Here is a 54,619-nt window from a genome sequence, read left to right on the forward strand (position 1 = left end):
TATCTGGCGTTGACTTTTGGCACGCTGTTGAGTTCTCAAGGAACGGACGCTTCCTTCGGTCCCGTTTCACCGGGGCCCTCCGGGCGCTTCCCTTCGTTCTTGCGTTTCCGACTCTATCAGACTCTTTCGTGTCCGATTCCCGGCCGAAGCGGGTTCCTGCTCAATCGCTTTCCAGTTCTTCGCTTTCGCGTTTCCCTTTCGGCGTGGTCACTACATTAGCCGATTTCCTCAGTGACTCATAATCGAGTCGATGGGCGAATTTCGGCATGCCGAAATTGCACCCGCCAGGGGTGAATCGTAGGTAGTGGTTGGCCCTCTCACGATGCTTCGACCCGGTCCGATGGACCGCGCCAAGAACAACTGCATCCGTTCAAGCGGCTCGGACTACATTAGGGAAACAGCAGGGGCGAGTCAAGTTGCCCTGCGGCGCGGCACATGGGCGCGGTACGGACTGACCGTGGGGTCGCCGTCGATCCAGAAGCGCCAGGGCTGGTGGGAGCCGTCTCCGCCCACACCCGTGCGCGGCCCGCTCCGTACCTGGTCGGAGGGCGGCGGTGAGCCTTGCAGGACGGACAGAGGGCGCCGCCGGCCCGCCACCACGTCGACCCCGTTCAACGCGCGGTCGACGTCGAGGGCGGTGGCCAGACGTGCCGGGCCTTTGGCCAGTTCTCTGTCGTGCCGGGCCGAGAGTCGACGTTTGCGGGCCATCTCCGTCCCCGTGCCGATCTCGCCGGCCCGGAGCAGCACACCACTCGCCCTGCCCTCGGGTCCGCACACCAGATTGAGGCAGTGCCACATGCCGTACGTGAAGTAGACGTACGAGTGCCCCGGCGGCCCGAACATCACACTGTTGCGGGCCGTCCGGCCCCGGAAGGCGTGGGAGCCCGGATCGACCTCGCCCGCGTACGCCTCCACCTCCGTCAGCCGCAGCTCGATGGGGCCGTCGTCCGTGCTCCGGACGAGGACGCGGCCCAGGAGATCCGGTGCCACCTCCAGGACAGGCCTGTCGAAGAATTCCCGCGTGAGCGGCGTACGGTCCATGCCCTCGTTCATGGCGTCCGAGGGTACTGGGATCGCGACGACGGGAACCGGCTACGGTCATGGCGCGTATGTAGGGGACAGGACCTAGGAGGAAAAACATGGGCTTCAAGCGGCTGCTCGCGAGCATGGGTGCCGGCGGTGCCTCGGTCGAGACCGAACTCACCGAACTCAATGTCGTCCCTGGCGGGGTGGTCCAGGGCGAGGTGCGGATCCAGGGCGGATCCGTGGACCAGCAGATCGAGGGACTCTCGGTCGGTCTGCAGGCGCGGGTCGAGGTCGAGGGCGGGGACCAGGAGACCAAGCAGGACATCGAGTTCGCCAAGCAGCGCCTCGGTGGCGCCTTCGAGGTACAGGCGGGCGCGGTTCACGTCGTGCCGTTCGGGCTGGAGATCCCCTGGGAGACGCCCATCACCATGTTCGCCGGGCAGCAGCTGCGCGGCATGAACATCGGGGTGACCACCGAGCTGGAGATCGCGCGCGCCCTGGACTCGGGCGACCTGGACCCGGTCAACGTGCACCCGCTGCCCGCGCAGCAGGCGATCCTGGACGCCTTCGGGCAACTGGGCTTCGGCTTCCGCAGCGCCGACATGGAGCGCGGCCACATCCGCGGCACGCGCCAGCGCCTGCCGTTCTACCAGGAGATCGAGTTCGTCCCCCCGCAGCAGTACCGGGGGCTGAACCAGGTGGAGCTGACCTTCGTCGCGGACGACCGCGAGATGGACGTCATCCTGGAGATGGACAAGAAGCCGGGGCTCTTCAGCGAGGGCAGCGACTCCTACCGTGCCTTCAAGGTGGGTCTCAACGACTTCCAGGGCACCGACTGGGCCGCGTACCTCAACCAGTGGCTCGCGCAGGTCGGCGGCCAGCGCAACTGGCTCTGACGGACCCTCTAGGGTCGGTGGGGAGAACGCACAGCCGATCAGGAGAGGTGCTGACGTGACCGAGCAGAAGAGGGCGCCGCTGCCGCACGACTTCCATCCCGAGGTCCCCTCGTTCACCGTGGTGAGCGAGGACCTCGCGCCGGGAGCCGTACTCGCGGACGCCCAGGTGTTCGCGGCGGGGAACACCTCGCCGCAGCTGCGGTGGGAGGGCTTCCCCCCGGAGACGAAGAGCTTCGCCGTGACGTGCTTCGACCCTGACGCCCCCACGGGCAGCGGGTTCTGGCACTGGGTGGCGTTCGACATCCCCGCCTCGGTCGCCGAGCTTCCCGCCGGCGCGGGCAGCGGGGCGTTCGAGGGTCTGCCCGAGGGGGCCGTCCAGGCCCGCAACGACTACGGGGCGAAGGAGTTCGGCGGTGCCGCGCCCCCTGCCGGTGAGAACCACCGCTACGTCTTCACCGTGTACGCGGTGGACACCGAGAAGCTCGGTCCCGACAGCGACGCCTCGCCCGCCGTGGTCGGCTTCAACCTGCGGTTCCACACACTGGGCCGTGCCCAGCTGATCGGGGAGTACGCCGCCCCCGAAAGCTGAAGGTTCGCCTGCTGTTTGCCCTGCCCTGGTCTTGGAGAGATCAGGGCAGGGCACTTTTTATTGCGTTGTCCATCACGGCTCGCCCGGACAGAGTTGATCCGGGCCCGCCGGCAGACGGGCGGCACACGGGAGGTGGGCAGGATGCGGGACACACTTGTACTCAACGCGAGCTTCGAGCCACTGTCGACGGTGACGCTCAACCGTGCGGTGGTTCTGATCCTGCAGGACAAGGCTGTCGTCGAGCAGTCGCATCCCGGGCTCCGTATGCGTGGTGCCGCCGTGGACATCCCGGTACCCCGGGTGATCAGGCTCTGCCGGTACGTACGGGTGCCGTTCCGAAGACACGCGCCGTGGTCCAGAAGGGGTGTCCTCATACGGGACCAGCACCGGTGCGCGTACTGCGGGCGGCGGGCGAGCACCGTGGACCACGTGGTCCCGCGGGCCCAGGGCGGCCAGGACACCTGGCTGAACACCGTGGCCTCGTGCGCGGAGGACAATCACCGCAAGGCTGCGCGGACGCCGGAGCAGGCGGGCATGCCGCTGCTGCGGGAGCCGTTCGTACCTTCGCCGGCGGACGCGATGCTGCTCGCGCTGGGTGCCGGTGGCCGGTCGGCGCTCCCGGAGTGGCTGGCACACTCCGCGGCATAGGCGCCTCGTCTTCCCCACAGGAACATGTGCGGAGCCCGTCCCTCGTACCGGAGGGGCGGGCTCCGTCCGTCAGCGCAGCAGCAGTTGGACGATGGCCGCGGTGCCGACGACGACGATCAGGGCGCGCAGGAAACCCGGGCTGAGCCGGCGGCCGACCCTGGCACCTATCTGGCCGCCGATCGCGGAGCCGACCGCGATGAGCGCCACGGCCGTCCAGTCGAAGTGCGCGACGAAGAGGAAGAAGAGTGCGGCGACGCTGTTGACGACGGCGGCGAGGACGTTCTTGACGGCGTTGAGGCGCTGCATCGTGTCGTCGAGCAGCATGCCCATCAGGGAGAGGTAGATGATGCCCTGGGCCGCCGTGAAGTAGCCGCCGTAGACGCTGGCGAGCATGATTCCGGTGAACAGCAGGGGCCCGCCGTCGAGGCGGGCGGGGGTGCCGTCGCGGTCGCGGCGGCGCTGTACCGCTCTGCTGATGCGGGGCTGCAGGATGACCAGGACCAGCGCGAGGGTGACGAGGACGGGGACGATCGTCTCGAACGCGGTGGAGGGCAGGGCGAGCAGGAGGGTGGCCCCGGAGAGTCCGCCGATCAGCGCCCCGGCGCTCAGCTTCAGTATGCGGCGGCGCTGGCCGGCGAGTTCCTCGCGGTAGCCGATGGCGCCGCTGATGGAGCCGGGGATCAGGCCGAGTGCGTTGGACACGGTCGCGGTGACCGGCGGCAGCCCGGTGGCGAGCAGGACGGGGAACGTGATCAGCGTTCCCGAGCCGACGATGGTGTTGATCGTGCCCGCGCCGATCCCGGCCGCGAAGACCGCGAGCATTTCCCAGATGGACAAGGCCATCTCCTTCGATGGTCAGTGACGCCTCCCCGCCTTCAAGGTCGAGGGGCCTCACCGATCATGCACGAAGGTGTTCTCCGGTCATTCGACCGGGGGCTGCTCCCGGCGTTCCGTGCCGGTGTTGAAGCCTGGGGCGCCGCCGCCGAGGTTGCCGAACGCGCCGCTGAGACCCTTGAGGGCGTCGCCGATCTCGCTGGGCACGATCCAGAGCTTGTTGGCGTCGCCCTCGGCGATCTTGGGGAGCATCTGGAGGTACTGGTACGAGAGGAGCTTCTGGTCCGGGTCTCCGGCGTGGATGGACTCGAAGACCGTGCGGATGGCCTGGGCCTCGCCCTCGGCGCGCAGCGCGGACGCCTTGGCCTCACCTTCGGCGCGCAGGATCGCGGACTGCTTCTCGCCCTCCGCGGTGAGGATCGCGGACTGCCTGATGCCTTCGGCGGTGAGGATGGCGGCGCGCTTGTCACGGTCGGCGCGCATCTGCTTCTCCATCGAGTCCTGGATGGAGGTGGGCGGTTCGATGGCCTTGAGCTCGACGCGGTTGACGCGGATGCCCCACTTGCCGGTGGCCTCGTCGAGGACTCCGCGCAGCGCGGCGTTGATCTCCTCGCGGGAGGTCAGGGTCCGCTCGAGGTCCATGCCGCCGATGATGTTGCGGAGCGTGGTGACGGTGAGCTGCTCGATCGCCTGGATGTAGCTGGCGACTTCGTACGTCGCGGCGCGGGCGTCGGTCACCTGGTAGTAGATGACGGTGTCGATGTTGACGACGAGGTTGTCCTGGGTGATCACCGGCTGGGGCGGGAAGGGGACGACCTGTTCACGGAGGTCGATCCTGTTGCGGATCGAGTCGATGAACGGGACGACGATGTTCAGCCCGGCGTTGAGCGTGCGGGTGTAGCGGCCGAAGCGCTCCACGATGGCGGCACTGGCCTGCGGGATGACCTGGATCGTCTTGATCAGGGCGATGAAGACGAGCACCACCAGAATGATCAGGACGATGATGATCGGTTGCATCGTGTGCCTCGTGCCCTTCGGTTGCCGACGGATCGCGGTGATCGAGGTCGAGCGGTCAAGACGGTTTCGTTCTCATGATGATCGACTTCGAGTTTGGCAGACTGCGGCCTGCCGTGTGACCGGTTCGCTCACATGACGACGGCCGTTGCACCGTCGATGTCCACGACGTCCACCTGACGGCCGGGTTCGAAGGTCTGGTCGCCGTCGAGGGAGCGTGCGGACCAGACCTCGCCGGCGAGCTTGATGCGCCCGCCGCTGCCGTCCACCCGTTCCAGGACGACGGCCTGACGGCCTTTCAGGGCGTCGATGCCGGTGGCCTCGCCGGGCCTGGACGCCCGGTGCCTGGCCGCGATCGGGCGGACGACCGCGATCAACGCGACCGACACCAGGACGAACACCAGGACTTGGGCGACGATGCCGCCGCCGAGGGCTGCCACGACGGCCGCGGCCACCGCTCCGACGGCGAACATCCCGAATTCGGGCATCGCGGTCAGGACGAGCGGGATGCCCAGTCCCACCGCGCCGATCAGCCACCACACCCACGCGTCGATGTCCACATGGTCATCGTAGGACCGCGAGTGCCTTCCCCGACAGGGCGCAGAGGAGGTTGGCTGTGGTGCGACTACTGGCCGAGGGGCAGTCCGTGTGCGGTGTAGCGGTCGCCGAGGTGCTCGACGACGAGCGGCAGGCCGAAGCAGAGGGAGAGGTTCCGGGAGCTGAGCTCGGTCTCCATGGGACCTGCGGCGAGCACCTTGCCCTGACGGATCATCAGGACATGGGTGAAGCCGGGCGCGATCTCCTCGACGTGGTGGGTGACCATGACCATGGAGGGGGCGTACGGGTCACGGGCCAGCCTGCCGAGGCGGCGGACCAGGTCCTCGCGTCCGCCGAGGTCGAGCCCGGCGGCGGGCTCGTCGAGGAGGAGCAGCTCGGGGTCGGTCATCATGGCGCGGGCGATGAGGGTGCGCTTGCGCTCGCCCTCGGAGAGCGTGCCGAACTTGCGGTCGAGGAACCCGGTCATGCCGAGGCGGTCGAGGAAGGCGCGGGCGCGCTCCTCGTCCACGGCCTCGTAGTCCTCGTGCCAGGTGGCGGTCATGCCGTACGCGGCGGTGAGCACCGTCTGGAGCACGGTCTGCCGCTTGGGGAGCTTTTCGGCCATGGCCACGCCGGCGATGCCGATGCGGGGGCGCAGCTCGAAGACGTCGGTGCCGACCCCGCCGAGCCGCTCACCGAGGACCTTGGCCGTGCCGGTGCTGGGGAAGAGGTAGCTGGAGGCGATATTGAGGAGGGTGGTCTTGCCGGCGCCGTTCGGTCCGAGGATCACCCAGCGCTCCCCCTCCTTGACCGACCAGGAGACGTCGTCCACCAGAGCGCGTCCGTCGCGGACCACGGATACGTCCACCAGCTCCAGTACATCGCTCATGGCGCGTTGTCTCCCCATACAGTGTCGAGATCGTCGCGTGCCTGTGGGCACAGCTCCCAGGGAAAACCTACGCCACCCGAGGAGTGCTCAAGCCCTGGGGCCGTTCCCTAGGCTGTTCCCATGCTTTCGGAACCACGCTCAGGGCGGCTTGCCGCATGGGGAAACGCGCTTTTGGCCGGACTTGTGTCACCGGACGACGCGGCGCTCGCGATCGTCGGCGAGGACGCGGTGCACCGCGTCGAGGGGCTGCCGGGTGAGGCGGGGCCCGTCGGGCTCACGCTGGCGCTCGGCCGGCTGAGGGGGCTCGGTGCGGCCGGTTTCCGGGTCGCGCTGCCGGTGCCCGGTCATCCGCTGGGGCTCAGCGGGCCGCCGGACTTCAACGCCCGTGCGCTGGAGGCGGAGGAGGCGGTGGTCACGTCCGGTGCGCCGTACGGCCTGGTGCCGGAGGTGAGTGAGGTGGGGCCCGCCGGGGATCTGCATGTCGAGGTGGTGTGGCGCTGCCTGCCGGTCCGGGAGGCGCCGCCCGCCGACGTGCCGTCGCTGAGCGAGGCGGAGCGGGAGCTCGCCGAGGCGCTGCGGGACGCGACGGCGGTGCTGTCGCGACTGGATGTCGCCGGGTCCGGACCGGTCGCGGAGGCCGCCGTGGACGCCTACCGGGCCAGGGCGGAGCAGGGACGGGAGGTGCTGGCTCCGGGCTATCCGCCGCGTGCGGTGCGGGTGCTGGAGCTGGCCCAGCGCGTGGGACTGCTGGTGGCCGTGGCCCATGAGAACGGGCACGGCGGAGCGGTGAGCGCTTCCGAGATCGCGGCCCGGGGCGAGGCGCTGCGGCCGGTGGAGCGGGTGGCCCGGCGGGCGCAGGTCGCGGCGTACAACGCGTACGTGGAGGAGCGGGGGCGGTAGCGGACGGGGCGGGCGCCGGGTCCCGGCCGCCGGGCGGGCTCGGGTGAGCGCGCCCGGGCGGCGGGGGGGCGAGGCGTCGGTCAGCCGTTCAGGCCGAAGCCGGTCCGGGGAACGTGCCGGTCCGGGGGACGTGTCCGGCGTACGGCGCCCGCGTCAGCCGGCTGCTCCGTGCCGGACCGCCCACAGCGCGGCCTGGGTCCTGTCCGACAGGTCGAGCTTCATCAGGATGTTCGAGACGTGCGTCTTCACGGTCTTCTCCGACAGGACCAGCGCGCGGGCGATCTCCCGGTTGGAGCGGCCGTCGGCGATCAGTCCGAGCACCTCCCGCTCCCGCTCGGTCAGGGTGCTCCCCCGCCCCGTGCCGTTCCCGGTGTCGTCCTGGGCCAGCAGCGCGCCGGCGACCTCCGGCTGGAGCAGGACATGGCCGGCGTGGACCGAACGGATGGCCCCGGCCAGAGCGTCCGGGTCGACGTCCTTGTACACGTAACCCGATGCGCCCGCCCGCAGGGCGGGCACCACCGTGCGCTGCTCGGTGAAGCTGGTGACGATCAGCACCTTGGCGGGGTTCTCCAGCTCCCTGAGCCTGCGGAGCGCCTCGATGCCGTCCGTACCCGGCATCTTGATGTCCATCAGGACCACGTCGGGCCTGAGCTCCTCGGTCCTGGCGACGCCCTCGGCCCCGTCCGAGGCCTCCCCCACCACCTCGATGTCGTCCTGGATCTCGAGGAACGTGCGCAGACCCCGGCGGACCACCTGGTGGTCGTCGACCAGGAGCACCTTGATGATCTTGTCAGCCACAGGGGACCTCCATCTGGACCGTGGTGCCCTTGCCGGGCTCCGAAGCGACGGTGAGGCGGCCGCCGACGCCGCCGGCCCGGTGCCGCATCGAGACGAGCCCCAGATGACGCCCCGCGCGCCGCACGGCGTGGGTGTCGAAGCCGCGGCCGTCGTCGGTGATCCGCAGCACCGTGGACGAGGTGTGCCGGCTGAGGGTGACGGCGACCTGCCCGGCGCCGGAGTGGCGCAGGGCGTTGTGCAGGGCCTCCTGGGCGACCCGGAGGACCGCCTCCTCCTGGGCGGCGGGCAGGGCGCGCACCCCGGCGCTCTCGAAGGTGACCCGGGCGGTGTGGGCACGGTCCATGACCTGGATCTGGGTGCGGAGCGTGGCGACCAGGCCGTCCTCGTCCAGGGCGGCGGGGCGCAGCTCGACGACGGCCGCGCGCAGCTCGTCCACGGCCTCCCCGGCCAGGGTGGCGACCTGCTGGAGCTCGCCCTTGGCGCGCGCCGGGTCGCGGTCGACGAGGGCCGCGGCGGCCTGGGCGGTGAGCCGGAGCGAGAAGAGCTTCTGGCTGACCGCGTCGTGCAGCTCGTGCGCGAGCCGTGAGCGCTCCTCGGCGATGGTGAGCTCGCGGCTGCGCTCGTAGAGCCGGGCGTTGGTGAGGGCGATGGCGGCATGCTGGGCGAGGATTCCGAGGAGCTCCTCGTCCTCCTCGGTGAAGTTGCAGCCGCCGGCCGGGCCGGGGCAGCGCTTGTTGGCGAGGAAGAGCGCGCCGATCGTCTCGTCGCCGTCCTGGATGGGCAGGCCGAGGAAGTCGGACATGTCGGGGTGCGCGTCGGGCCACCCTTCGAAGCGGGGGTCCTCGCGGACATCGGCGAGCCGCTGGGGCTTCGCCTCGTGGAGCATCGCCGCGAGGATGCCGTGCTGGCGGGGCAGCGGTCCGATGGCCTTCCACTGTTCGTCACTGACGCCGTCGACGACGAACTGGGCGAAGCCGCCGTGGTCGTCCGGCACGCCGAGGGCGGCGTACTCGGCGTCCAGCAGTTCGCGGGCGGAGGCGACGATCGTCTTGAGGACGTCCCTCATCTCCAGGTGCCGGCTCATGGCGAGCAGCGCGGCGCTGACAGCGGCGAGGCCCGACGGTGGGCGATGACTCATGTGCTCACGGTACCGGCGGGCCCGCCACCCCCGTATCGGGCTGTGGACCACCGTCGTACGGGGCTCCGGACCTAGTCCCAAGTGCCGTACGCGGCTGCGGCCGATGGACGAGGCGGCGCGCCTCGCCCCGTTCCTACGTTGGTGGCGTCGGAACTCCACGAGGTTCGAGGGGATGGCTGTCATGCCGATCGCGATGATCACGGGCGGTTCGAAGGGGCTGGGGCGCGCGCTCGGCGCGGCGCTGGCCGGGAGGGGCTGGGATCTGGTGCTGGGCGCCAGGTCGGAGGAGGTGCTCCGGGTGACGGCCGCGGAGCTGGGCGGCCGGTACGGGACACGTGTGGTGGCGGTGGCGGGGGACGTCACGGATCCGGCGCACCGTGCGGCTCTGGTGGCCGCGGCCGGGGAGCTGGGAGGTCTCGACGCACTGGTGAGCAACGCGAGCGCGCTGGGTGCCGAGCCGCTCGTGCGGCTGGAGGCGCTGCCGCCGGCGGGGCTGCGGCAGGCGCTGGAGACGAATGTGGTCGCGGCGCTCGGGCTCGTGCAGGAGGCGCTGCCGCTGCTGCGGGCCTCGGCGGCCGGGGCGGTGGTCACGGTGAGCTCGGACGCGGCCACCGAGCCGTACGGGACGTGGGGCGGTTACGGGGCGTCGAAGGCGGCGCTCGACCAGCTGGCCGCGGTGCTCGGCGAGGAGGAGCCGGGTCTGCGGGTGTGGGCGGTGGACCCGGGTGACATGGGGACGGACCTCTATACGGCTGCGGTGCCGGACGACACCGGGCCCCGGCCGCGTCCGGAGAGCGTGGCACCCGCCTTCGTACGGCTGCTGGAGCTGCGCCCCGCCAGTGGCAGGTACACGGCCTCCGCGCTGCTGGACTCGGACCGGCGGGCGGAGCGGTGACCGCCCTGGACTCCCTGCGGGTGCCTCCGGAGCTCTCGGCGCGGGTGCCGGCCGAGCAGCGGGGCGCGGGGCGCGACGATGTGCGGCTGCTGGTCTCGCGGGGCGGCGCGGTCACGCACCGGAGGTTCGGGGAGCTGCCCGGGGAGCTGCGGGCCGGGGACGTCCTGGTGGTCAACACGTCGATGACGCTGGCGGCCGCGGTCAACGGGCGCCTGGGCGGAGAGCGGGTCGTCGTGCACTTCTCGACCCGGGGTGAGGACGGCAGGTGGGCGGTGGAACTGCGCCGGCCGGACGGGGACGGGACGACCCGGCCGCGCCCCGGCGGCCCGGCGGGAGCGGCGGTACGGCTCCCGGGCGGTGAGGAGCTGGTCCTGGACGAACCCCTCGGGCCGCGCGAGGGGGCCAGGCTCTGGTGGGCGCGGGTGGAGCGGGACGTGCCCGGTCTGCTGAGCCGGTACGGGCGGCCCATCCGGTACGCGTACACGGAGCGGGACCAGCCGCTGTCGGCGTACCGGACGGTGTTCGCCGTGCCGTCGCCCGACGGGAGCGGTTCGGCGGAGATGCCGAGTGCGGCGCGGCCCTTCACGGCGGGTCTGGTGGCGGCGCTGGTGAGCCGCGGGGTGCAGTTCGCACCGCTGACCCTGCACACGGGGGTGGCCTCGGCCGAGGTGCACGAGCCGCCCTACCCGGAGCGTTTCGAGGTGCCGCGCACCACTGCGTGGCTGGTGAACGCGGCTCGGGCGGGCGGGGGCAGGGTGATCGCCGTGGGGACGACGGCGGTGCGGGCCCTGGAGTCCGCGGCGGGCGAGGACGCGGTGGTGCGGGCCTCGGCGGGGTGGACGGATCTGGTGGTGACGCCGCAGCGGGGCGTGCGGGTGGTGGACGGGCTGCTGACCGGGCTGCACGAGCCGGAGGCCTCCCACCTGCTGATGCTGGAGGCGGTCGCGGGGCGGGAGACGCTGCGGCGGGGGTACGCCGAGGCCCTGGACCACCGGTATCTCTGGCACGAGTTCGGGGACGCCCACCTGTTGCTGCCCCCTGCCCGATAAGTCGCTTACGCTCCGCATTACTGGAGCAACTTTTTGTGAGCGCGAAGGGGTCCCCATGTGAGCCCAGGCATAGGACCCACATCACTTACGAAGCCGGATAGTTGGCGTAAAACGGGCAAGTTGCCAGGGTTCAAACCGGACAAGGAGGTAGGAACAAGACCCCGTTCCACTATCCGGCTTCGTACGTCACACCTTTGCCACGCCATTTTGCTGGCGCTAAGAATTGCATCTGTCCCCGACGGAGATGCCTCGGCTCTTCCGTCTCGTCCTCGCCGAGGACCCCTGCAATTCGAAGAGGTACGACTGTATGTCCGTGTCCCGCATCTCCAGCCGTAGCCGTCGCCTGAACAAGGCGCAGAAGCTCTCCGTCGCGGGGGTCTCGACCCTGGCCGCCGCCGCTCTCGCCTTCTCGCTCGTCCCCGACGACGCTTCGGCCACGACCGAGCCGCAGGCCGCCGCGGCCGCCGCGCCGGTCGCCTACACCGGCTCGCAGGCCAAGACCATCCAGGCCGGCTCGATCGAGAAGAACTCGACGGCCGAGCAGCTGGTGAAGGCCGCCGACGCGGCCAAGGCCAAGGACGCCGCCGAGAAGAAGAAGACCGCCGCCAAGGCGGAGGCGAAGGCCAAGGCCGTCGCCGAGGCCAAGAGCGAGGCCGCCGCGAAGGCCAAGGCCGACGCGAAGAAGCGTTCCGCCAAGAAGGCCAGCCGCGCGGCCGACCGCAAGCCGGTCTACGCCAACAACCTGGACGGCTGGATCCGTGAGGCTCTCGCCATCATGGACAAGAAGAACATCCCCGGTACGTACGAGGGCCTGCACCGCAACATCATCCGCGAGTCCAGCGGTAACCCGCGCGCCATCAACAACTGGGACATCAACGCGATCAACGGCATCCCCTCGAAGGGTCTGCTGCAGGTCATCAAGCCGACCTTCGACTTCTACCACGTCAAGGGCACCAAGCACGACCAGTACGACCCGGTCGCCAACATCACCGCGGCCGCCAACTACGCCGCGGACAAGTACGGCTCGATCGACAACGTCGACAGCGCGTACTGAGCCACGCACCGAGCATGACCTGGCAGAGCTGACCCTGCCGGTCCGCAGCGTCGCGTGACCGGCCGGCTCATGCCGAAGGGCGGCACCCCACGGGGTGCCGCCCTCGGGCGTTTCCGGGCCCGGTGCGGGCCCGGCGGCGTTACTTGCGCATCACCTCGGGCTCATGGCGGCGCAGCATCCGCGAGACCGCGACGAAGAGGACGGCGCTCATCACGAGCATCACCGTGATGTTGATCCCCCACTGGCCGGCCGAGTGCTCCCAGAGCGGATCCAGGTCGGTCGGGTGTTCCGGTTCCCACGGCGGCATGAGGTGGGCGAGGTCCAGCGTGGTGCCCGCCGCGGCCACCGCCCAGCGCGACGGCATCAGCCAGGCGAACTGCTCCAGGCCCGGGGATCCGTAGACCTGGAAGAGCACGCCGGTGAAGACGACCTGGACGATGGCGAACATGACGAGCAGCGGCATGGTCTTCTCGGCGGTCTTCACCAGCGCGGAGATCAGCAGGCCGACCATCATCGAGGTGAAGCCGAGCACGGTGATCGACAGGCACATCTCCACGGCGGGGGGCATCAACAGGCCCTCCTCCGGCAGCTGGCGGGTGGAGAAGCCGATCCCGCAGAGGATCACGCCCTGGAAGGCCGTGATCACACCGAGGACGATCACCTTGGACAGCAGGTAGGCGGAGCGGGAGAGACCGGTGGCCCGTTCCCGCTCGTAGATCACCCGCTCCTTGATCAGCTCTCGTACGGAGTTGGCCGCGGCGGCGAAGCACATGCCGACCGCGAGGATCAGCATGATGGTCCCGGCCTTGGCGTTGAACTGCTTGTTGGGCACGTCGGGCTCGACCAGGCCGAACTCGGCGGGAATGACCACGCTGACGATGCCGAGCACCGCCGGAAGGATCACCATCAGAGCGAGGAAACCCCTGTCGGACGCGATCACCGAGATGTAGCGGCGCATCAGCGTCCACAGCTGGGCCGCCCAGCCCGACGGCTTCGGCGGGCGGATCTGCTGCGGCGGCGGCATGTGCACGGGCTGGGCGGCGACGGCGTCGATGTCCGCGGCGTACATCTGGTAGTGCTGGGAGCCGCGCCAGCGTCCCGCCCAGTCGTAGTCGCGGTAGTTCTCGAACGCGGAGAAGACGTCGGCCCAGCTGGTGTAGCCGAAGAAGTTCAGCGCCTCCTCGGGAGGGCCGAAGTAGGCGACGGCCCCGCCGGGCGCCATCACCAGGAGCTTGTCGCAGATGGCCAGCTCGGCCACGGAGTGCGTGACCACGAGGACCGTACGGCCGTCGTCGGCCAGGCCGCGCAGCAGCTGCATGACGTCGCGGTCCATGCCCGGGTCGAGACCGGAGGTGGGCTCGTCCAGGAAGATCAGCGACGGCTTGGTCAGCAGCTCCAGGGCGACGGACACGCGCTTGCGCTGGCCGCCGGAGAGCGAAGTGATCTTCTTGTCCTTGTGGATGTCGAGCTTGAGCTCGGCGAGGACCTCGTGGATACGGGCGGTGCGCTCGGCCTCGGTGGTGTCCGCGGGGAAGCGGAGCTTGGCGGCGTACCGCAGAGCCCTGGTGACCGTGAGTTCCTTGTGCAGGATGTCGTCCTGCGGGACCAGGCCGATGCGCTGCCTCAGCTCGGCGAACTGCTTGTACAGGTTCCGGTTGTCGTAGAGGACGTCGCCCTGGTTGGCGGGCCGGTAGCCGGTGAGCGCCTTGAGCAGGGTGGACTTGCCGGAGCCCGAAGGGCCGATGACGGCGATCAGCGACTTCTCCGGGACGCCGAACGAGACGTCCTTGAGGATGTCCTTGCCGCCGTCGACCGTGACCGTGAGGTGGCGGGCCGAGAAGGAGACCTCACCGGTGTCGACGAACTCTTCCAGCCGGTCCCCGACCAGCCGGAAGGTCGAGTGACCGACACCGACGATGTCGTTCGCGCCGATGAGGGCGGAGCCGGACTTGCTGAGCGGCTGACCGTTGACGTACGTGCCGTTGTGGGATCCGAGGTCCCGGATCTCGAAGCGGCCGTCGGGCGTCGCCCGGAATTCGGCGTGCAGGCGCGAGACCTGGAGGTCGGAGACGACCAGCTCGTTCTCCAGTGCACGGCCGATGCGCATGACCCGGCCGAGGTCCAGCTGGTGGAACGTGGTCGGGCTGCGGTCGCCGTAGACCGGTGGCGCCCCGGCGGCGCCGTGCCCGCCCGCTCCGGACGGGCCGGCGTAACCCTGCTGGTGCGGGACCGGGGGCTGCTGCATCTGCGGGGCCGGCTGCCGGCCCGCCTGCTGCTGCGCCGGGGCGCCGGGCCAGCCGGCGGCGCCCTGCTGCTGCGGCTGCTGCACCGGGGCCTGCTGCGCCTGTGCGGGAGGTACGGGCGCCTGCTGCTGCGCCCCCGCCGCCTGCCCGCCGTGGACCCCGGCACCCGCCGGGGCGACGAGGCTCACGCGCGGGCCGTCGGTGGCGTTGCCCAGGTGGACCGACGTCCCCGGGGCGATCTCCATCTGCTGGATGCGCCGGCCCTGCACGTAAGTGCCGTTCGTGCTGCCGTGGTCCTCGATGGACCAGCCGCGGCCGTTCCAGCTGATCGTGGCATGCCGCCACGACACTCTGGCGTCGTCGATCATCAGGTCACCCTGCGGATCACGTCCGAGGGTGTACGACCTGGACGGATCGAGCGCCCAGGTCCTTCCATTCAATTCCAGTACGAGTTCCGGCACTCCGCGCCCCACTAGTTGTCCCCCGTGTCGCCCCCGTCGCAGGGAGCCTAGGGATGCTGAACATCGTGGGGAACTATTCCAGGAGCGGTCCCGTTACGGAAAGCCGGGCGGCGTGAAGAGCGCGCGGAGGCTCTCCGTCCGCACCGGCGACTCGGGAGAAATGGGTCCGGAGCATCCCATCCGCGCCGCCCGGCCCCCCGCCCGGCGTCCGCGCAGACGGCCGGCCTCCGGCTGTCCGCCACTCGGGACGGCTTCGGAGCCCGACCCGCCGCCCTATACGGTGGGACCACCATGAGCGCATCTCAGCCACCTCGGTCACCCCGGTCTCCTGAGCCCCCCGAGTCCCCTCGGGACACGGACGCCCCCACTCTTCTCGTCAAGATCTTCGGGAAGGACCGGCCGGGCATCACCGCCGGACTTTTCGACACTCTCGCCGCCTATGCCGTCGACGTCGTGGACATCGAGCAGGTCGTCACCCGTGGCCGCATCGTCCTGTGCGCCCTGGTGACCTCGCCTACGCCCGACGGCACGACGGAGGGCGACCTCCGGGCGACCGTGCACAGCTGGGCGGAGTCGCTGAAGCTCCAGGCCGAGATCATCTCGGGCACGGGCGACAACCGTCCCCGCGGCTCCGGCCGTTCCCATGTGACCGTGCTGGGGCACCCGCTGACCGCGGAGTCCACGGCGGTGATAGCGGCCAGGATCACCTCGACCGGCGGCAACATCGACCGGATCTTCCGCCTGGCGAAGTACCCCGTCACCGCCGTCGAGTTCGCGGTGTCCGGAGCCGGCACCGAGGAACTGCGGACGGCGCTGGCGACGGAGGCCGCGAACATCGGCGTCGACATCGCCGTCATGTCGGCCGGGCTGAGCCGCCGGGCGCAGCGGCTGGTCGTCATGGACGTGGACTCGACGCTCATCCAGGACGAGGTCATCGAGCTCTTCGCGGCCCACGCCGGCTGCGAGGCCGAGGTCGCCGCGGTGACCGAGCAGGCGATGCGCGGCGAGCTCGACTTCGAGCAGTCGCTGCACGCGCGGGTGGCGCTGCTGGCCGGGCTCGACGTGTCGGTGGTGGAGAAGGTGCGTGCGGAGGTGCGGCTGACCCCCGGTGCCCGCACCCTGATCCGGACGCTGAAGCGGCTCGGCTACCAAGTGGGCGTGGTCTCGGGAGGGTTCACCCAGGTCACGGACGACCTCAAGGAGCGTCTCGGGCTCGACTTCGCCTCCGCCAACACGCTGGAGGTCGTCGACGGCAAGCTCACCGGCCGGGTCGTGGGCGACATCGTGGACCGGGCGGGCAAGGCCCGGCTGCTGCGCAGTTTCGCGGAGCAGGCGGGGGTGCCGCTGGCGCAGACGGTGGCGATCGGTGATGGTGCCAACGATCTGGACATGCTGAACACCGCGGGCCTGGGTGTCGCCTTCAACGCCAAGCCCGTCGTCCGTCGGGCCGCCCATACGGCGGTGAACGTCCCCTTCCTGGACACCGTGCTGTATCTGCTCGGGATCACCCGTGAAGAGGTCGAGACGGCCGACGGTCTGGTGGACTGACCGCACGCCGAGGAGCCCCGGCACAGCTGCTGTGCCGGGGCTCCGTCGCGCGTCGTGCTCAGTCGTTCGGCGTCCAGTACTCGACGAGCTTGCCCGCGCCGTGTTCCAGGCTCTTCCACGAGCCGGGGAACTCGACGACTGCGTAGGCGGCCGTCGGGAAGCCGTCCTTGGTCATCCGGGCGAGAGCATCGCCCCCGGCCGACCCGCTGAGGGCGTCCGCGGCACCGTGCATACCGGGGTTGTGGCCGATGACCAGCAGATTCCGCACGTCGTCGGGCGTCTCGTTGAACAAGGCGATCAGTTCGCCGAGGGAGGCCTCGTACAGCCTCTCCTCGTACACGGTCCTGGGGCGCTGCGCGAATTCGTGGACCGCGAGCTTCCAGGTCTCGCGGGTCCTGGTGGCGGTCGAGCACAGAGCCAGGTCGAAGACGGTCCCTGAATGGGCCAGCCGGCGGCCGGCGACGGGGGCGTCCTTCCTGCCCCGTTCCGCCAGTGGCCGCTCATGGTCGGACTCCTGCGACCATTCCGCCTTTGCATGCCTGAGAAGGACGATCCTGCGAGGTGTATCGGCGCTCATACACCTCAGCTTCGCACGAATTGTGCCTCCGGGCGCAGGGTGTTGACGTGCTCGCCCGTAGGGGGTGAAGGAAGGGCGGCGGGGTGTGTACGGGGCCGGTCAGGCGGGCAGCAGCCCCGCGATGTGCCCGAGCAGCCGCCCGAGGGCGGGGTCGCCGGCCGAGGCGTGCGCCTGGCCGGGTTCCACGATCAGCAGGAGGAGCGCCGCGAAGGCGAGTGCGGGCAGCGCGACGGCCCACCACGGCAGCCTGACCTCGACGGAGTCCGTGGCGGCCGGGCGGTGGGTCCGGGTGTGTGTACGGGCCGACATGTCCGCCTCCGTGGGTCCTCGGCTGTGTTACCCAGAACCTACGGGCCGGCCGGCGGCGGTCCCATCCGGTGACCCACCCACTCGACCCTGAACCTGGCCCCCTAGGGGACAGGGGGGCCTGCCCCACCCCCGCGGGGTCAGGGGGAGGCGATCGTGGCGATCACGCCGATGACTACGGAGATGAGAAGCATCGTCCCGAAGACGAGGAGCAGCTTCTTCTGACCGTTCTGGGGATTCGGATCGAGCACTGGCATGGGCACAGTCTCGCATCTCAGCATTCGTCCTCGATCGCCCGGTCCCGCCCCGCGAGGATACCGGCGATCGTCTGGGGCACGAGGAGGGCCGCCATGAGGGCGAGCGGCAGGCCCCAGCCTCCGCTGTGCTGGTAGAGCACGCCGACCAGCAGGGGACCGGGGATCGAGAGCAGGTAGCCGGTGGACTGCGCGAAGGCGGAGAGCCTGACCACGCCCGCGCCGGTCCGCGAACGCATCCCGATCATGGTGAGGGCCAGCGGGAAGGCGCAGTTGGCGACGCCCAGCAGCAGCGCCCAGAGCCAGGCGCCGCCGGCCGGGGCCAGGTAGAGGCCCGCGTAGCCGAGAAGGCCGCAGCCGCTGAGGACGAGGACGATCGGGCCCTGGGTCCGCAGCCGGGTGGCGACCCGGGGGATGACGAAGGCGAGGGGTACGCCCATGGCCATGACCACGGCGAGCAGGACGCCCGCGGTGCCCGCCGAGATCCCCGCGTCACGGAAGATCTGCGGGATCCAGCCCATGGTGATGTACGCGGCCGTGGCCTGGAGCCCGAAGAAGCAGGCGAGCGCCCAGGAGGTACGGCTGCGGGTGATCCTGAGGGCGGGGGCCTGCCCCCCGGCACGCCCCGCGGCCTGCCCGGCGCTCGTACCGCGGTCCCGTACGAGCGGGATCCAGGGCAGGATCGCGACGGCCGACAGCCCCGCCCAGACCGCCAGTCCCGTCTTCCAGCTGCCGCCCAGCGCGTCCGTGAGGGGCACGGTGAGGGCGGCAGCGAGGGCGGTGCCGAGGGCCAGGGCCATCGAGTACAGGCCTGTCACGGTGCCGACCCGGTCGGGGAACCAGCGCTTGACGATGACGGGCATCAGGACGTTGCTGACGGCGATGCCCATCAGGGCGAGGGCGCTGGCGGCGAGGAACCCTGCCGTACCGCCGGCGAACGGGCGGATCAGCAGGCCGGCGGTGATGGCCACCATGCCCGCGCAGACGACTGCGCCGGCACCGAACCGGCGGGCCAGCCGGGGCGCCATGAAGCCGAACAGCGCGAAACAGAGCGGCGGCACGGAGGTGAGGACGCCGGCGACGCTGCCGCTCATGTGCAGGGTGTCCCGGACCTCTTCGAGGAGCGGGCCGAGGCTGGTGATGGCGGGCCGGAGGTTGAGCGCGGCGAGGACCAGACCGACGGTGACGATCCGCAGCACCCAGGGGGAAGGCACGGGCGGGGCGCTCCCCGGCACGGGTGTACGGGGGTCGGCGGGAGGGCTCAGGGTCGGGGTCTCGTCGTGACGCATGAGACCCATCATAGAATCATGGGATGATTGACTGTCCACTCCGGTTCCCTTCCTGGGACAATCGGAACGACGATCCGACGGGCCCGCACCTCACGGACCGCATTCCGGACCACCTTTCCGGTCCACCTCTTCCGGACCACGAGCAAGGAGCACCATGGCGCTGACGTCCACGCGGCGTTCGGCTCTCGCCGACCAGGTGATTGCCCAGCTGAGGAACCAGATCACCACGGGCGAGTGGCCCGTGGGCTCACGGATCCCCACCGAGCCCGAGCTGGTCGAGCAGCTCGGGGTCGCACGCAACACGGTGCGCGAGGCGGTGCGCGCCCTGGCGCACAACGGGCTGCTGGACATCCGCCAGGGCTCCGGCACGTACGTGGTGGCGACCAGTGAGCTGGCCGGGGTGATGCACCGCCGGTTCGCGGACGCCGACCCCCGGCACGTCGCCGAGCTGCGCTCCACGCTGGAGTCCTCGGCGGCCCGGCTCGCCGCCCTGCGCCGCACGGACCGGGACCTGCGGCAGCTGGACGCGCTGATGGTCCGGCGCCAGGAGACCTGGGCGTCCGGGGACGCGGAGGCCTTCGTGGCCGCCGACGCGACACTGCACCTCGCCGTGGTCGCGGCCTCGCACAACGACGTACTGACCGAGCTCTACGCCGACCTGAACGACCTGCTCCGTGACTACCTGCGCGACGACGTGGGCTCGAAGCTCGGGCCGCAGGAGCTCATGGACCACGCGCGGCTCGTCGAGGCGATCCGGGCGGGGGACGCGGAGACGGCCGCCGCCGAGGCGGCGGCCCACGCGCTGGACTGCCTGCGGGAGCGGGTCTGAGCTCCCCGTCCTTACGACGCCGAGTGGCTGACCCAGGCCGAGCCGACCTCTTTCCAGCAGCGGTCCTCGAGCTTGACCGTCCGGCCCGGCTGCACCGCGACGGCCACGCCGTCGGCGTCGACGTCCCACCAGCGCGCGCACTCGGTGTGGAGCCGGACGAGATCGGTCGTGGGGTACGGGTTGTGGCAGTAGGCGACCACCCGGGATCCCTCGACCGACGTACGGCATTCGGCGCCCGAGGGCTCCGGTTCCGGTGCGAGGGGTGCGGCCGCGCCGCTCCCCGCCCGGTTGGCCGCGCTGACGGCCACCGGGGCCAGGAGCCCCGCGACCACGGCCGCCGCTGCGAGCAGGGCCCAGGTCCGGCGACGTGTGGAGCGCACAACGATCTCCTCCCCACAGCCTGACCAAAAGTCCGGTTCCCCCACATTCTGCGGTGGAACGGCCATCTTTTCGACTTGAGCGCCGGGAGGGCCGGAGGCACGCGCGACGGCCGCGTGCCCCGGCGAGGGGTACGCGGCCGTCGGTGGGACCGGGCGGGTCAGGCGCCCATCATGTGCACGCCGCCGTCGACGTGGATGATCTCGCCCGTCGTCTTCGGGAAGAAGTCGGAGAGCAGCGCCACGATGCCGCGGCCGGCCGGCTCGGGGTCGGCCATGTCCCACTCCAGCGGGGAGCGGTGGTTCCAGACGTCCGCGAGCTCGCCGAAGCCCGGGATGGACTTGGCGGCCATGGAGCCGAGCGGTCCGGCCGAGACCAGGTTGCAGCGGATGCTGTCCTTGCCGAGGTCACGGGCGAGGTAGCGGGAGGTGGCCTCCAGCGCCGCCTTGGCCGGGCCCATCCAGTCGTACTGCGGCCAGGCGAACTGCGCGTCGAAGGTGAGGCCGACGATCGAGCCGCCGTCGTTCATCAGGGGCTTGCAGGCCATGGCGAGCGACTTCAGCGAGAACGCCGAGACGTGCATCGCGGTGGCGACCGACTCGAACGGGGTGTTCAGGAAGTTGCCGCCGAGCGCGTCCTGCGGCGCGAAGCCGATGGAGTGCACGACGCCGTCGAGCGAGCCGAGCTCCTCCTTGACCAGGCCGGCGAGGCGCTCCAGGTGCTCGTCGTTGGTGACGTCCAGCTCGAGGACCTTGACGGGCTTCGGGAGCTTCCTGGCGATGCGCTCGGTCAGCGTCGGCCGGGGGAACGCCGTCAGGATGACCTCGGCGCCCTGCTCCTGGGCCACCTTCGCGGCGTGGAAAGCGATGGACGACTCCATCAGCACACCCGTGATGAGGATGCGCTTGCCGTCGAGAATTCCGCTCATGGTGATCAGTGACCCATGCCCAATCCGCCGTCAACGGGAATGACGGCTCCAGTGATGTACGAGGCGTCGTCGGACGCGAGGAAGCGCACCGCGGCGGCGATCTCGGCGGGCTGCGCGTAGCGCCCGAGCGGCACCTGCGACACGATGCCCTTGCGCTGCTCGTCCGTGAGCACCTGGGTCATGTCGGTGTCGACGAACCCGGGTGCGACGACGTTGAACGTGATGTTCCGCGAGCCGAGCTCACGGGCCAGCGACCGGGCGAAGCCGACCAGGCCCGCCTTGGACGCCGCGTAGTTGGCCTGTCCGGCCGAGCCGAGGAGGCCGACGACGGAGGAGATGAGGACGACACGGCCCTTCTTGGCGCGCAGCATCGCGCGGTTGGCCCGCTTGACGACGCGGAAGGTGCCGGTGAGGTTGGTGTCGACCACGGACGTGAAGTCGTCCTCGGTCATCCGCATCAGCAACTGGTCCTTGGTGATACCGGCGTTGGCGACCAGCACCTCCACGGGACCGTGCTTCTCCTCGATCTCCTTGTAGGCCTGCTCCACCTGCTCGGTGTCGGTGATGTCGCACCGGACCGCGAGGACGCCCGCTTCGGTGAGCGCCTGCGGCGGCTCTCCGGAGCGGTAGGTGACGGCCACCTTGTCGCCGTTGTCGGCGAAGGCGCGGGCGATGGCGAGGCCGATGCCCCGGTTTCCTCCGGTGACGAGAACCGAGCGGCTCAACGGATCACCCTTTCCTTGGCGGTCTGGTACATCGAAAACCTATCGGTACCACCCCTCATCCAAGGAATCGGCCTCTGACAGCGCCGCCGGGCCGCGACTGTTGGATCCCTACAGAACGGTCCGGCCGGGACACGGCAACGTAAAACCGGAGCACGGGGAGGCCGCGACCCCCCATGATTCACTGCGGAGACATTTACAGAGGTGGAGAAGGGGAGGCCCGCGTGGCCCACGAGGTAGATCAGTCGTTCCTGGCCCTGCCGCTGCGTGCCCTCGCCGACGCGGCTCTCGCCCGCGCCCGTGCGCTCGGCGCCGTACACGCGGATTTCCGGTTCGAGCGGGTGCGCGGCGCCTCGTGGCGGCTGCGGGACGCCCGGCCGTCCGGGACGTCGGACACCACCGACACCGGATACGCGGTCAGGGTGGTGCACGGCGGGGCCTGGGGGTTCGCGTCCGGGGTGGACCTGACGATGGACGCGGCGGCGAAGGTGGCCTCGCAGGCCGTCGCCATGGCCAAGCTGTCCGCGAAGGTGATCGCGGCGGCCGGCTCCGACGAGCGCGTGGAGCTGGCGGACGAGCCGGTGCACGGCGAGCGGACCTGGGTGTCGGCGTACGAGCGGGACCCCTTCGACGTACCCGACGCCGAGAAGGCCGGGCTGCTCGCCGAGTGGAGCGCGCGCCTGCTGCGGGCCGACGGGGTCGCACACGTGGACGCCTCGCTGATGACGGTCCACGAGAACAAGTTCTACGCGGACACCGCCGGCACGGTCACCACCCAGCAGCGGGTGCGGGTGCATCCGCAGCTGACCGCGGTGGCCGTGGACGGTACGACCGGTGAGTTCGACTCGATGCGGACGATCGCTCCGCCGGTGGGCCGGGGCTGGGAGTACCTCACGGGCACCGGCTGGGACTGGGACGCGGAGCTGGAGCGCATCCCGGGGCTGCTGGCCGAGAAGATGCGGGCGCCGAGCGTCGAGGCGGGGACGTACGACCTGGTGGTCGACCCGTCCAATCTCTGGCTGACCATCCACGAGTCGATCGGCCACGCGACCGAGCTGGACCGGGCGCTGGGCTACGAGGCGGCGTACGCGGGGACCTCGTTCGCGACCTTCGACCAGCTGGGGAAGCTGACGTACGGCTCCCCCGTGATGAACGTGACCGGTGACCGCACCGCCGAGCACGGGCTCGCGACCGTCGGCTACGACGACGAGGGCGTCGAGGCCCAGTCCTGGGACCTGGTCAAGGACGGCACCCTGGTCGGCTACCAGACGGACCGGCGCATCGCGAAGCTGACGGGCCTGGGCCGGTCCAACGGGTGCGCGTACGCCGACTCGCCGGAGCACGTCCCCGTGCAGCGCATGGCGAACGTCTCGTTGCGGCCGGATCCGGGCGGGCTCTCCACGGAGGACCTGATCGGCGGGGTGGAGCGCGGGATCTATGTGGTCGGCGACCGGTCGTGGTCCATCGACATGCAGAGGTACAACTTTCAATTTACCGGGCAGCGGTTCTTCAGGATCGAGAACGGCAGGCTGGCGGGCCAGCTGCGGGACGTGGCCTACCAGGCGACGACGACGGACTTCTGGGGCTCGATGGAGAAGGTCGGCGGCCCGCAGACCTACGTCCTGGGCGGCGCTTTCAACTGCGGCAAGGCCCAGCCCGGTCAGGTCGCGGCCGTCTCGCACGGCTGCCCCTCCGCCCTCTTCCGAGGCGTGAACATCCTCAACACGACGCAGGAGGCCGGGCGATGAGCCGCGTCAGCAAGCCGTACGAGATCGTCGAGCGCGCACTGGAGCTGTCCACCGCCGACGGCTGCGTCGTCGTCGCGGACGAGAACTCCTCCGCCAATCTGCGCTGGGCCGGCAACGCGCTCACCACGAACGGCGTGACGCGGGGGCGGACCCTGACCGTGATCGCGACCGTGGACGGCGCGGAGGGAACGGCATCGGGTGTGGTGTCCCGCTCGGCCGTCACGGCCGACGACCTGGAACCGCTGGTGCGGGCCGCCGAGGCCGCCGCGCGTGGTGCCGGTCCGGCCGAGGACGCGCAGCCGCTGGTGTCCGGGGTGCCGGTGTCCGCCGACTTCACGGAGCCGCCGGCCGAGACCGGTTCCGACGTCTTCGCCGACTTCGCCCCGGCGCTCGGCGACGCCTTCGCGCGGGCCCGCTCGGGCGGCCGTGAGCTGTACGGCTTCGCCCACCACCAGCTGAGCTCGACGTATCTGGGTACGTCGACGGGGCTGCGGCTGCGCCACGACCAGCCGAACGGGACGCTGGAGCTGAACGCCAAGTCCCCGGACCGGACCCGTTCCGCCTGGGCGGGCCGGGCCACCCGGGACTTCAAGGACGTCGACCCGGCGGCCCTGGACGCGGAGCTTGCGCAGCGCCTGGGCTGGGCGGAGCGCCGGATCGAGCTGCCTGCCGGGCGCTACGAGACGCTGCTGCCGCCGACCGCGGTGGCCGACCTGCTGATCTACCAGTACTGGTCGGCGGGCGCGCGGGACGCCGCGGAGGGCCGGACGGTCTTCTCCCGGCCGGGCGGCGGTACGAGGATCGGCGAGACGCTCTCCGAGCTGCCGCTGACCCTGCGCAGCGATCCGCACGCCCCGGGGCTGGAGTCGGCCCCCTTCGTGATCGCGCACGCGTCGGGGGACGGTTCCTCGGTCTTCGACAACGGGCTGCCGCTGGCCCCGACGGACTGGATCAAGGACGGCAGGCTGGAGCGGCTGACCACGACCCGTCACTCCGCGGAGCTGACGGGCCTGCCGGTCGCCCCCTCGATGGACAACCTCGTCCTGGACGGCGGCGGTGAGCGGTCCCTGGAGGAGATGGTGGCCGCGACGACCGGCCGGGCCCTGCTGCTGACCTGCCTCTGGTACATCCGCGAGGTGGACCCGGCGACCCTGCTGCTGACCGGCCTCACCCGGGACGGCGTGTACCTGGTGGAGGACGGCGAGGTCCTGGGCGAGGTCAACAACTTCCGGTTCAACGAGTCGCCGGTCGGACTGCTGTCCCGGGCGTCGGAGGCGGGCCGTACGGAGAAGACGCTGCCGCGCGAGTGGGGCGACTACTTCACCCGGGCCGCGATGCCCGCGCTGCGCGTCCCCGACTTCCACATGAGCTCGGTCAGCCGGGGCGTATGACCCCCATAGACTGACCGGACACCCAATCGAACCCCGCAAGGAGAAAACGACCGTGACGGACATCGTCGACGAGCTGAAGTGGCGCGGGCTGTTCGCCCAGTCCACCGACGAGGACGCACTGCGCAAGGCTCTCGCGGACGGCCCGGTCACCTTCTATTGCGGCTTCGACCCGACCGCGGCGAGTCTGCACGTGGGCCATCTGGTGCAGGTGCTCACCATGCGCCGGCTCCAGCTCGCCGGGCTGAAGCCGCTCGCCCTGGTCGGCGGGGCGACCGGTCAGATCGGAGATCCGCGGCCGACCGCGGAGCGCACGCTGAACGACCCGGAGACCATCGCCGCGTGGGTCCAGCGCCTGCGCGGGCAGATCGAGCCCTTCCTCACCTTCGAGGGCCCGAACGCCGCCACGATGGTGAACAACCTGGACTGGACCGCGGGCCTGTCCGCGATCGAGTTCCTCCGGGACATCGGCAAGCACTTCCGGGTCAACAAGATGCTCACCAAGGACTCGGTGGCCCGCCGGCTGGAGTCGCAGGAGGGCATCAGCTACACGGAGTTCAGCTACCAGCTCCTCCAGGGCATGGACTACCTGGAGCTGTACCGGCGCTACGGCTGCACCCTCCAGCAGGGCGGCAGCGACCAGTGGGGCAACCTCACGGCGGGGATCGACCTGATCCACCGCCTGGAGCCGGGGGCCGCCGTGCACGCGCTGGCCACGCCGCTGATGGTGAAGGCCGACGGCACCAAGTTCGGCAAGTCCGAGAGCGGGGCCGTCTGGCTCGACCCGGAGATGACGACGCCGTACGCGTTCTACCAGTTCTGGCTGAATGTGGACGACCGGGACATCTCGACGTACATGCGCATCCTCAGCTTCAAGAGCCGCGAGGAGCTCGAGGAGCTGGAGCAGCTCACCGAGGAGCGCCCGCAGGCGCGTTCGGCGCAGCGGTCGCTGGCCGAGGAGCTGACGACGCTGGTACACGGCGGCGCGCAGTGCGCGGCGGTCATCGCGGCGTCGAAGGCGCTGTTCGGCCAGGGTGAGCTCGGCGAGCTGGACGAGGCGACGCTGAGCGCCGCACTGTCCGAGGTGCCGCACGCCCGGGTCACCGAGCTGGGCCCGGTGGTGGACCTCCTGGTCGAGGTCGGGCTCTCCGCGAGCAAGTCGGCCGCCCGCCGCACGGTCAAGGAGGGCGGGGCCTACGTGAACAACGCGAAGGTCACCGACGGGGAGAGCGCTCCGGCACACGAGGAGCTGCTGCACGGGCGCTGGCTGGTCCTGCGCCGGGGCAAGAAGAACCTGGCCGCCGTCGAGGTCACCGCCGGCTGACGCCGACGAGCACAGCACCGCGGCCGGTCACGCCTGAAGCGTGGCCGGCCGCGGTGCTGTGCCGTACCGGGGGTCAGGTTCGCTGCCTGTGGCCCCGTTTACCTCGGATCGACTGCCAGACCATGTCGCCGACGCCTACGACGACCACGGCACCGATCAGCTGCAGCACATGGCGGATCCAGTCGATCCCCTTGGTGTCGTTGACCCCGATCCACGTGGCCACGGCGTTGCCGAGGATGCTGCCGAGGATGCCGAACACCACCGTCAGCCAGAGGGGGATGTCCTGCTTCCCCGGCAGGATCGCCCGGGCGATCACACCAAGCACCAGACCTACGATGATTGCCCACAACCAGCTCATATCGCCTCCTCGTGCGGCGCGGTAGTGCGCACGTCAGCTCAGTCTCGACCCGCCGGGCATACGTCGCATGCCGGACAGGGCCGTACGTGGGAGCGCCGTCCGGACCCGGCCGTGCGGGACTCGCCCCGGTCTCGAAGGAGGCGGACGGCGGGCGTACCGTAGGAGCGCACCGTCCGGGGAAGTCCGGCACAGAGATCTGGTGGTGGAATCACGATGCGGAAGCAGAGCGGTACGGAGGTCTTCCGGATCACCGGCGCCCGCCAGGGACTTGCCGACGACGTGCGGGGCAGGCAGCGGCGCTACATCATCTCGATGTCCGTGCGCACCGTCTCCGTGGTGCTGGCCACGACCCTGTGGAATGTCGAGAGGCATGTGGCCGTGGTGGCGCTCGCTCTGGGCGTTCTGCTCCCTTATGTCGCGGTGGTCATCGCCAACGCCGGTCGCGAGAACGCCCCTTCACTTCCTACGACGTTCGTGCCCGCACCGATGCGGCCTGCTCTCGGCGCGGCCCCCGTGGCCGGCCCCGCGGAGCCCGCTCCGGAGCCGGTCACGGATCCCGGGCCGGCCGGCGGCGGGGGCGGTACGCGGCCCGCGGGCTGAGCGGAAGCGCTCCGCGAAGCTCAAGAAAAGCTCAGATCAATCATGACTTCCGGTGCACCTGACCCTGACCTCCGTGGCATACTTCGGGTGCGCTCCGCATCCCCCGTCGGAGCGACGGACCGACGCCGGGCAGCTCCCCCCGTGGCTGCTCGGCGTCGCCATTCTCCGGCGGGGATGCGTCGCGGAGGCCCCGGGCGGGAGCGCTTAGGGTTGAGGCCGTGAACTTCCCCGAGACTTCCGCCGAGAGCGCCACCGGCGCACCGGTCTGTTCCGCCAAGGGCTGCCGCGCCGACGCCGTGTGGGTGCTCGCCTGGAACAACCCCAAGCTGCACACCCCGGAGCGCCGCAAGACCTGGCTGGCCTGCGACGAGCACCGGGAGCACCTCTCCTCGTTCCTCGGTGTGCGCGGCTTCCTGAAGGATGTCGTGACGCTCGCGGAGTGGGAGTCCTCAGCCACCGATCGCTGACATGGGCCGGTCGGGCTGCAGGAAGGTCGGGTCGTCGAGGCCGGAGCCCGCCTTCTTGCCCCACATCGCGAGCTTCCAGATCCTGGCGATCTCCTCGTCCGGCGCGTCGGAACGCAGCGCGCCGCGCAGGTCCGTCTCCTCGCGGGCGAAGAGACAGGTGCGGACCTGTCCGTCGGCGGTGAGCCGGGTGCGGTCGCAGGCTCCGCAGAAGGGCCTGGTCACGGAGGCGATGACGCCGACGCGGTGCGGGCCGCCGTCCACGGTCCAGCGCTCGGCGGGGGCCGATCCGCGCTCCCCGTCACCTTCGGCGGTGAGGGTGAAGCGCGTGCGCAGCGAGGCGAGGATGTCGCCTGCCGTGATCATGCCGTCGCGCTTCCAGCCGTGCTGGGCGTCGAGCGGCATCTGTTCGATGAAGCGGAGCTCGTAGGCGTTGTCCACGGCCCAGGCGAGCAGGTCGGGGGCCTCGTCCTCGTTGAGCCCGGGCATGAGGACGGAGTTGACCTTGACGGGGGTGAGTCCGGCTTCGCGAGCGGCCTCCAGCCCGTCCAGTACGTCCTTGTGCCGGTCGCGGCGGGTGAGCGTCTTGAAGACGTCCGGGCGCAGGGTGTCCAGGGACACGTTGACCCGGTCGAGGCCTGCCGCCTTCAGTGCCGCTGCGGTGCGCTTGAGTCCGATCCCGTTGGTGGTGAGCGACATCCTGGGGCGGGGCTCCAGGGCGGCGCACCGCTCGACGATGGAGACGAGCCCGGGGCGGAGCAGGGGCTCGCCGCCGGTGAAGCGGACCTCGGTGATGCCGAGCTCCGTGACGGCGATCCGGATGAGCCGGACGATCTCGTCGTCGCTGAGCAGCTCGGTCCTGGACAGCCACTGCAGGCCTTCTTCGGGCATGCAGTAGGTACAGCGGAGATTGCACTTGTCGGTCAGTGAGACACGCAGGTCGGTGGCGACCCGGCCGTAGGTGTCGATGAGCACTGTGGGCCCCCTCCCCCGGTGATGTCCGCGGTTGCGGTCTGACACCTCCGAGACTACGCGAGGCCTGTGACTTCGCGGGGGATCGGTTGACACGAGGTGCGACGGGGCCCCGTCGTAGGTCTCTACGACAGGGCCCCGTGGAGGCGTGGCCGGCACGGCGGGACCGGTCAGTGCGCACCGGTGCCGGTGAGGGACTTGACCTCGAGTTCGGCGTACTTGCCCTTGTCCGGCTCCTCCTTGGAGAGGACCGAGCCGACCCAGCCGAGGAGGAAGCCGAGCGGGATGGAGATGAGGCCGGGGTTCTCCAGGGGGAACCAGGCGAAGTCCACGTCCGGGAACATCGAGCTGGCCTTGCCCGAGACGACCGGGGAGAAGAGCACCAGGAGGACGGACGAGGCGAGGCCGCCGTAGATGGACCAGAGGGCGCCCTGGGTGGTGAAGCGCTTCCAGAAGAGGCTGTAGAGGATGGTCGGCAGGTTGGCCGACGCGGCGACGGCGAAGGCCAGGGCCACGAGTCCGGCGACGTTCAGGTCGCGTGCCATCGCGCCGAGGCCGATGGAGACGATGCCGATCGCGACGGTGGCCCACCGGGCCGCGCGCATCTCCTCCTTCTCGGTGGCCTTCCCCCTGCGGATGACGTTGGCGTAGATGTCGTGGGCGAAGGAGGACGAGGAGGCGAGGGTGAGCCCCGCGACGACGGCGAGGATCGTCGCGAAGGCGACGGCGGAGATGACCGCGAGCATGACCGCGCCGCCGGTGGTGCCGAGGCCGCCGAGGTACTCGGCGAGCTGGGGCGCCGCCGCGTTGCCCGCCGGGTTCTTCGCCTTGATCTCCTCGGGTCCGATGAGTGCCGCGGCGCCGAAGCCGAGGGCGATCGTCATGAGGTAGAAGGCGCCGATGATGCCGATGGCCCAGTTCACGGACTTACGGGCGGCCTTGGCGGTCGGGACGGTGTAGAAGCGGATCAGGATGTGCGGGAGTCCGGCGGTGCCGAGGACGAGCGCGATGCCGAGCGAGATGAAGTCCAGCTTGGACACGTCGGTGACGCCGTACTTCAGGCCGGGCTCCAGGAACGCCGAGCCCTGGCCGCTCTTCTCCGCGGCGGTGCCGAGCAGGTCGGAGACGTTGAAGTCGAACTTCCACAGCACCATCAGGGTCATCAGCAGGGCGCCCGCGATGAGTAGCACCGCCTTGACCATCTGCACCCAGGTGGTGCCCTTCATGCCGCCGATGGTGACGTAGAGGATCATGAGCACGCCGACCAGCGCCACGATGAGGATCTTGCCCGCGTCGCTGGTGATGCCGAGCAGCAGGGCGACGAGGACGCCGGCCCCCGCCATCTGGGCCAGCAGGTAGAAGATCGACACGACGATGGTGGACACGCCCGCGGCGGTCCGCACCGGCCGCTGCCGCATCCGGTAGGCGAGGACGTCGCCCATGGTGTAGCGGCCCGAGTTGCGCAGCGGTTCGGCGACGAGCAGCAGGGCGACGAGCCAGGCGACGAGGAAGCCGATGGAGTAGAGGAAGCCGTCGTATCCGAAGAGGGCGATGGCGCCGGCGATGCCGAGGAAGGACGCCGCCGACATGTAGTCGCCGGAGACGGCGAGGCCGTTCTGGAAGGCGGTGAACTGCCGCCCGCCCGCGTAGAAGTCCGACGCGCTCTTGGTCTGCCGGCCGGCCCAGACGGTGATGCCCAGGGTCGCCGCGACGAAGACCGCGAAGAGGGTGATGATCAGCGGCCGGTGCTCGCTCGTCGACGACGCCTCGGCGGCGAGCTGGATCACGGCGTGCGGGGTGTGCGCGGCGCTCATGCGTCGGCCTCCAGACGGGACTTGATGGCCGCCGCCTGCGGGTCGAGCTTGTTCGTGGCGTGGCGCGAGTAGAACCAGGCGATGAGGAACGTGGTGGCGAACTGGGCGAGGCCGAACACGAAGGCGACGTTGAAGTTCGCGAAGACGATCTTGCTCATGAAGTCGTCGGCGTAGCTGGAGAGCAGCACGTACAGCAGATACCAGGCGATGAAGCCGACGGTCAGCGGAAACGCGAAGGAGCGGTGGGAGCGGCGCAGTTCGGTGAACTCCGGGCTGTTCTGCTCCTTGAGGAACGCCTCGGTCGTGGGCTGGACGGGACTGCCGCCCTCAGGGGTCTGGGGCGGCGGTGCTTCGGTGGCCACGGATTCTCCTCGCGACGCGGGTGCGGTGGTGGGAACGGTGGATTTCACGGGGAGTCCTCTGCGCTTTCGGGTGGCGGGGGGCTGATCACACGACTCCCTGTGCAACGGCACGGAGAGCGCGGCGAAGCGGTTCACCGCAGGTTCGGTCTTCTCGGGCCGGCTCCCCTCGACGCGACTCCCGGAGGTCACACCTCGAACTCACTTGCCCGTATTCATTGATGTGCCGGGATGATCAGCGATAACTTCACTCGTCATGTACCGGACGGACACACCGGTGTCCGGCCCACGGCACGGATGATGTGGAGAACCCATGGCTCATCTGGCATCCAGACGGACTCGCGTACTCACGCTGCCCGTCGGACTCGCGCTCACGGCCTCGCTCGGCTTCCTCCCGGCGGGGACCGCGGCCGCGGCACCCGCGGACGAGCCGGCGGCGGTGGTTCCCGCGGACGGCCCCAAGCTGTCCTACGTCGTGAACACGCAGGCAGGCCACGGCACCGTCAAGCAGGTGCGGAAGGCGATATCCGCGGCCGGCGGAACCGTCGTGACGTCGTACGACAAGATAGGCGTCATCGTCGTCCACTCGCAGAACCCGGACTTCGGCGCGACGATCCGCAAGGCCAGGGGCGTCCGGTCGGCGGGTGCCACGCGCACCGCCCCGATCGTTCCGCAGGCGACGAAGGACATCGGCGTCGAACAGCGCCTCACCGCCGCGCAGGCGCAGGCGGCGTCGGAGGACGCGGTGGCGGGCCAGGACCCGCTGGAGCCGCTGCAGTGGGACCTGCCGGCCATCAAGGCGGACCAGGCGCACAAGAAGTCGCTCGGCAGCAGCAAGGTCACGGTCGGCGTCATCGACACCGGTGTCGACGACACGCACCCGGACCTGGCCCCCAACTTCGACCGCGAGGCCTCGGTGAACTGTGTGTCCGGCGCCCCGGACACCACGGACGGCGCCTGGCGGCCCGCGGCCGGTGAGAGCGACCACGGCACGCACGTCGCGGGCACCATAGCCGCGGCGAAGAACGGCACCGGGGTCACCGGCGTCGCGCCCGGCGTGAAGGTCTCCGGCATCAAGGTGTCCACACCGGCCGGCTTCTTCTACACGGAGGCCGTCGTCTGCGGCTTCGTCTGGGCCGCCGAGCACGGCGTCGACGTGACGAACAGCAGCTATTACACCGACCCGTGGCTCTTCAACTGCAAGAACGACCCCGACCAGGGCGCCCTGGTGGAGGCGGTCACCCGCGCCACCCGCTACGCGGAGGGCAAGGGCGTCGTGAACGTCGCCGCGGCCGGCAACTCCGACCACGACCTGGCCCTCGACGCCATCGAGGACACGACGAGCCCCAACGACACGACGACGGTCACCCGCACGGTCGACCCGAGCGCCTGCCCCGACATCCCGACCATGCTGCCGGGTGTCGTGACGGTCTCCGCGACCGGCGCGAAGAACCTCAAGTCCTCCTACTCGAACTACGGTCTCGGGGTCATCGACGTGGCCGCCCCCGGCGGTGACTCGACGCGCTACCAGGCGCCCGAGGCGCCGGCGAACAACGGTCTGATCCTGTCCACGCTGCCCGGCGGCGGATTCGGCTACAAGGCCGGTACGTCGATGGCGTCCCCGCACGTCGCGGGTGTCGCGGCCCTGATCAAGTCGACCCACCCGCGGGCCTCGGCGGGCGTGGTGAAGGCGCTGCTGACGCACCAGGCCGACGCCACCGCGTGCGGAGCCCCGTACGACATCGACGGTGACGGCACCGTCGACGCGGTCTGCGAGGGCGGCAAGCAGTACAACGGCTTCTACGGAGCCGGTGTCGTGGACGCGCTGGACGCGGTCCGCGGGTAAGGCATGAGGGAGGGGCCGGGGACAGCTGTCCCCGGCCCCTCCCGCGTGCTGCTACGGCGTGATGAGGACCTTGAGCGCCGTGCGCTCGTCCATCGCCTTGTAGCCGCCCGGCACCCCGTCAAGACCGACCGACAGGTCGAAGACCGGCGACGGGTCGATCGTGCCGTCCAGCACGTCGGGGAGCAGCTCCGGGATGTACGTCCGCACGGGGGCGACGCCGCCCCGCAGCGCGATGTTGCGGTCGAACATGTCGCCGAGGTCGACCCCGGTGCCGCTGCCGTGCGGGACCCCGACGTAGCCGATGGAGCCGCCGTCGCGGACGATGCCGATGGCCGTACGCATCGACTGCTCGGTGCCCACCGCCTCGATCACCCCGTGGGTGCCCTCTCCCCGCGTCAGTTCCCGTACGGCCGCGAGCGCCGCCTCGCCGCGCTCGGCGACGACGTCCGTGGCGCCGAAGGCGCGGGCGATGTCCGTACGGGCCTGGTGGCGGCCCAGCGCGATGATCCGTTCGGCGCCGAGCCGCTTGGCCGCCATGACCCCGCACAGGCCGACCGCGCCGTCGCCGACGACCGCGACGGTGCTGCCCGGCTTCACGCCCGCGCCGAGCGCGGCGTGGTGGCCCGTGCCCAGGACGTCGGAGAGTGCCAGGAGCGCGGTGAGCAGCCGGTCGTCGGACGCGGCCGCGGCCGGGAGCCTGACCAGGGTGCCGTCGGCGAACGGGACACGGACGGCCTCACCCTGCCCGCCGTCGGAGCCCACCGACCCCCAGAAGCCGCCCTGGGGGCAGGAGGTGGTGAGGCCTTCGGCGCAGTACGTGCAGGTGCCGTCGGACCAGACGAAGGGGGCGACGACGAGGTCGCCGACGGCGAAGCCCCTGACCTCCGAGCCCGCCTCCTCGACGACGCCGAGGAATTCGTGGCCGATCCTCTGACCGGGCTGACGGACCGATTCCCCGCGGTAGGCCCACAGGTCACTGCCGCAGATGCAGGCCCTCAGAACCCGCAGGACCACGTCGGTGGGCTGCTGGACCGTGGCGTCGGGCACCTCCTCCACACGGATGTCGTGGGGGGCATGGATCACGGTGGCGCGCATGCGTGGGGGTCCTCGCTCGTCTCAGATTCTGATACTCCCCTCACGGTACGCCCCGGGGGCGGCGCCGGTGGAATCCGCCGTTCCGTCGAGCGCTCCCCTGGTGAGCAGGTACTGCGCGGCCAGATAGGTCAGCATGATCCAGAAATCGTGGGCGGGGAGCTGCGGCCGGTCGGCGATGCCGGTGGCGATGAGCGCGTCGGAGAGCAGGAAGAGAGCGCCGCCGAGCGCGGCGTACCGTCCGAGCGCGCCGGCCCGCCAGGCCATGGCCGCGAGCAGCAGGCTGTATCCGGTCAGCGGGAGCCGGAGCTCGCCCGGCAGCCCGGGCCAGAGGTAGGCGAGGAAGGCCACGAGGACGGCGGCGTACGCGAGTCCCGCGGCCGGCCGGATCCGGGCGCGGCCGAAGAGCAGGAGGTAGCAGACGTGGCCCGCGGCGAAGCACGCCATCCCGGCGAGGAAGGCGGCCTCCGAGTCGGGCATCAGCAGCACGTCCCCGGCCCAGCCGCACAGCAGGGCGGCGACGAGCAGCCGGGGGCCGCCGCGCGCCGCCGCGCAGGCGGCGAGCAGGGGCATCAGCAGCGGCTTGGCGACGAGATGGGCGCTCTGCACCCCGGCCAGGAGTCCGGCCAGGTCGACGGCCGCCACGGCGAGGAAGGCGACGAGCAGCGGGCGGACGAGCCGGGGCGCACCCGCGCGGGGCGTCATCCGGTGCGCTCGGTGGCGGGGCGCGGCTTCACGGAGACGGTCGTGGCGGCGTCCGCGGGGCGCGCCGGCTGCCAGCCCGGTCCGCGGAAGATCCGCCCGGCCCGCTCGCCCCAGGTGGTGGCCGCCCGTACGTCGCGGGCGATGGCGGCGTACTCGTGGGTGGCGACGCGGAGCGGGTTGTGGGTGGCGATGTTCTTGGTGAGTCCGAAGACGGGCCGCTCGGTCTCGGCGGTGAAGGAGCCGAAGAGCCGGTCCCAGACGATCAGGATCCCGCCGAAGTTCCGGTCGAGGTATCCGCCCTGGGAGGCGTGGTGGACCCGGTGGTGCGAGGGGGTGTTGAGGACGAACTCGAAGGGCCGCGGCAGCTTGTCGATCCGTTCGGTGTGCACCCAGAACTGGTAGACGAGGTTCGCCGAGGAGCAGAAGGCGAGCGCGGCCGGGTGGACCCCGCAGGCGATGAGCGGGACGTAGAACGGCCAGACGGTCAGCGAGGTCCAGGGCTGGCGCAGCGCCGTCGTGAGGTTGAACTTCCGGCTGGAGTGGTGGACCACGTGGCAGGCCCAGAGGATCCGGATGACGTGGTGGCCACGGTGGGACCAGTAGTAGAAGAAGTCCTGGGCGAGCAGCATCAGAAGGACCGTCCACCACAGGACGGGGACGCGCAGCGGGGTCAGCTCGTAGACGGCCGCGTAGATCGCGACGATGGGTATCTTCCACAGCAGGTCGAAGACCAGGCTGCCGAGTCCCATGGTGACGCTGGTGGCGGCGTCCTTGGCGTCGTAACCGGCGGCCTCCTCGTCCGGGTGGAGCCGGTGGAGCACCATTTCGAGGACGGTGAGCAGGACGAAGGCCGGGATCGACCACAGCACGACATCGGGCAGGTTCGGCTCCATGCGAGCACCGTAGAGCCCCACGAGGTGCCGGGCATAGACGTTGTTACCGACAAGTATGTGAGACCCGGCGTCATCAGGATTTGGCGGGTTCCGCCAACTCCCCGGTCGTAGGATTTCCGGCACGCGCGCCGTCGAGGGGGAGGAACGCACGTGAGCGGTACGGAGGTTGCGCTGATCCGCCTGGCCACCACGGTCATCGGGACGGTCGCCAGATCACTGCTGACCCCCAGGCCCGGCGCCGGGCTGGTCCCGGACCCGGTCCGGCCGCTCCCCCGCCCCGCGAAGCCGGACCGGCTGGTGGAGGTGCTCGGCGGCCGGCTCACCGAGCGGTACGCGGACCTGCCCGAGCACGAGCGCCTCGCCGCGCTCGACTCCGTGCACGCCGCTTTCGCCACGGCCGGCGACCTGGACGCGGAGCGGCTGTTCGCACTCGGCCTGGACGCCGGCCGACTGCGGGCGGAGTTGTCGGCGCCCGCGGCCGGGCTCGCGCCGCGCGCGGCAGAGCTGTACGAGGAGGTGCTCGGCCGGTGCTGCGAGCACCTCGTCGAGCAGCTGACCGCACACCCGTCGTTCGCCGCGCGTGCGGCGGTGGAACAGACCCGGGCGGGTGCGCGGACGCGGGAGCTGGTGGAGGACGTACGGAGCCGGGTCGGCCCCCGGCCGGACGCCGCCGCTCTCGCCTTCGAGCAGCGGTACGCCGATTTCGTGGCCACGACGAACAGCCGGATGGGGCTGTTCGGGCTGACGCTCGGCCGCTCGGCGAGCGAATGGCCGCTGGAGACGGCGTACATCAGCCTGAGCGTGAGCGGAGAGACCGGGCAGAGGGTGCTGGACCACGCCGCGCCGGCCACGCTCTCCATGGAGCAGGCGCTGTCCGGGACGGACCGGCTGCTGCTGCGCGGCCCTGCCGGGTCCGGCAAGAGCACGCTGGTGCAGTGGCTGGCGCTGAACGCGGCCCGCCGCACGTTCGGCAGCGGCCTGGACGACTGGAACCGCTGCGTGCCGTTCGTCCTGCGGCTGCGCGCCTTCACCCAGCACGGGGCGCTGCCCACTCCCGAGGACTTTCTGCGCGCGGCCGGCGTACCGCTGCACGGCGCGGAGCCGGCCGGCTGGGTCGACGGGTTGCTGACGGAAGGGCGGGGCCTGGTCCTGGTCGACGGTGTCGACGAGGTTCCGGCGCGCCTGCGCCACCGTACGGAGATGTGGCTCAAGCACCTGATCGCCGCCTACCCGAGGTCCCGCTACGTGGTGACGACCCGCCCGTCGGCCGTGCCGGAGAGCTGGCTGGCCGGCTTCGGATTCGAGGCGCACTCCCTGCTGGCCATGGAACGGAAGGACCTCCTCGCGTTCATCGGCCACTGGCACGCGGCCGCACGCTCCGAATGCCTGGCCCCGGAGGAGCGCGAGCGGCTCGACGTGTACGAGGCCTCGCTGCGGCGTGCGGTCACGACCCGTCTCGACCTCGGACGGCTCGCGACGAACCCCCTGATGTGCGCCCTGCTCTGCGCGCTGAACCGCGACCGGCGGATGCAGCTGCCCCGGGCCCGTAAGGAGCTGTACGACGCCGCGCTGGACATGCTGCTCGTACGGCGCGACACGGAGCGCGAGATCATCGGCGTCGAGGGCGTCGACCTGACCCGGGAGGAGCAGACGGCGCTGTTGCAGCGGCTGGCGTACTGGCTGATCCGTAACGGCCAGGCGGAGGCGGACCGCGACGAGGCCCTGTCCATGGTGGCCGAGTGGCTGACGGCGATGCCCCAGGTCCGGGGCACGGCCGAGGAGGTGTTCGCGCACCTGCTGATCCGGAGCGGCCTGCTGCGCGAACCCGCCCCGCGGGCGGTGGGCTTCGTGCACCGGACGTTCCAGGACTACCTCGGGGCGAAGGCCGCCGTGGAGGCCCGCGACTTCGGTGTGCTGGTCAAGCACGCGCACGACGACCAGTGGCACGACGTGGTCCAGATGGCCGTGGGCCATGCCCGCCCCGGTGAACGGGCCCGGCTCCTGCGCCAGTTGCTGAAGCGCGCGGACCAGACGCGCAAGCACCGGCACCGGCTCGTGCTGCTGGCGGCGGCGAGCCTGGAGCACGCGCCGGAGCTGGACCCGGCCGTGCGGGCCGAGGTGCAGCAGCAGACGGCGGCCCTGCTGCCGCCGCGCAGCCGGGCGGAGGCGGAGGAGCTGGCGGGGGTCGGCGAACTGGTCCTGGAACTGCTGCCGGGACCGGACGAGGTACCGGGTGCGTACGCGGCGGGCTATGTCGTCCTGACGGCGGCACTCGTCGGCGGTGACGCGGCGTACGAGGTGATCAAGCGCTACCGGGACGACGAGCGCGAGTGGGTCGCCGCCCAACTGACCGACGCCTGGGGTTCCTTCGACACCGACGCCTACGCCCGGGAGGTGCTCGCGGGGCGGACGTGGGACGAGGTCGGCGTGTCCGTGACCGACGACCGGCAACTGGCCGCCCTGCGCCACATCCCGGTGGCCCGGCGTATCCGGCTCCAAGGCGACCACGGGGATCTCTCCTCCCTGATCCCCAGGCAGGAGATGCGGAGGCTCTTCGTCTACGACAACGAGGCACTGACCGGCATCGAGCCCCTCGCCTCGATGCCGTCGCTCACCGAAGTGGGTCTGAGCATGTGTCCCCGGATCAGCGATCTCAGCCCCTTGGCGGACCTTTCGCTGACCTGGCTGTCGCTGGTCCGGCTGAATCCCGGGGTGCCGAAGGAACACCTGGAGCCGCTCACGGAGATCACCGAGCTCAACCTGAACCACCGCTTTCCGGTCGAGAGCCTCGGCGAGCTCGCCCTGAGCAGGCGCCTCAGGTCGCTGTTCCTGGGCAGCGAGGTCGGGGGGCTGACGCTGGAGGGCGCCGAGCGGTTCACTGAGCTGGACGAGCTCGGCCTGCACGACCTGCGGCATCTTCGGCACGTGGGCCGGGAGCCGTTCTTCCAGCGCCTCACCCGGCTTGACCTCGGCCGGCTGGCGCTCCCGGACCTGTCCCTGCTCACGGGCCTCACCGCGCTGCGCACCCTGGTCCTCAACCACTGCTGGCTCACCGAGGGCCTGGCGCCCCTGCGGGAGCTCCCGGCTCTGGCCCATCTGTACCTGTACACCACGGCCGACGACGGGCCGATCGATCTGGCGCCCCTGGCGGGCACCGAGGGGCTCACGCTCCACATCGGCTCCGACACCGTCACCGCGGGCACCGAGCTCTTCCCACCCGAGCACGTCCTGCGGGAGGTGTAGAAGCCGCACTCAGACCCCCGCCGCCCCCAGCAGCGCCCCCGCCGCGTACGTCACCCCCATGGCCACCGCTCCCCCGGCCATGTTCCGCAGCACCGCCCGCCGTACGGGTGCCTCGCCCAGGCGGGCGCTCCACCAGCCGGTGAGGGCCAGCGCCGCGAGCACCGACACCACGGTGACCGGCAGCCGCACGGAGGTGGGAGGCAGCACGATCGCCAGGAGTGGCAGCAGCGCGCCCACGGTGAACGCCAGGAAGCTCGCCCCCGCCGCGTGCCACGGGTTGGTCAGCTCGTCCGGGTCGATGCCCAGCTCGACCTCGGCGTGGGCGCGCAGCGCGTCGCGCTGCGTGAGCTGGACGGCGGCCTCCCTGGCGAGGGTGTTGCTCAGCCCCTTCTCCTCCAGCAGTCCGGTCAGCTCGGCGAGCTCGGCCTCCGGCGTCTCCTCCAGCTCCCGCTTCTCGACGGCGAGCGCGGCCCTCTCCGAATCGCGCTGGGTGGACACCGAGACGTATTCGCCCGCCGCCATCGACATGGACCCCGCGAGCAGCCCGGCCAGGCCGGCCGTCAGCAGGGTGGAGCGGGCCCCGGTGGCCCCGGCCACGCCGACGACGAGGCCGGCGGTGGAGACCACCCCGTCGTTGGCCCCGAGCACCGCGGCCCGCAGCCAGTTGAGCCGGGTGCCGAGCCCGCCTCCGTGGGGTTCGTCATGTGTCCGCGCATCCGAGTCCGTCACCCCGGGAGCGTCTCACCGCGCCCTCCCCGGGCGCATCCCCGACCCGCGTTTCCGGCGTCCCGGTCAACTGCTCGGCGCCGTCCCCACGTTCACGGCGCGGACCGCCCGGATAGGCCGCTGTCGGTCCCGGCCCGTATTCTCTGTGACCATGCTCGACGACCGTCAGACCGCAGCGCCGTGGCCGGCCGCGTATCCCCAGGGGTACGCGGTCGTCGACGTGGAGACCACCGGACTCGCCCGCGACGACCGGATAGTGTCCGCTGCCGTGTACCGACTGGACGCGAGAGGCGAGGTCGAGGACCACTGGTACACCCTGGTGAATCCCGAGCGGGACCCCGGCCCCGTCTGGATCCACGGACTGACCAGCGATGTCCTGGAAGGCGCCCCGCTCTTCCCCGAGGTCGCCGCCCAGTTGTCCGAGCGGCTCGCCGGCCGGGTGCTCGTCGCCCACAACGCCGCGTTCGACTGGTCGATGATCGCCCGGGAGTACGCACGCGCGGCGGTCACCGCGCCCGTCGAGCAGCGGCTGTGCACCATCGCGCTCGCCAAGGAGCTCCGCCTCCCCCTGCCCAACCATAAGCTGGAGTCGCTGGCCGCGCACTTCGGCGTGGTGCAGGAGCGCGCGCACCACGCCCTGGACGACGCGCGGGTGCTGGCCGAGGCCTTCCGGCCGAGCCTGCTCGCCGCGGCGAGGGGCGGGGTGCGGCTGCCGCTGCTGGAGTGCCGCCCGCTGACGGAGTGGTACGACTCCCCGGTCACCCCGCGCGCCGGCTACCGGCCCTCGGGGGGCCAGGGCAGCTGGCGCCCCTCGCGCAAGCGGCCCGCGTGCCCGTATCCGAATCCCGGGCGCTACGAGTCGGACAAACCCCTCATGCAGGGCATGCGGGTGGCGTTCTCCGGGGACACCTCGGTCGACCGGGAGCTGCTGGAGGACCGCGCGGTGGAGGCGGGTCTGCACGTGGCGACCAGCGTGTCGCGGCTGACGAGCCTGCTCGTCACCAACGACCCGGACTCGGCGACGTCGAAGACGGTGAAGGCGAAGTCGTTCGGTACCCCGATCCTGGAGGAGAGCGCCTTCACCCATCTGCTGAGGGACGTGGCACCGGCCAGGACGGTCGTCGTGCCGAAGCCGTCACCGTCATCGGAGTGAACCGGGGGCGACTCGCCCCGCGCCGGCTCGCCCGCCGCCGTCCGGCGTCCCACCCTGTGGCGCATGGCACGTTGTGAGGTTTGCGGAAACGACTACGGGATGTCCTTCGAGGTGCACGCGCAGGGCGCGGTGCATGTCTTCGACTGCTTCTCCTGCGCCATTCACCGCATGGCGCCCATCTGTGAGCACTGCCGGGTCCAGGTCATCGGCCAGGGCGTCGAGGTCGACGGCCACTGGTACTGCGGAGGCCACTGCGCCCGCGCCGAGGGAAGGGCGGGCATCGTGGACAAAGTATGACGGGCCGCCCCGTCCGCACGGGGGACCCTCCGTGCCGCACCCCATGACCCCGGTTGTACGGTCATGGGGTGTACCGCTTCCTGTTGACCCGGCAGTGGGTGATTCTCACCCTCCTCGTCCTCGCCATGATTCCCACGATGGTGGAGCTGGGCTTCTGGCAGCTGCACCGGCATGAACACCGGGTCGAGCAGAACGCGCTGATCACACGGAACCTCGATGCGGACCCGGTCTCCGTCACCCGTCTCACCTCTCCCGGGCACACGGTCCCCCGCTCCGACTACTGGCGTGCCGTGAAGGCCACCGGGACGTTCGACACCGAGCACGAGGTGGTCGTACGCCGCCGCACCTCGCAGGACGAGCGCATCGGCGTACTGGTCCTGACCCCGCTGGATCTCAAGGGCGGCGGCACCGTCCTGGTCAACCGCGGCTGGGTCCCGGCCGCGGACGACCAGCAGGCCTTCCCGGAGGTTCCCGCACCGCCGCGCGGCGAGGTCACCGTCGCGGGACGGCTCAAGGCGGACGAGACGACGAGCGCCAGTGGGATCAAGGACCTCGAAGGGCTGCCCGACCGCCAGGTGATGCTGATCAACAGCTCCCAGCAGTCGCATCTGCTCGGCCGTCCCGTCCTCGGCGGGTACGTCGAGCTGACCGCCCCCGAACCGGCCGACGGCAGCCCCGAGACGATCGCCGCCCCCGACGACAGCTCCATCGGCCCTCATATGGCGTACGCCGTCCAGTGGTGGCTCTTCGCCGCCGGGGTCCCGGTCGGCTGGGTCATCCTCGTACGCCGTGAGAAGCGCGACCGCGAGGAGGCCGCCCGGAACAAGGACGGCGACACCGCGGCGCAGCCGGAGCCGGCGACCGCGTAGGGCCTGGACCGCATCCGTCTGTTCGCACCGGTTTCGCTGCTTAGCGGGGCTCAGGTTCGGGAAGACGCCAGGGCGTGACCCCACGCATCGAGGACTACGCCATCATCGGCGATCTCCAGACCGCCGCCCTGGTGGGCAGGAACGGTTCTGTCGACTGGCTCTGTCTGCCCCGCTTCGACTCGGGTGCCTGCTTCGCGGCCCTTCTCGGCGACGAGGACAACGGACACTGGCGCATCGCCCCCCAGGGCACGGACAGCGCGGAGACCTGCACCCGGCGCGCCTACGTGGGCGACTCCCTGGTCCTGGAGACCTTCTGGGAGACCAGGACCGGGACCGTCAAGGTCATCGACTTCATGCCGCAGCGCGACAAGGCGCCCGACGTCATGAGGATCGTCGAGGGCGTCAGCGGCAGTGTCGACATGAGCTCCGTCCTGCGGCTGCGGTTCGACTTCGGCTCCGTGGTCCCGTGGATGCGCCGCTCGCACGGCCACCGGGTGGCCGTCGCGGGCCCCGACTCCGTCTGGCTGCGCAGCGAGCCGCCGGTGAAGACATGGGGCCAGCAGTTCAGCACCTGCTCGTCCTTCACGGTCGCCGAGGGCGAGAGCGTGGCGTTCGTCCTCACCTGGCACCCCTCGCACTCCCCCCGGCCCAAGCTGATCGACCCTCACAAGGCGCTGAAGCACACCCTCACCGACTGGGCGAAGTGGGCGGCACGCTGCACCTACCACGGCAAGCACCGGGACGCGGTGCTCCGCTCCCTGATCACCCTGAAGGCGCTCACCTACGCCCCCACCGGCGGGATCGTGGCGGCCCTCACGACCTCGCTCCCCGAGGAGATCGGCGGCGTACGCAACTGGGACTACCGCTACTGCTGGCTGCGGGACTCCACGCTCACCCTGGCCGCCATGATCTCGGTCGGATACATGGAGGAGGCGGCCGCCTGGCGGGACTGGCTGCTGCGGGCCGTGGCCGGTGACCCCGCGGACCTCCAGATCATGTACGGGCTGGCCGGCGAGCGCAGACTTCCCGAGACGGAGCTGCCGTGGCTGCGGGGCTACGAGAACTCGCTGCCGGTCCGCATCGGCAACGCCGCCGTGCGGCAGCAGCAGCTCGACGTGTACGGCGAGGTCATCGACTCGCTCAGGCTGGCCCGCGACGCCGGGCTCCACGACAAGCCGCACGCCTGGAACCTTCAGCTCAGTCTGCTCGGCTTCCTGGAATCCACCTGGCGTGAGCCGGACGAGGGGCTGTGGGAGATCCGCGGGCAGCGCCGGCACTTCGTGCACTCCAAGGTGATGGCCTGGGTCGCGGCCGACCGGGCGGTGCGCACCCTGGAGGAGAATCCGGATCTGCCGGGCGACGCCGACCGGTGGCGCGCGATGCGGGACGCCGTGCACGCGGAGGTCTGCGAGAAGGGCTACGACCCCGTGCGCAACACCTTCACCCAGTACTACGGCTCCCATGAGCTGGACGCCTCGACTCTGCTGATCGTGCGCACCGGCTTCCTGCCGCCGGACGACCCCCGGGTGACCGGGACGGTCGACGCGGTGACCCGTGAGCTCGCCCACGACGGCCTGATCCGCCGCTACAGCACCGAGGGCGTGTCGGTGGACGGGCTGCCCGGCGACGAGGGGGCGTTCCTCGCCTGCTCGTTCTGGCTGGTCGACGCCCTGACCCGGACGGGCCGCAGGGACGAGGCCGAGGCCCTCTTCGAACGGCTCCTGGAGCTGCGCAACGACGTGGGACTGCTGGCCGAGGAGTACGACCCGGTGGCCCGGCGCCAGCTCGGCAACTACCCGCAGGCGTTCAGCCACATCGGCCTGGTGAACAGCGCGGTCGACCTCGCCGGTGACGACTTGGCAGGATAGGGCCATGGATCTTGGACTGAAGGACCGCGTGTACATCGTCACCGGGGCGACCCGCGGACTGGGCAACGCCACCGCGCGCGCCCTCGCCGCCGACGGCGCGAAGGTGATCATCTCCGGCCGTGACGAGAAGACCGCCGCCGAGGCCGCCGCGGAGCTGGGCCCCGACGCCGTCGGGCTCGCCGCGGACAACGCCGACCCGCTGGCGGCCCGGCGGCTGGTGGACGCCGCGAAGGAACGCTTCGGCCGGCTGGACGGCATCCTCATCAGCGTCGGCGGCCCGGCGCCGGGCTTCGTCGCCGACAACACGGACGATCAGTGGCAGTCGGCCTTCGAGTCGGTCTTCCTCGGCGCCGTGCGTCTGGCCCGTACGGCGGCCGAGGCGCTCGGCGAGGGTGGCGTCATCGGCTTCGTCCTGTCCGGATCCGTGCACGAGCCGATCGCCGGCCTGACCATCTCCAACGGGCTGCGCCCCGGCCTCGCCGGCTTCGCCAAGTCCCTCGCCGACGAGCTGGGCCCGCGCGGCATCCGGGTCGTCGGGGTCCTGCCGGCCCGGATCGACACGGACCGGGTGCGCGAGCTGGACGCCTTGTCCGGCGACGCGGACGCGTCCCGTACGGCGAACGAGGCGCGCATCCCGCTGCGCCGCTACGGCATCCCGGAGGAGTTCGGGAAGACCTCGGCCTTCCTGCTCTCCCCGGCCGCCTCCTATCTGACCGGCATCATGGTGCCGGTCGACGGCGGCGCCCGGCACGGTTTCTGACGGCCCCCCGGCGGTGCGCCGCCGGGGCGGCCCGTCAGGTCACCCGTTCCGCGCGGTGCTTGACCGCCCTCAGCCGGACCTCGGCGGGCAGCTCGTCCAGCCCGGCCGAGGTCCGTGCGTGGGTCAGCGCCCCTTCGGAGAGCCCGCGCAGCACCAGTGCCGGGGCCGCGTGCGGCTCCATCAGCAGCCGGACGCGGGCGTGCGGGGCGGTGCGCCGGCCGGTCAGCGTGGCCTTGGCCTCGGACACCCCGTCCAGCGCCCCGGCCTCGTCGCCGATCACACCCTCCAGGGCCTTGCCGCGCAGCAGCGCTCCCTCGCCGTCGCCGCTGTCGACCAGCACCTCGGCGAGGCGCCCGCGGCGCAGCTGGGCGAGGAGCCACCACAGCGCGAGGACGACCAGGACGGCGAGGACCGCGATGACGGTGGGCCACCACCAGCCCTCGTCACGCCACCTGGTCCGGTCGGCCTTGCTGAGCAGCACGTCGTCCGTGCCGCCGAAGGGCCACCAGGAGGGTGCGGACAGGCCGAGTCCCGTGGCGAGGACGGCGCCGCCGACGACGACGAGGATCAGCCCTGCCAGGCCGAGCAGGACCCGGTTGACGGTTTTGATCACGGGGTCACCCCTTCTTCGCCGGCCGGCGCACGTGCACCGAGAGGCCGGGCGGCCGCGCCAGGCCCAGTTCGCCGATGGCGTTGGACAGGACGGCGTCCAGGTCGGCTCTGACGTCGTCGAGTTCACGGAAGTGCGAGAGGGCGCGCACGGTCGCCTTACGACGGCTCATCTTCACCCGGACGGACTGCACACCGGCCACCTCCACGGCCCGGTCGCGCAGCACGAAAGCCGCGGCCTTCCGGTCGAGCCCGGCCCGTACACCTGTGTGCCGGCGGCTCATGGGGAGCAGGGAACGCAGTCCTGGGGTGAGGGCCAGGAGGAGCAGCCAGAGGCCCAGTGCGGCGGCCAGCGCCGATCCCGCGAGGACCCATACGTCGTCGAGGTGACGGCTCGCCAGGTCGTCGGCGACGGAGCGCCGCCACCGCATCGCCGGGTGGTCGGCCCGCACCGCCGCGACGTCGTAGAGCAGAAGCCCGGCGCCGCCGAGCACGATCAGGGCGACCAGGGCGGCGGGGATCCTGCGCCCCGACCAGAAACGGCCCGCCCTGCCGGCGGTCCGCTCAGGCGCGGCGGCGGGTTCGTAGCTGGAGCCCGACGCGGACTGGTCCATCTCCAGCACCCCGCCGGGTGGTGACGACTCGACGGTGGGCAGGCGCCGCGTGCTGTTCTCCGGGTCCTGGGGCTCGGTCATCGGATGCTCCCCTCCGGTGCGGTGCCCGCTCCTGACCGATGCAGCCGTTCGACCTGCACCGCCACCTCGGGCACCTCCATCCCCGCAAGGGCTTTTACCCGCTCGGCCACCCGACGACGCACCGCGCCGCACTGCCGGCCGATGTCGCAGGGATAGGCCAGGTCGAGGCTGACCCGTACCCGGGCGGTGTCACGGTGCACGGTGACGGTGGCGCGCGGTGCGTCGGCGTCCGCGGGCCGTTCCTCGACGGCCTCCTTGGCCGCCTGCGCGGCGATCTTCGCGACGACCCGGTCGGCGATCCGGGTCTGCCCTCGCGCGGCGGCGTCGACCCGGCCTGTCACCCCCGTCACCGTCGCCGGTCGCCGCGCTCGCGACTCCGGAAGAAGTCGCCGGGTTCGAGGTCGCCGTCCAGGAAGCGGCCGGCGATGAAGCCGACCGCGCCCAGCGCGGCCACCAGCAGAAAGGCCCCGAATCCACCGAAGTATCCGGCGAAACCGAGCGCCATGCCGGCCACCAGGCCGACCACAGCCATGCTCATCGTGTGCTCCTCAACTGCCGCGCGGGGAAGGCTTACTGGACGCGTGACTCGGACTCGTCCTCGTCGTCGTCCTCATCGGGCAGCTTGACGTCGCTGACGGCGATGTTGACCTCGACGACTTCCAGGCCGGTCATCCGCTCGACCGCCGCGATGACGTTCTCCCGCACATCGCGCGCCACCTCGGCGATCGCCACGCCGTATTCGACGACGATCTCCAGATCGAGGGCGGCCTGCGATTCGCCGACCTCCGCCTTCACGCCGCGGGACACGGACTTGTTGCCGCCGGGAACCCGGTCGCGTACAGCGCCGAAGGTCCGGGAGATGCCGCTGCCCATCGCGTGGACCCCGCCGACGTCCCGTGCCGCCATTCCGGCGATCTTCTCGACCACGCCGTCGGCGATGGTGGTACGGCCGCGTGTCGCGGGGGCGCCCCCGCCGCGCTTGCTGAACTGGCCCTGCCTGCCGTCGTCCCCGCCGGTCACACTGCCGGGGCTGTCGGGCCGGTTCCGCTGTGAGCTCTCGGTCATCGCCGCTCTTCCCTTCGGGGCGGGTTGAACTTCCGTGGCCCACAGTAAGTGCGCTTGCCCGGTCCCGCGCCGTGGATACGGCAGGGTGGAGCAATGACAACGGCTGACAGCCCGCACCGGGCCGATGGATGGACGTCCGCGGTACGCCAACGGCTCGGTCTCGGCAGACTGCTCCCTTTGGGCGGCCCCGCAGACGGATCCTGGATCGCGGAACGAGCGGCGGCAGAGGTACTGAGGGACGCCGCGGCAGGATCGGGGGCCGCGCTGGGGAAGCTCAGGATCGCCCCGGCCGACGAGGACCAGGCCCCGGATCCGGTGGTGCCGCGGCCTCCCAGCGGGCTGCGGCCCGGACCGCTGCGGATCGAGGCCGGCTTCTCGGCGACGGCGCGGCGGCCGCTGCCCGCCACCGCTGACGCCTTGCGTGCCGCCCTGCTGGCGGCGGCGGCCCAGCGGCTCGGCCTGGTGGTCGACGAGGTGGACCTCAGGGTGACGGAGCTGCTGGAGGAGGAGCCCCGCCCCGACACGGAGCCGTCCGCCGTCGTTCACGCGGCGGAACCCGAAGGATCCGCGGGGATGGCGGCGGCAGGGGTCCCGGGAGTCGTCTCGCTGACGCGGGTGCTGGGCAGCGCGGTGCAGCACTCGGAAGGCCATGTCCAGGTGGAGCTCGCGACGGCGGGGGACCACCGGGCGCTCGATGTGGCGCGGGCGGTGCGCGGCGCGGTGGCCGAGGCCGTGGAGGGCAGGCCGACGGTCGCCGTGCTGGTCACAGCCGTCGTGAACCGGGACTGACACGGCCCCCGCCGGGCGGCGGGGGCCGGGAGTGCGGCTGCTTCAGTCGGAGAGACCCGCGAGGTCGCGCAGGCGGCGGCCCTGAGCGGCCCGCTCGGCGGTGCGCTGCTCCTCGTACGTACGCGAGAGGGCGCCGCTCAGCAGCGCCTTGGTCTCGACGACGGCGTCGCGTGGGGCGGCGAGCAGGGCCCCGGCCAGGTCGCGCGCCGCCGCGTCGAGCTGGTCGGCGGGGACGACGAGGTTGGCGAGACCGGTGCGCTCGGCCTCCTCGGCGTGCACGAAGCGGCCGGTGGCGCAGATCTCGAGCGCGCGTGCGTACCCCACGAGGTTCACCAGGGGGTGGGTGCCCGTGAGGTCGGGAACGAGACCGAGGCTGGTCTCGCGCATGGCGAACTGCACGTCCTCGGCGACGATCCGCAGATCGCAGGCGAGGGCGAGCTGGAAGCCGGCACCGATCGCGTGCCCCTGGACGGCCGCGACCGACACGATGTCGTTGCGGCGCCACCAGGTGAACGCCTCCTGGTACTCGGCGATGGTCGCGTCGAGCTCGGACTCCGGGCCGCGCGCCATGTCGAGGAAGGACGGCTCGCCGTCGAAGCCCTCGGGTGCGAATGCCTGCCGGTCGAGGCCCGCGGAGAAGGACTTGCCCTCGCCGCGGAGCACGACGACCCGCACGCTGCCGGGGAGTGCCCGTCCGGCCTCTGCCAACGCCCGCCACAGAGCGGGAGACTGAGCGTTGCGCTTGGCCGGGTTGGTGAGCGTCACCGTGGCAACCGCGTCATCGACGGTGAGCCGTACGCCGTCCTTGTCGAGCACAGAGTCGAGCGAGGTCATGGAGCGCCTCCGGATCGGGTGCAGTCAGCACTTACTGGCAAGTAACTGAACAGTAACCACCCGGACGACCTCGCGGTCGGCCGGGTGGCCACCCGGTGTTCCGGTGAGCCCCGGAGCGGATGTGCGCCCGCTCCGGACCCGCTGCCGCCGTCAGGCCGTAGCGGCCTTCTTGCCGCGAGTCGCTCCGCCGCGTCCCCGCAGCGTGACTCCGGACTCGCTGAGCATCCGGTGGACGAATCCGTAGGAGCGGCCCGTTTCCTCGGCCAGCGCCCGGATGCTCGCACCGGAGTCGTATTTCTTCTTCAGGTCTGCCGCGAGCTTGTCGCGCGCGGCGCCGGTCACCCGGCTGCCCTTCTTCAGAGTCTCGGCCACCCGTGCCTCCTCAAGGAAGTGCGCTCTGGACTCTCATGATCACCCCTCCCGCGCTTCCTGGCCACCCATTCGGCAAGGTCCGTACGACCGGATTCCGCGTCCGGAAGCGGCGGAACACAAGCGGAATTCGACATTCCAAGGGTCTCGGGGCCCCTGAGGGACGGCACGCGGGAAAAACAGCCAGGTCAGGGCCGTACGGGGTGAAGTGGCCGGAAATGAGTGCGCCCGGCAGCTAACTGCCGGGCGCCGCGCCGGGGTACGAGACCCACTCACCCAGATGATGGATCACCGATGGGCCGAATGATCCAGACGCGTTGGATCACCGGGCCCCGCACCGGATCCAGGGGCTCGGGCGGGTCAGGCGAGGGCCACCAGGTCCCGGTAGTCCGCACCCCAGAGGTCCTCGACCCCGTCGGGCAGCAGGATGATCCGCTCCGGCTGGAGCGCCTCGACGGCGCCCTCGTCGTGGGTGACGAGGACGACGGCGCCCTTGTAGGTGCGCAGCGCCCCGAGGATCTCCTCGCGGCTGGCCGGGTCGAGGTTGTTCGTCGGTTCGTCGAGCAGCAGCACGTTGGCGGAGGAGACGACGAGCGTCGCCAGGGCGAGCCGGGTCTTCTCACCGCCGGAGAGCACTCCGGCGGGCTTGTCGACGTCGTCACCGGAGAAGAGGAAGGAACCGAGCGTCTTGCGGACCGCGACCAGGTCGAGGTCGGGCGCCGCCGAACGCATGTTCTCCAGGACGGAGCGCTCCGGGTCGAGGGTCTCGTGCTCCTGGGCGTAGTAGCCGAGCTTGAGGCCGTGACCCTCGATGACCTGGCCGGTGTCGGGCTTCTCGGCGCCGCCGAGGAGGCGCAGCAGCGTGGTCTTGCCCGCGCCGTTGAGGCCGAGGATCACGACTCGGGAGCCCTTGTCGATGGCCAGGTCCACGTCGGTGAAGATCTCCAGCGACCCGTAGGACTTGGAGAGGCCCTCGGCCATCAGCGGGGTCTTGCCGCACGGGGAGGGGTCGGGGAAGCGCAGCTTGGCGACCTTGTCGGAGACCCGCACGGCCTCCAGGCCCGAGAGCAGCCGGTCGGCGCGCTTGGCCATGTTCTGGGCGGCGACGGTCTTGGTGGCCTTCGCGCGCATCTTGTCGGCCTGCGCGTTGAGGGTCGCGGCCTTCTTCTCGGCGTTCTGGCGCTCACGCTTGCGGCGCTTCTCGTCGGCCTCGCGCTGCTGCTGGTAGAGCTTCCAGCCCATGTTGTAGATGTCGATCTGCGCGCGGTTGGCGTCGAGGTAGAACACCTTGTTGACCACGGTCTCGACGAGCTCGACGTCGTGGGAGATCACGATGAAGCCGCCGCGGTAGGTCTTGAGGTAGTCACGCAGCCAGACGATCGAGTCCGCGTCGAGGTGGTTGGTGGGCTCGTCGAGCAGCAGGGTGTCGGCGTCCGAGAAGAGGATGCGGGCGAGCTCGACACGGCGGCGCTGACCACCGGAGAGGGTGTGCAGGGGCTGGCCGAGCACCCGGTCGGGCAGGCTCAGCGCGGCGGCGATGGTGGCGGCCTCGGCCTCGGCGGCGTACCCGCCCTTGGTGAGGAACTCCGTCTCCAGGCGCTCGTACCGCTTCATGGCCTTCTCGCGGGTGGCGCCCTTGCCGTTCGCCATCCGCTCCTCGTTCTCCCGCATCTTGCGCAGGATCTCGTCGAGCCCGCGGGCCGAGAGGATGCGGTCGCGGGCCAGGACGTCGAGGTCGCCGGTGCGCGGGTCCTGCGGGAGGTAGCCGACCTCACCGCTGTTGGTGATGGTGCCGCCGGCCGGGGTCCCCTCCCCCGCGAGGCACTTGGTGAGGGTGGTCTTGCCTGCGCCGTTGCGGCCGACCAGGCCGATGCGGTCACCCTTGGCGATACGGAAGGAGGCGGACTCGATGAGGATGCGGGCGCCGGCGCGCAGCTCGATGCCGGAAGCGGTGATCACGGAAAAACTCCAGGGCGGTATGGACGGCGGAGGGACAGCGGGCTCACGACTCGACGCCGTCTAATGCACAAGGAGAATTGCCATGGGACTCAGTCTACTGGCGGTGTCCACCTGCTTTACCGCATGCTCCCGGCCCGTCACTGCGGCACGCACAAGGCCGTTACCCCGGGCGGACAGGGCCGCGCGGCGCCGCCGGTGGTTCACCACGGGATTCCGCACCGGTGACCCGGGCCGCCGCGACACCTTCGGCTGACGTTGCCGGTGGCCGGTGCGAGACTGAGACGGAGATCACATCGGGACGGCTGGAGAGGGTGAGCGTAATGGCAGGCACGGACGGTGTTCCCACGGTCTTTCCGACACTTCTGTACGACGACGCGAAGGCCGCGATCGGAGTGCTGACCCAGGCCCTGGGGTTCACCGCGGAAGGGGTGTACGAGGGCGAGGACGGCAGCGTGCTCCATGCCGAGCTGTCCTGCGGCAACGGCCGGGTGATGCTCGGTTCCAAGGGGGGCGGGGGCGTCTTCGCCAAGGCGATGGCCGGTGCCGGGCCCGCCGGGGTGTACGTGGTGGTGGACGACGTGGACGCCCACCACGCGCGGGCCGTGGAGCACGGCGTGGAGATCCTGATGCCGCCCACCGACCAGGACTACGGCTCACGCGACTACATGGCGCGGGACGCGGAGGGCAACGTGTGGAGCTTCGGGACGTACTCCCCGGGGACCTCGGGCTGACTCCCCGGGGCGCAGCCCCGTCGGCGCGCGCGGTCAGGCCCCGCCGGTGTGCACCTGGAAGGCGGCGCGGCGTACGGCCTTGGCGAGGGCCGGGTCCGGGTGGGCGGCGGCCAGGGCGACCAGCACCTGGACGGTCCTCGGGTGCCCCACGGTCCGCACCTCGTCGAGGAGCGCGGGGACCGTGCCCTGGACCGCGGAGTCGAGATGGCGGACCAGCAGCCCGGTCTCGCCGTGGTCGGCCACGGCCGCGGCCGTGTCGACCCAGAGCCAGGTGGCCTCCTCACGGCTGAGGACGTCCTGGGCGTCGTCCGGGTCCGTGCCCTCGTACTCGGCGAGCCAGAGCAGTGCGTACGGGCGCAGCGGCGCCTCCGTGACGACGGAGCGGACGACGGGCTCCGCGGGGGCGCCGACGACGCGCAGCGCCTCGAAGGCGAGGCCGCGCAGCAGGGCGTCCTCGCCGCGGGCGACGGCCAGCAGCTCGGCGACCGCGCTGCCCACGGGCCGGGCGGCGAGCCAGGCCCGGTATTCGGCACGGGCCGGTCCGGGCGTGAGCCGGGCACAGCCGAGCAGCATGTCGGCCGCGGACTGCTCGATGTTGCCGGCCGGGCTCTGGGCCGCGACGCAGATCTGTTCGAGCTTGACCCAGACCGCCCAGTTGCCCAGCGGAGTGAGAGTCGCGTGGCCGGCGCCGAGCGTGAGGGCGCCGACGGAGGCGAGCCCCTCCAGGGCCCAGTCGAGCAGCAGGGCGTTGAGCTCGGCGGACCGCCCGCCCGTGGCCACGGGCTGTTCCTGGGGTCCGTACGGCACCTCGCACCGCTCCTCGTGGAGCTCCGCGACGCGCTGGCCCAGCAGGTCGAGGAGCGCGGGCACGGTCACGGCGCCCGCCGAGAGCTGGAGCAGGGAGAGCACCTGGGGCACGGCCTCGACGGCTTCCGCCACCGCGGTGGCCTCGATGCCGTCGGGTGAGGCGTGGACCAGCGACCAGGCGTCGAAGAGCGCCACCCAGCCCCGGAGCACGGCGGAGTCGTCACGGTCCCAGGCACGCAGTCGCCAGCCGGGGCGGGCGGTGTCGCCGTGCAGCTCGATGAGTCCGGCCAGCCTGGCCCGGTCCCAGCCGGCCCGGACCTGGGCCGGGGACAGCTCCAGCGCGGCGGCGGCCCGCTCCAGGGCCTGGGCGGCGAGCGGGGCGGAGCCCGTGCTCGTGCCGTCCGCGGCCCAGTGGGCGATCCGTACGGCGTCGGCCAGTACGGCCCTGGCCTGGCGTGCCAGTTCCGCCGGGGGCGGTGTGCCCTCGGGTGGGCGGGGGGCCGGCCTGGTGCGCCGGGTCGTCACGGCCTTGCGGGCGGTCGCCTGGGGTCGCGGGCGGACAAGTCGCAGCCTGGAGTCGCGCGGGGTACGGGACGTCACGAGGAGCAGTCTTGCCTCTGACGGCCCGAAAGCCCAAACGGAAGCCGTGTCAACAGGATTCGGAGGGCTTCCGGGCAGGGGTGCCAACCGGGCGGTTCCGGCGCATCAGCTCACATCAGGGGCGTGAGGAAGCGCCGGAGCGCCTCTTCGTAACCGGCCGGGTCGGCATTCCACATCGCCGCATGCGGAGCCTGCGGTACGGAGTGCAGGGACACCAGGTCCGGGCGGCGTTCGGCGAGTTCCCGGGACTGCTGCCAGGGCGCCAGGGTGTCGTCGGGGCCGTGGACGATCATCGTGGGAGCGTGCAGGGCCGTCGGCACCGAGGTGTCCAGGAGCGGGGCTCCGTGCAGCCCGGTCTGCCCCTGGGCGGCCCGGACGGCGAGGGGCAGCAGCGCGGAGGGGACGCCCCGGGCCGAGGCGAGGGCGCGCAGGGTGGTCTTCCAGTCCAGGACCGGGGAGTCGAGGACGAGGCCGCTGACGCGATCGCGGAGGGCGGAGTTGACGGCCGCGTGCAGGGCCATCGAGGCGCCGGAGGACCAGCCGTACAGGATGACGTTCTCGGCCCCGTAGCGCACCGCGTAGCGGATGGCCGCGTCGAGGTCGCGCCATTCGGACTCGCCGAGGTGGGCGAGCCCGTCCGGGGAGCGCGGGGCGCCCACGTCGCCGCGGTAGGCCAGGTCGAGCACGGGAAGCTGCTGGGCGTTGAGGAACCCCATCACGTTCATGGGGTGGTCCCTGGTGGTGCCGAGGCCGTGCACCGTGATCACCCAGGTGTCACGGGCGGCGGGCACGAACCAGGCGGGCAGGGGGCCGAGTTCGCCGGGGACCTCGACCTCCTTGTACGCGAGGCCGAGGGCGGCGAGCGGGTCGCCGCGGTGGAGCTCCGGCGTGAGGCGGACCCGGGCGCCGGGCTTCAGGCTGCCGAGGGTCACGCGCTCCAGCCGGCGGACCACGGTGTCGGGAGAGATGACGGAATGACCAGGCACCTGTTCGATCACCGGGCCGACCACCGCGTGGACACCGCGGCCGGCCAGTCCGTACGTACCGGGGCGCAGCGCGGGAAAGGAGCGGGTCAGAGTGATCTGGCCGGCCGCGGTGGCGTGCACGGTGAGACGGCGGTCGGCCGGGAAGGGGCGTGGCGAAGGCGCCCCGAGGGCGGCGTCGCTGGCGTAGCGGCCGGCGGCGACCGCTGCCGCGCCGACGCCGAGGATCGAGGTTGCGGCCACTGCCGCCGCTGTTGCCGGGCGCACGGCTCCAGTGTCGTGGGCGGGGGCGCCGTTGGCCAGTGGGCAGGGGCCGTACGGTGCGGCGCCGGGCTCAGCCGCGCTGGCCGTAGCCCTTCAGGGCGTCCTGGACGTCGTGCAGCTGGGCCGGGGTGAGGAGGCTCGGGCTGTGGCCGGGTACGGAGCTCGCGGTGAGCCAGAGCCTGCACATCCATTCGAGCTGGGCGGTGCGGTCGTAGGCCTCGTCGAGGGTGCGCCCGTAGGTGACGGTGCCGTGGTTCCGCAGCAGGCAGCCGGTGCGGTCGCGCAGGGCGGCCAGCATGTTGCCGGCGAGCTCCGGCGTCCCGTAGCGCGCGTAGGCGGCGGTGCGGACGGGGCCGCCGAGGAGGGCGGCGGCGTAGTGGATGAGCGGCACCTCGGGGACGAGGGTGGAGACGGCCGTGGCGTGCACGGCGTGGGTGTGGACGACCGCCGCGGCGTCGCTGCCGCGGTAGACGGCCAGGTGGAGCGGGAGTTCGCTGGTCGGGACCAGGTCGCCGATGACCTGGCGTCCTTCGAGGTCGACGCCGACGGTGTCCCCGGGTCCGAGCCGGTCGTAGGGCACCCCGCTGGGGGTGACCAGGACGATGTCGCCGACCCGGGCCGACACGTTGCCCG

General features: G+C 71.3%; 57 protein-coding genes (1 of these 57 cut by a window edge). 23 read left to right on the forward strand and 34 right to left on the reverse strand.

What is annotated here, in order from left to right; all coding sequences use genetic code 11:
- Window positions 1–411: 411 nt before the first annotated feature.
- The gene (locus ACIP63_RS00005; RefSeq protein ID WP_401509927.1) at window positions 412–1,053 is read right to left on the reverse strand and encodes a DNA-3-methyladenine glycosylase; all 642 of its coding nucleotides are present in this window, start codon (window positions 1,051–1,053) and stop codon (window positions 412–414) included.
- Between the two features lie 86 nt (window positions 1,054–1,139).
- Between ACIP63_RS00005 and ACIP63_RS00010 the strand changes: the two genes are divergently transcribed.
- The 3 genes from ACIP63_RS00010 to ACIP63_RS00020 all read left to right on the forward strand — a co-directional run bounded on the left by ACIP63_RS00010 (window position 1,140) and on the right by ACIP63_RS00020 (window position 3,159).
- Window positions 1,140–1,922 carry a sporulation protein gene (locus tag ACIP63_RS00010; RefSeq protein ID WP_401509929.1) on the forward strand — a complete coding sequence of 261 codons (783 nt, stop codon included), beginning with the start codon at window positions 1,140–1,142 and terminating at the stop codon, window positions 1,920–1,922.
- A gap of 55 nt (window positions 1,923–1,977) precedes the next feature.
- Window positions 1,978–2,511, forward strand: a complete 534-nt coding sequence (locus ACIP63_RS00015; RefSeq protein ID WP_401509931.1) for a YbhB/YbcL family Raf kinase inhibitor-like protein — start codon at window positions 1,978–1,980, stop codon at window positions 2,509–2,511.
- Between the two features lie 141 nt (window positions 2,512–2,652).
- Window positions 2,653–3,159, forward strand: coding sequence for an HNH endonuclease (locus ACIP63_RS00020; RefSeq protein WP_104790099.1), 507 nt, complete (start codon window positions 2,653–2,655; stop codon window positions 3,157–3,159).
- Between the two features lie 69 nt (window positions 3,160–3,228).
- Here the strand turns inward: ACIP63_RS00020 and ACIP63_RS00025 are convergent, their stop codons facing one another.
- The 4 genes from ACIP63_RS00025 to ACIP63_RS00040 all read right to left on the reverse strand — a co-directional run bounded on the left by ACIP63_RS00025 (window position 3,229) and on the right by ACIP63_RS00040 (window position 6,433).
- Window positions 3,229–3,996: a sulfite exporter TauE/SafE family protein gene (locus ACIP63_RS00025; protein ID WP_401509933.1), complete on the reverse strand. Its 768-nt coding sequence runs from the start codon at window positions 3,994–3,996 to the stop codon at window positions 3,229–3,231.
- Window positions 3,997–4,080: 84 nt separating this feature from the next.
- On the reverse strand, window positions 4,081–5,010 hold the full coding sequence (locus ACIP63_RS00030) for an SPFH domain-containing protein (RefSeq protein WP_104790097.1): 930 nt from the start codon (window positions 5,008–5,010) through the stop codon (window positions 4,081–4,083).
- Window positions 5,011–5,138: 128 nt separating this feature from the next.
- The gene (locus ACIP63_RS00035; protein ID WP_104790096.1) at window positions 5,139–5,567 is read right to left on the reverse strand and encodes an NfeD family protein; all 429 of its coding nucleotides are present in this window, start codon (window positions 5,565–5,567) and stop codon (window positions 5,139–5,141) included.
- A 65-nt stretch (window positions 5,568–5,632) separates the two neighbouring features.
- Window positions 5,633–6,433, reverse strand: a complete 801-nt coding sequence (locus tag ACIP63_RS00040; RefSeq protein ID WP_401509934.1) for an ABC transporter ATP-binding protein — start codon at window positions 6,431–6,433, stop codon at window positions 5,633–5,635.
- 120 nt (window positions 6,434–6,553) lie between these two features.
- Between ACIP63_RS00040 and ACIP63_RS00045 the strand changes: the two genes are divergently transcribed.
- Window positions 6,554–7,333 carry a hypothetical protein gene (locus ACIP63_RS00045; RefSeq protein WP_401509936.1) on the forward strand — a complete coding sequence of 260 codons (780 nt, stop codon included), beginning with the start codon at window positions 6,554–6,556 and terminating at the stop codon, window positions 7,331–7,333.
- A 153-nt stretch (window positions 7,334–7,486) separates the two neighbouring features.
- Here ACIP63_RS00045 and ACIP63_RS00050 read toward each other — a convergent pair whose 3' ends face one another.
- On the reverse strand, window positions 7,487–8,131 hold the full coding sequence (locus ACIP63_RS00050; RefSeq protein WP_099175983.1) for a response regulator transcription factor: 645 nt from the start codon (window positions 8,129–8,131) through the stop codon (window positions 7,487–7,489).
- Complete coding sequence (locus ACIP63_RS00055; protein WP_401509938.1) at window positions 8,124–9,269, reverse strand: GAF domain-containing sensor histidine kinase; 1,146 nt, start codon at window positions 9,267–9,269, stop codon at window positions 8,124–8,126. Before ACIP63_RS00055 ends, ACIP63_RS00050 begins: the two co-directional genes overlap by 8 nt.
- A gap of 181 nt (window positions 9,270–9,450) precedes the next feature.
- Here ACIP63_RS00055 and ACIP63_RS00060 point away from each other — a divergent pair, with 181 nt between their 5' ends.
- The 3 genes from ACIP63_RS00060 to ACIP63_RS00070 all read left to right on the forward strand — a co-directional run bounded on the left by ACIP63_RS00060 (window position 9,451) and on the right by ACIP63_RS00070 (window position 12,267).
- Window positions 9,451–10,164 (forward strand): SDR family NAD(P)-dependent oxidoreductase, encoded by a 714-nt coding sequence (locus ACIP63_RS00060; RefSeq protein WP_401512207.1) that lies wholly within the window; start codon window positions 9,451–9,453, stop codon window positions 10,162–10,164.
- Entirely contained in the window at window positions 10,161–11,213 is a 1,053-nt protein-coding gene (locus ACIP63_RS00065; protein ID WP_401509940.1) for an S-adenosylmethionine:tRNA ribosyltransferase-isomerase, read from the forward strand. Before ACIP63_RS00060 ends, ACIP63_RS00065 begins: the two co-directional genes overlap by 4 nt.
- 307 nt (window positions 11,214–11,520) lie before the next feature.
- Window positions 11,521–12,267 (forward strand): transglycosylase SLT domain-containing protein, encoded by a 747-nt coding sequence (locus ACIP63_RS00070; protein ID WP_401509942.1) that lies wholly within the window; start codon window positions 11,521–11,523, stop codon window positions 12,265–12,267.
- A 139-nt stretch (window positions 12,268–12,406) separates the two neighbouring features.
- Here ACIP63_RS00070 and ACIP63_RS00075 read toward each other — a convergent pair whose 3' ends face one another.
- Window positions 12,407–14,983, reverse strand: coding sequence for an FHA domain-containing protein (locus ACIP63_RS00075; protein WP_401509944.1), 2,577 nt, complete (start codon window positions 14,981–14,983; stop codon window positions 12,407–12,409).
- A gap of 279 nt (window positions 14,984–15,262) precedes the next feature.
- On the opposite strand from ACIP63_RS00075, the gene serB reads away from it, so the two are divergent.
- On the forward strand, window positions 15,263–16,519 hold the full coding sequence (gene serB / locus ACIP63_RS00080; protein ID WP_401509946.1) for a phosphoserine phosphatase SerB: 1,257 nt from the start codon (window positions 15,263–15,265) through the stop codon (window positions 16,517–16,519).
- A gap of 58 nt (window positions 16,520–16,577) precedes the next feature.
- Here the strand turns inward: serB and ACIP63_RS00085 are convergent, their stop codons facing one another.
- The 4 genes from ACIP63_RS00085 to ACIP63_RS00100 all read right to left on the reverse strand — a co-directional run bounded on the left by ACIP63_RS00085 (window position 16,578) and on the right by ACIP63_RS00100 (window position 18,954).
- Window positions 16,578–17,096: a SixA phosphatase family protein gene (locus ACIP63_RS00085; RefSeq protein ID WP_401509948.1), complete on the reverse strand. Its 519-nt coding sequence runs from the start codon at window positions 17,094–17,096 to the stop codon at window positions 16,578–16,580.
- 99 nt (window positions 17,097–17,195) lie between these two features.
- A complete protein-coding gene (locus ACIP63_RS00090; protein WP_393755052.1) occupies window positions 17,196–17,405 on the reverse strand; it encodes a hypothetical protein in 210 nt (69 codons plus the stop codon).
- Between the two features lie 137 nt (window positions 17,406–17,542).
- Entirely contained in the window at window positions 17,543–17,659 is a 117-nt protein-coding gene (locus ACIP63_RS00095; RefSeq protein ID WP_086010434.1) for an SGM_5486 family transporter-associated protein, read from the reverse strand.
- A gap of 17 nt (window positions 17,660–17,676) precedes the next feature.
- Window positions 17,677–18,954, reverse strand: a complete 1,278-nt coding sequence (locus tag ACIP63_RS00100) for a CynX/NimT family MFS transporter (RefSeq protein ID WP_401509950.1) — start codon at window positions 18,952–18,954, stop codon at window positions 17,677–17,679.
- Between the two features lie 145 nt (window positions 18,955–19,099).
- On the opposite strand from ACIP63_RS00100, the gene ACIP63_RS00105 reads away from it, so the two are divergent.
- A complete protein-coding gene (locus ACIP63_RS00105) occupies window positions 19,100–19,774 on the forward strand; it encodes a FadR/GntR family transcriptional regulator (protein ID WP_401509952.1) in 675 nt (224 codons plus the stop codon).
- An 11-nt stretch (window positions 19,775–19,785) separates the two neighbouring features.
- Here the strand turns inward: ACIP63_RS00105 and ACIP63_RS00110 are convergent, their stop codons facing one another.
- From ACIP63_RS00110 to fabG, 3 genes are all read right to left on the reverse strand, one after another.
- The gene (locus tag ACIP63_RS00110; RefSeq protein ID WP_401509954.1) at window positions 19,786–20,154 is read right to left on the reverse strand and encodes a hypothetical protein; all 369 of its coding nucleotides are present in this window, start codon (window positions 20,152–20,154) and stop codon (window positions 19,786–19,788) included.
- Between the two features lie 158 nt (window positions 20,155–20,312).
- Window positions 20,313–21,080, reverse strand: coding sequence for an enoyl-ACP reductase FabI (fabI, locus tag ACIP63_RS00115; protein WP_401509956.1), 768 nt, complete (start codon window positions 21,078–21,080; stop codon window positions 20,313–20,315).
- A gap of 5 nt (window positions 21,081–21,085) precedes the next feature.
- Window positions 21,086–21,805: a 3-oxoacyl-[acyl-carrier-protein] reductase gene (fabG, locus tag ACIP63_RS00120; protein WP_099175996.1), complete on the reverse strand. Its 720-nt coding sequence runs from the start codon at window positions 21,803–21,805 to the stop codon at window positions 21,086–21,088.
- Window positions 21,806–22,026: 221 nt separating this feature from the next.
- Here fabG and ACIP63_RS00125 point away from each other — a divergent pair, with 221 nt between their 5' ends.
- The 3 genes from ACIP63_RS00125 to tyrS are packed head-to-tail and all read left to right on the forward strand — an operon-like array spanning window position 22,027 to window position 26,262.
- Complete coding sequence (locus ACIP63_RS00125) at window positions 22,027–23,550, forward strand: TldD/PmbA family protein (protein ID WP_104790081.1); 1,524 nt, start codon at window positions 22,027–22,029, stop codon at window positions 23,548–23,550.
- The gene (locus tag ACIP63_RS00130; protein WP_401509957.1) at window positions 23,547–24,941 is read left to right on the forward strand and encodes a metallopeptidase TldD-related protein; all 1,395 of its coding nucleotides are present in this window, start codon (window positions 23,547–23,549) and stop codon (window positions 24,939–24,941) included. The genes ACIP63_RS00125 and ACIP63_RS00130 overlap by 4 nt, the downstream gene beginning before the upstream one ends.
- A 52-nt stretch (window positions 24,942–24,993) precedes the next feature.
- Window positions 24,994–26,262: a tyrosine--tRNA ligase gene (gene tyrS, locus ACIP63_RS00135; protein WP_401509959.1), complete on the forward strand. Its 1,269-nt coding sequence runs from the start codon at window positions 24,994–24,996 to the stop codon at window positions 26,260–26,262.
- Window positions 26,263–26,335: 73 nt separating this feature from the next.
- Here tyrS and ACIP63_RS00140 read toward each other — a convergent pair whose 3' ends face one another.
- Window positions 26,336–26,620, reverse strand: a complete 285-nt coding sequence (locus ACIP63_RS00140) for a GlsB/YeaQ/YmgE family stress response membrane protein (RefSeq protein WP_401509961.1) — start codon at window positions 26,618–26,620, stop codon at window positions 26,336–26,338.
- 213 nt (window positions 26,621–26,833) lie between these two features.
- Here ACIP63_RS00140 and ACIP63_RS00145 point away from each other — a divergent pair, with 213 nt between their 5' ends.
- The gene (locus ACIP63_RS00145; RefSeq protein WP_401509963.1) at window positions 26,834–27,220 is read left to right on the forward strand and encodes a DUF3099 domain-containing protein; all 387 of its coding nucleotides are present in this window, start codon (window positions 26,834–26,836) and stop codon (window positions 27,218–27,220) included.
- A 218-nt stretch (window positions 27,221–27,438) separates the two neighbouring features.
- Window positions 27,439–27,687, forward strand: a complete 249-nt coding sequence (locus ACIP63_RS00150) for a hypothetical protein (RefSeq protein WP_401509964.1) — start codon at window positions 27,439–27,441, stop codon at window positions 27,685–27,687.
- Here the strand turns inward: ACIP63_RS00150 and moaA are convergent.
- The 3 genes from moaA to ACIP63_RS00165 form a co-directional block, all read right to left on the reverse strand.
- Window positions 27,670–28,659 carry a GTP 3',8-cyclase MoaA gene (moaA, locus tag ACIP63_RS00155; protein ID WP_401509966.1) on the reverse strand — a complete coding sequence of 330 codons (990 nt, stop codon included), beginning with the start codon at window positions 28,657–28,659 and terminating at the stop codon, window positions 27,670–27,672. The genes ACIP63_RS00150 and moaA overlap by 18 nt on opposite strands.
- Before the next feature lie 167 nt (window positions 28,660–28,826).
- Window positions 28,827–30,470, reverse strand: coding sequence for a cation acetate symporter (locus ACIP63_RS00160; protein ID WP_401509968.1), 1,644 nt, complete (start codon window positions 30,468–30,470; stop codon window positions 28,827–28,829).
- Entirely contained in the window at window positions 30,467–30,832 is a 366-nt protein-coding gene (locus ACIP63_RS00165; protein ID WP_401509970.1) for a DUF485 domain-containing protein, read from the reverse strand. The genes ACIP63_RS00160 and ACIP63_RS00165 overlap by 4 nt, the downstream gene beginning before the upstream one ends.
- 310 nt (window positions 30,833–31,142) lie before the next feature.
- On the opposite strand from ACIP63_RS00165, the gene ACIP63_RS00170 reads away from it, so the two are divergent.
- Window positions 31,143–32,675 carry a S8 family peptidase gene (locus ACIP63_RS00170; protein WP_401509972.1) on the forward strand — a complete coding sequence of 511 codons (1,533 nt, stop codon included), beginning with the start codon at window positions 31,143–31,145 and terminating at the stop codon, window positions 32,673–32,675.
- A 51-nt stretch (window positions 32,676–32,726) separates the two neighbouring features.
- Here the strand turns inward: ACIP63_RS00170 and ACIP63_RS00175 are convergent, their stop codons facing one another.
- Genes ACIP63_RS00175 through ACIP63_RS00185 form a run of 3 tightly spaced genes read right to left on the reverse strand, consistent with a single transcriptional unit; the run spans window position 32,727 to window position 35,365 of the window.
- Complete coding sequence (locus tag ACIP63_RS00175) at window positions 32,727–33,770, reverse strand: zinc-dependent alcohol dehydrogenase family protein (RefSeq protein ID WP_401509974.1); 1,044 nt, start codon at window positions 33,768–33,770, stop codon at window positions 32,727–32,729.
- A gap of 21 nt (window positions 33,771–33,791) precedes the next feature.
- On the reverse strand, window positions 33,792–34,472 hold the full coding sequence (locus ACIP63_RS00180; protein ID WP_401509976.1) for a lysoplasmalogenase: 681 nt from the start codon (window positions 34,470–34,472) through the stop codon (window positions 33,792–33,794).
- Window positions 34,469–35,365, reverse strand: a complete 897-nt coding sequence (locus tag ACIP63_RS00185; RefSeq protein ID WP_401509977.1) for a sterol desaturase family protein — start codon at window positions 35,363–35,365, stop codon at window positions 34,469–34,471. Before ACIP63_RS00185 ends, ACIP63_RS00180 begins: the two co-directional genes overlap by 4 nt.
- Window positions 35,366–35,515: 150 nt before the next feature.
- Between ACIP63_RS00185 and ACIP63_RS00190 the strand changes: the two genes are divergently transcribed.
- The gene (locus ACIP63_RS00190; protein WP_401509979.1) at window positions 35,516–38,608 is read left to right on the forward strand and encodes an NACHT domain-containing protein; all 3,093 of its coding nucleotides are present in this window, start codon (window positions 35,516–35,518) and stop codon (window positions 38,606–38,608) included.
- 9 nt (window positions 38,609–38,617) lie between these two features.
- Here the strand turns inward: ACIP63_RS00190 and ACIP63_RS00195 are convergent, their stop codons facing one another.
- Entirely contained in the window at window positions 38,618–39,337 is a 720-nt protein-coding gene (locus ACIP63_RS00195) for a VIT family protein (protein WP_401509981.1), read from the reverse strand.
- Between the two features lie 142 nt (window positions 39,338–39,479).
- On the opposite strand from ACIP63_RS00195, the gene ACIP63_RS00200 reads away from it, so the two are divergent.
- The 5 genes from ACIP63_RS00200 to ACIP63_RS00220 all read left to right on the forward strand — a co-directional run bounded on the left by ACIP63_RS00200 (window position 39,480) and on the right by ACIP63_RS00220 (window position 44,281).
- Window positions 39,480–40,487 (forward strand): DEDDh family exonuclease, encoded by a 1,008-nt coding sequence (locus ACIP63_RS00200; RefSeq protein ID WP_401509983.1) that lies wholly within the window; start codon window positions 39,480–39,482, stop codon window positions 40,485–40,487.
- Window positions 40,488–40,550: 63 nt separating this feature from the next.
- On the forward strand, window positions 40,551–40,784 hold the full coding sequence (locus tag ACIP63_RS00205) for a hypothetical protein (RefSeq protein WP_073747930.1): 234 nt from the start codon (window positions 40,551–40,553) through the stop codon (window positions 40,782–40,784).
- A gap of 68 nt (window positions 40,785–40,852) precedes the next feature.
- The gene (locus ACIP63_RS00210) at window positions 40,853–41,653 is read left to right on the forward strand and encodes an SURF1 family protein (RefSeq protein WP_401509985.1); all 801 of its coding nucleotides are present in this window, start codon (window positions 40,853–40,855) and stop codon (window positions 41,651–41,653) included.
- Window positions 41,654–41,727: 74 nt separating this feature from the next.
- Window positions 41,728–43,521: a glycoside hydrolase family 15 protein gene (locus ACIP63_RS00215; RefSeq protein ID WP_401509987.1), complete on the forward strand. Its 1,794-nt coding sequence runs from the start codon at window positions 41,728–41,730 to the stop codon at window positions 43,519–43,521.
- Between the two features lie 4 nt (window positions 43,522–43,525).
- Entirely contained in the window at window positions 43,526–44,281 is a 756-nt protein-coding gene (locus ACIP63_RS00220; protein WP_401509989.1) for an SDR family oxidoreductase, read from the forward strand.
- Window positions 44,282–44,315: 34 nt separating this feature from the next.
- Here the strand turns inward: ACIP63_RS00220 and amaP are convergent, their stop codons facing one another.
- From amaP to ACIP63_RS00245, 5 genes are read right to left on the reverse strand one after another with little or no spacing between them, the layout of a single operon-like run.
- A complete protein-coding gene (gene amaP / locus ACIP63_RS00225; RefSeq protein WP_401509991.1) occupies window positions 44,316–44,894 on the reverse strand; it encodes an alkaline shock response membrane anchor protein AmaP in 579 nt (192 codons plus the stop codon).
- 4 nt (window positions 44,895–44,898) lie between these two features.
- Window positions 44,899–45,585 carry a DUF6286 domain-containing protein gene (locus tag ACIP63_RS00230; RefSeq protein WP_401509993.1) on the reverse strand — a complete coding sequence of 229 codons (687 nt, stop codon included), beginning with the start codon at window positions 45,583–45,585 and terminating at the stop codon, window positions 44,899–44,901.
- Window positions 45,582–45,935, reverse strand: a complete 354-nt coding sequence (locus ACIP63_RS00235; RefSeq protein WP_401509995.1) for a hypothetical protein — start codon at window positions 45,933–45,935, stop codon at window positions 45,582–45,584. The genes ACIP63_RS00230 and ACIP63_RS00235 overlap by 4 nt, the downstream gene beginning before the upstream one ends.
- Window positions 45,932–46,123, reverse strand: a complete 192-nt coding sequence (locus ACIP63_RS00240; protein ID WP_030920082.1) for a hypothetical protein — start codon at window positions 46,121–46,123, stop codon at window positions 45,932–45,934. The genes ACIP63_RS00235 and ACIP63_RS00240 overlap by 4 nt, the downstream gene beginning before the upstream one ends.
- 32 nt (window positions 46,124–46,155) lie before the next feature.
- Window positions 46,156–46,650, reverse strand: a complete 495-nt coding sequence (locus tag ACIP63_RS00245; protein ID WP_401509997.1) for an Asp23/Gls24 family envelope stress response protein — start codon at window positions 46,648–46,650, stop codon at window positions 46,156–46,158.
- A gap of 93 nt (window positions 46,651–46,743) precedes the next feature.
- Here ACIP63_RS00245 and ACIP63_RS00250 point away from each other — a divergent pair, with 93 nt between their 5' ends.
- Entirely contained in the window at window positions 46,744–47,439 is a 696-nt protein-coding gene (locus tag ACIP63_RS00250) for a hypothetical protein (RefSeq protein ID WP_401509999.1), read from the forward strand.
- Window positions 47,440–47,481: 42 nt separating this feature from the next.
- Here the strand turns inward: ACIP63_RS00250 and ACIP63_RS00255 are convergent, their stop codons facing one another.
- The 3 genes from ACIP63_RS00255 to ACIP63_RS00265 all read right to left on the reverse strand — a co-directional run bounded on the left by ACIP63_RS00255 (window position 47,482) and on the right by ACIP63_RS00265 (window position 50,601).
- Complete coding sequence (locus ACIP63_RS00255; RefSeq protein WP_401510000.1) at window positions 47,482–48,273, reverse strand: enoyl-CoA hydratase/isomerase family protein; 792 nt, start codon at window positions 48,271–48,273, stop codon at window positions 47,482–47,484.
- Between the two features lie 150 nt (window positions 48,274–48,423).
- Window positions 48,424–48,645 carry a helix-turn-helix domain-containing protein gene (locus tag ACIP63_RS00260; protein WP_018518904.1) on the reverse strand — a complete coding sequence of 74 codons (222 nt, stop codon included), beginning with the start codon at window positions 48,643–48,645 and terminating at the stop codon, window positions 48,424–48,426.
- A gap of 357 nt (window positions 48,646–49,002) precedes the next feature.
- The gene (locus ACIP63_RS00265; protein ID WP_376375538.1) at window positions 49,003–50,601 is read right to left on the reverse strand and encodes an ABC-F family ATP-binding cassette domain-containing protein; all 1,599 of its coding nucleotides are present in this window, start codon (window positions 50,599–50,601) and stop codon (window positions 49,003–49,005) included.
- A gap of 320 nt (window positions 50,602–50,921) precedes the next feature.
- On the opposite strand from ACIP63_RS00265, the gene ACIP63_RS00270 reads away from it, so the two are divergent.
- Window positions 50,922–51,332 (forward strand): VOC family protein, encoded by a 411-nt coding sequence (locus ACIP63_RS00270; protein ID WP_401510002.1) that lies wholly within the window; start codon window positions 50,922–50,924, stop codon window positions 51,330–51,332.
- Window positions 51,333–51,365: 33 nt separating this feature from the next.
- Here the strand turns inward: ACIP63_RS00270 and ACIP63_RS00275 are convergent, their stop codons facing one another.
- The 3 genes from ACIP63_RS00275 to ACIP63_RS00285 all read right to left on the reverse strand — a co-directional run.
- The gene (locus tag ACIP63_RS00275; protein WP_401512209.1) at window positions 51,366–52,664 is read right to left on the reverse strand and encodes a hypothetical protein; all 1,299 of its coding nucleotides are present in this window, start codon (window positions 52,662–52,664) and stop codon (window positions 51,366–51,368) included.
- Between the two features lie 185 nt (window positions 52,665–52,849).
- Complete coding sequence (locus ACIP63_RS00280) at window positions 52,850–53,989, reverse strand: alpha/beta hydrolase (RefSeq protein ID WP_401510003.1); 1,140 nt, start codon at window positions 53,987–53,989, stop codon at window positions 52,850–52,852.
- Window positions 53,990–54,056: 67 nt separating this feature from the next.
- Window positions 54,057–54,619 carry the 3' portion of a class II aldolase/adducin family protein gene (locus tag ACIP63_RS00285; RefSeq protein ID WP_401510005.1) on the reverse strand. It continues 97 nt past the right edge of the window, so 563 of the gene's 660 nt are visible here — the last part of the coding sequence; its start codon lies beyond the right edge, outside the window — the gene reads right to left on this strand; it ends in the stop codon at window positions 54,057–54,059.

Source organism: Streptomyces sp. NPDC088746 (assembly GCF_044751065.1).
In the GTDB taxonomy this organism is placed as follows: Bacteria; Actinomycetota; Actinomycetes; order Streptomycetales; family Streptomycetaceae; genus Streptomyces.

What these genes read in the sequence shown, in the direction of transcription:
- ACIP63_RS00005 (WP_401509927.1), bottom strand. Translation starts at nt 1,053, where the DNA reads ATGAACGAGGGCATGGACCGTACGCCGCTCACGCGGGAATTCTTCGAC.
- ACIP63_RS00010 (WP_401509929.1), top strand. Translation starts at nt 1,140, where the DNA reads ATGGGCTTCAAGCGGCTGCTCGCGAGCATGGGTGCCGGCGGTGCCTCG.
- ACIP63_RS00020 (WP_104790099.1), top strand. Translation starts at nt 2,653, where the DNA reads ATGCGGGACACACTTGTACTCAACGCGAGCTTCGAGCCACTGTCGACG.
- ACIP63_RS00030 (WP_104790097.1), bottom strand. Translation starts at nt 5,010, where the DNA reads ATGCAACCGATCATCATCGTCCTGATCATTCTGGTGGTGCTCGTCTTC.
- ACIP63_RS00040 (WP_401509934.1), bottom strand. Translation starts at nt 6,433, where the DNA reads ATGAGCGATGTACTGGAGCTGGTGGACGTATCCGTGGTCCGCGACGGA.
- ACIP63_RS00045 (WP_401509936.1), top strand. Translation starts at nt 6,554, where the DNA reads ATGCTTTCGGAACCACGCTCAGGGCGGCTTGCCGCATGGGGAAACGCG.
- ACIP63_RS00055 (WP_401509938.1), bottom strand. Translation starts at nt 9,269, where the DNA reads ATGAGTCATCGCCCACCGTCGGGCCTCGCCGCTGTCAGCGCCGCGCTG.
- ACIP63_RS00060 (WP_401512207.1), top strand. Translation starts at nt 9,451, where the DNA reads ATGCCGATCGCGATGATCACGGGCGGTTCGAAGGGGCTGGGGCGCGCG.
- ACIP63_RS00070 (WP_401509942.1), top strand. Translation starts at nt 11,521, where the DNA reads ATGTCCGTGTCCCGCATCTCCAGCCGTAGCCGTCGCCTGAACAAGGCG.
- serB (WP_401509946.1), top strand. Translation starts at nt 15,263, where the DNA reads ATGAGCGCATCTCAGCCACCTCGGTCACCCCGGTCTCCTGAGCCCCCC.
- ACIP63_RS00085 (WP_401509948.1), bottom strand. Translation starts at nt 17,096, where the DNA reads ATGAGCGCCGATACACCTCGCAGGATCGTCCTTCTCAGGCATGCAAAG.
- ACIP63_RS00090 (WP_393755052.1), bottom strand. Translation starts at nt 17,405, where the DNA reads ATGTCGGCCCGTACACACACCCGGACCCACCGCCCGGCCGCCACGGAC.
- ACIP63_RS00095 (WP_086010434.1), bottom strand. Translation starts at nt 17,659, where the DNA reads ATGCCAGTGCTCGATCCGAATCCCCAGAACGGTCAGAAGAAGCTGCTC.
- ACIP63_RS00100 (WP_401509950.1), bottom strand. Translation starts at nt 18,954, where the DNA reads ATGGGTCTCATGCGTCACGACGAGACCCCGACCCTGAGCCCTCCCGCC.
- ACIP63_RS00105 (WP_401509952.1), top strand. Translation starts at nt 19,100, where the DNA reads ATGGCGCTGACGTCCACGCGGCGTTCGGCTCTCGCCGACCAGGTGATT.
- fabI (WP_401509956.1), bottom strand. Translation starts at nt 21,080, where the DNA reads ATGAGCGGAATTCTCGACGGCAAGCGCATCCTCATCACGGGTGTGCTG.
- ACIP63_RS00130 (WP_401509957.1), top strand. Translation starts at nt 23,547, where the DNA reads ATGAGCCGCGTCAGCAAGCCGTACGAGATCGTCGAGCGCGCACTGGAG.
- ACIP63_RS00140 (WP_401509961.1), bottom strand. Translation starts at nt 26,620, where the DNA reads ATGAGCTGGTTGTGGGCAATCATCGTAGGTCTGGTGCTTGGTGTGATC.
- ACIP63_RS00145 (WP_401509963.1), top strand. Translation starts at nt 26,834, where the DNA reads ATGCGGAAGCAGAGCGGTACGGAGGTCTTCCGGATCACCGGCGCCCGC.
- ACIP63_RS00160 (WP_401509968.1), bottom strand. Translation starts at nt 30,470, where the DNA reads ATGAGCGCCGCGCACACCCCGCACGCCGTGATCCAGCTCGCCGCCGAG.
- ACIP63_RS00170 (WP_401509972.1), top strand. Translation starts at nt 31,143, where the DNA reads ATGGCTCATCTGGCATCCAGACGGACTCGCGTACTCACGCTGCCCGTC.
- ACIP63_RS00175 (WP_401509974.1), bottom strand. Translation starts at nt 33,770, where the DNA reads ATGCGCGCCACCGTGATCCATGCCCCCCACGACATCCGTGTGGAGGAG.
- ACIP63_RS00180 (WP_401509976.1), bottom strand. Translation starts at nt 34,472, where the DNA reads ATGACGCCCCGCGCGGGTGCGCCCCGGCTCGTCCGCCCGCTGCTCGTC.
- ACIP63_RS00185 (WP_401509977.1), bottom strand. Translation starts at nt 35,365, where the DNA reads ATGGAGCCGAACCTGCCCGATGTCGTGCTGTGGTCGATCCCGGCCTTC.
- ACIP63_RS00205 (WP_073747930.1), top strand. Translation starts at nt 40,551, where the DNA reads ATGGCACGTTGTGAGGTTTGCGGAAACGACTACGGGATGTCCTTCGAG.
- ACIP63_RS00220 (WP_401509989.1), top strand. Translation starts at nt 43,526, where the DNA reads ATGGATCTTGGACTGAAGGACCGCGTGTACATCGTCACCGGGGCGACC.
- ACIP63_RS00230 (WP_401509993.1), bottom strand. Translation starts at nt 45,585, where the DNA reads ATGACCGAGCCCCAGGACCCGGAGAACAGCACGCGGCGCCTGCCCACC.
- ACIP63_RS00240 (WP_030920082.1), bottom strand. Translation starts at nt 46,123, where the DNA reads ATGAGCATGGCTGTGGTCGGCCTGGTGGCCGGCATGGCGCTCGGTTTC.
- ACIP63_RS00245 (WP_401509997.1), bottom strand. Translation starts at nt 46,650, where the DNA reads ATGACCGAGAGCTCACAGCGGAACCGGCCCGACAGCCCCGGCAGTGTG.
- ACIP63_RS00250 (WP_401509999.1), top strand. Translation starts at nt 46,744, where the DNA reads ATGACAACGGCTGACAGCCCGCACCGGGCCGATGGATGGACGTCCGCG.
- ACIP63_RS00255 (WP_401510000.1), bottom strand. Translation starts at nt 48,273, where the DNA reads ATGACCTCGCTCGACTCTGTGCTCGACAAGGACGGCGTACGGCTCACC.
- ACIP63_RS00270 (WP_401510002.1), top strand. Translation starts at nt 50,922, where the DNA reads ATGGCAGGCACGGACGGTGTTCCCACGGTCTTTCCGACACTTCTGTAC.